Origin of the sequence: Rhizobium croatiense (assembly GCF_019793465.1) — a bacterium.
In the GTDB taxonomy this organism is placed as follows: Bacteria; Pseudomonadota; Alphaproteobacteria; order Rhizobiales; family Rhizobiaceae; genus Rhizobium; species Rhizobium croatiense.
On the sequence record NZ_JAILYJ010000001.1, the window covers coordinates 513118 to 568317 of the forward strand.

Sequence of the window (55200 nt, forward strand, 5' to 3'; positions counted from 1 at the left end):
CCAGGTCGGACTACAGGCCCGGGGGCCTCGTTTTCGAAGTTATATTTTTGATCGCGGAACCGGTTGCGAGAGGCGAAGTTGACCCTTTGGGTAAGGATGACATGCATGCGAGCGAAACATGAAAACCAAGGTAGTCGTGGTTGAGGACGAAGCTCTGCTGCTGATGATGGCGGTCGGCATCGTCGAGGAAGCAGGCTTGGAGGCGCTCGAAGCACGCAATGCTGATGAGGCTCTGATGCTTTTCGAAAGCGTGCCCGGCATTCGGATCCTGTTCACAGACATCGACATGCCGGGAAAGATGGACGGTTTGAAACTCGCAAAGGCCGTCCGCAATCGCTGGCCGCCCGTTGAAATCATCATCGTCTCCGGCATGAAGCAGCCGGACAAAGATGAATTGCCCGAGCGGGGGGTCTTCTTCCCCAAGCCTTACGACACCCGACAGCTCTGCGACGCGCTGGTCAGAATGGCTGCCTGACACGTGAGCCGATGACAGCGATCCGGCTGTCGCGCCGCCGAGAGCAGCGGGCGGCCTGCTATCTTTCTGCCGTCGAGGGCCGCTGCAAATCGATGCGACTGGTCACGACCGGCTGGCCGGAAGCAGGATCTTGGTCGACGGTCTGCAGTCGAAGCCGGTTCTGCCCGACTTTCTCGATCATCAACACCGCGTCTCGATCGCCGTTGACCAGCCGCGCCCAGGTCACACGCAGGTTGAGGGCAGCACCTTTCCTGCTGCCTGCAAGCTTCGACGGCAGTCCTGACGGCCCGACATAGTTGCCGGTATAACGTTCCCCGGCGGCCTTGACGGTCGCCGAGAAGCTTCTGGTGAAAACCGCCAGGCCGCGACACTTCCCGTTCATCGAAACGGTGGATGCGCTGGCATCAGATCGGAGGGTGCAGGAGACCTTCAGATTCGTGCCGCCGATCCGCGTGAGCACCCTTCCAGTCCCGCTCCAGTCGCCGGCCAGAGACTGCAAAAAACCAACCTCCGACGCCACCGCCCGGACAGGCAGGCAAGGCAGCAAGAGCAAAGTTGCGATCAGGACCATACGCATGGCAGCCCCCTGGTTTGCGTTTCCGGACAACAGGTCGGCATGGCAGATTGTTCCCGGCGTCAGATTGTTTTTGCCGCCCGCCCGCGTGAAGGGCGGCCGCCTCCTGACGACCCCGCCGTCGCTGCGGCGGCGTCGATTCTTCGCAGCTTGAAGAAATAACGACGGGCGTCGCCCGTAATGCACATCATGCCAGCCAGCTCTTGCCCATTCATCCTGCGAAAGTAATCGACGATCGGCTGCCTGTCGTAACGCATTGCGGCGGTGACACCGTCCCCCGAGGTTTGAAGCGCAAGCGACGCGGTGGTGCCCCTCGCACGCAATGCCTTCTGCAGATAGGAGAACCAGCTTCGGGCGACCATTGTGCGCCCGAACGGTGCGGCTTTGATGGCCAGTCCGATTGGAAAAAAGCCGGGGTCGATGGCGACCAGCCGATCGGCTCGCCACTGAAAGAGCAGGGCGTCCGCGCGCATGTCCGCGTGAAACCGCTTGCCGAACCAGCCAAGGTTCTCGAGAACGCCGTCAAGCGGGTGATCCGACGGAATACCCGCCCCCCTCCACAAGCCGACCATCTCGACCGGCTGGACAGGCTTCAGCGAAGAGAACCAGGCCTTCATCTCGTCCTGCCGGCCCATGCTTTTCATCCGTTTCCAGTCACGCGATCGAACCTCGCCGCGACAAAGCAAATGGCGCCGCCGCCGGCCAGATCATCCGGTTCCGGCGCCTCGGCAAGGAGAGCGTCGTCTGCCAGGGCTTTGACGGTCCCGCGGACGCCGAATGTTCTCGATGCGGCGGTATCACAGTGCTCGCTTCGTTGACAACAAGGCTTCCAGCGACACCGGCCTGAGACCGTGCCCGTCGACGCCGACATCGTACTGGCGGGGCAGGGGCTTCAGGCGGCCATGGGAATGTCCGTGCAGATTGATCGATTTCTTGCCCATCTTGTTCCATGTGCGGAACGGGTAGTGGCACAGGATCAGCAGATGATCGTCCAGCGTCATCTCCTTGTAGTGCTGAACGCTCGCCCATCCCCTCGCCTCCGTCGTCGTCGGCGGATCATTATTCCCGATGATGAGGTGCTTGCGCCCGTTCAGCATCGAAAGGAGCTGGTCACAATCCCCGCCACGGAAGGACATGACGTCGCCGAGGTGCCAGATGTCGTCCTGCGGACCAACGATTTCGTTCCAGTTCCGAATCAGCGTCACGTCATGCGAGGCCATGTCGGGGAAGGGGCGTCGGTCGATGCGAAGGACGCGCGAATCTGCAAAGTGGGTGTCGCCCGTGAAGTAAATCATCTGACAGAGATGGCGCAGCTCGCCCGGTTGGAAAGTCGCCGTTTTTTCAATGGCCGGCTGTCGGGATCGAATGTTTGACATCGGCAAGGGACGGGCTGCGCACGACGCGATAGCGCGCCTCGACGAGGTTATAGACCCCGAAGGCCGCTAGTCCGACCGCGACGGCGATATAAAGGATCGAGCCGAAAGGCAGCTGCCTCACCCATTCGAGCGCGTCCGCCATGCTGCCCGCCTGTTGCGGGTCGACGCGAAAACCCGCATAGGCGAAGAAGATTCCCGTAATCACGAAGACGACGCCGCGGGCAACGAGGCCGTAGACACAGACCGTGGTGACCACGCCGCTGGCATCGGCGAGCCTGAGATAGCGCTCGAATTTCCTGGTGATGCCCTTGGCTGCCGTCACGACCCCGCCGATGATGAAGCCGAGGCCGACGGCAACGGCAAGATAGGCGCCGAACGGCTGCGACATGATCCACTGAGCCAATCCCTTCTCACCCGAGCCTTGGCTTGCGCCACCGCTGAAAAACGCGTGTGCCAGCGCGTATCCGGCAAGCCCGAGGTAGACGACGGCGCTGCCGAAGAGAAACGTGCGGATGGCGATCGCCTTGGCGCCGGTGCCATGCCCGTCGGAATCGGCCAGCGACTGGGCCAGCCGCCAGGCCACGAAACCGAGAAGGCCGATGCCGATCAGCCCCACCCAGACGCGGCCGAAGGGCTGTGCGAGCAGCGTCGAAAGCGCCGACTGCGTTTCCGGCCGTCCGCCGGCAACGCCGGAGAACAGGGCCAGGCCCGCCACAAGCAGAAATACGACGCCGCGCGCCACATAGCCGCTCTTGGCAAGCAGGTCGAAACGAAATCCTTTGGCCATGATATACTCCGAGCATCTGTGTGGCTGTCACCCCTAACGCGCCACTACGCGGAAAGTTGTCGTCGAGGAAAAGGCCACGCTCATGCCGAGAGTTGCCGATGCCGGTCCGTAGCGCCGGACTTCTCATCCACCGCCTTTCCGAGACGGGGCCCGAGGTCCTGCTCGTACATCCGGGGGGCCGTTCTGGGTGAAGAAGGACGAGGGCGCCTGGTCGATCCCGAAGGGATTGATCGAAACCAGTGAAGATGAACTGTCGGCAGCAATCCGGGAGGCGCGGGAGGAGCTCGGCGTGGAAATCCAGGGAGCCTTCGCCCCGCTCGGCGAATATCGCCAACCGGGCGGAAAAATCGTCGTCGTCTGGTCGGTGGAGGCGGAGCTTGATGTCGAGAAGGTGGGCAGTTCAGAGTTTCAGCTCGAATGGCCGCCGCGATCGGGCCGTTTGCAGAATTTTCCCGAAGTCGACCGCGCCGAGTGGTTTCCCACCGCAGAGGCCGAGATCAAGATTCTCAAGGGGCAGGTCGCAATGCTTGCAGATCTGGCAAAACAGCTCGGCCGAGGCCGATGAAAGGAGGTATTGCGATCACTCCGTTTCGACAAATATGAAGGAGCGGTCGGCGGCCTCGAGCAAAGTATCGGCGATCAGCCCATAGGATAGTGTTTCGGCGGCACGCCGGCCGGACGACCTATATGCGTCGCAGACGCCATCAGCCATTCAGCGATCGGATGGGATAGGCTTTGTTGACGAACGATTGCTGGAGCCTAATCGACGCCGGTAATCTCAGGATCGAACACGATGATCTTTTCTGAAGGCGGATTTCCGTCCCCGCGGCTCGCAGCCAGCAGCAGTGCTGCGGCGGCTTCGCCCATCTGACGCCGCGGCGAGATCGAGGTCGCGATCCTGACAGGCAGGGCGCGGGCGACATCAAGTCCGTTGAATCCGGCAATCAGAATATCGGCGGGGCTGGAAACGCCGAGTTCCAGGCATGCGAAGGCGCCGCCGGTCGCCATGTCGTCGTTGGAATAGTAAATGCAATCGAGATCGCGCGTCGCCGCGAGCATGGACATCGTCAGCCGCTTGCCGTGGGCCACCGAAGAATAGGCGGCGTTGAACCGCTCCGCCACGAAAGAAAGGCCGCTCTCGCGCAGGGCCTTCTCAAACCCGGCCTTCCGCTTGCCGGCCCGCAAGTCCCTGTCGATCGCGCTGCCGATATAACCGAACCGCCGCCGGCCGGCCGCCAAAAGCGCTCTTGCCATCTCCTCTCCCGCCTTGCCATGAGAAAGCCCGACATTGAAATCGATGGGGGTGCCGTCGAGGTCCATCAGCTGGATCACCGGGATCTCCGCATTCTGCAGCATGCGGACCGTTTCTGCCGGCTGATCGAGGCCTGTCACGATGATGGCGGCAGGCCGCCAGGAGAGCATGTCGCGGATGATCTCGCGCTCCTTCGCCATATCGTAGTCGGAGATGCCGAACACCGCCTGCATGCCGGATCCCCGCAGGCCGGCCGATATGCCCGCCAGCATCTCGGGAAAGACGATGTTGGACATGCTGGGAACGACGACGGCGACGAGGTTCGTGCGCTGCGACGACAGCGAGAGCGCCAGCCGGTTGCCGACATAGCTCAGCCGTTCGGCCTGCTGGAGCACTTTTGCGCGGGTCTCCTTGGAGACGTCGGCCGCGCCGCGAAGGGCCCGTGATGCCGTCATCTTGCTGACGCCGGCCGCGGCGGCAACCTCTTCCAGTGTGGATTTACGCATCGCACCGATCCTTAGTCGAATTGCCTCGCCAGCGGCCAACACCAGATTCATAGGCTCTTTTTCAAAAAAGGAAAACACGCGCTACTTGACATATGCGACCAAAATAGGCGTTGTTACCGATACCGGTATCGATACCAACGGCAAAACGCTGGAGTAAAAACGGGACGGACAAGGCTTCGGAAGTCCTGCATCGGACGAATGTTGAACGTAAAGATCTGCGGATCAGCCAAGCCGGCTTGACCTGCAGGTTGCAGACCTATCTGAATTCGATCGGACAGATTCCGATCGCGCCGCCAGCTGCGAAAGGCACTGAACGCCAGGACAATGCGACGAGCAGCGCGATCTTGCCGACGACACCGGCCGAACGGGAGGAAGAGCCGCCATGCATGTGATGATTTTGGGCGCAGCCGGTATGGTCGGGCGCAAGCTGGTTGAGAAGATTGCGCGCGAGCCGCTGGCTTTCGGCCGGCCCGTCACCCGGCTGACGCTGGTGGACGCCTTTTCGCCGCCGGTGCCGGAACCGCTCCGGCCGGTCTCGACGGCGCTGACGGTCGACCTCGCCGGTGCCGGCGCCGCCGACAGGCTGATCGAAGGCCGGCCGGAGCTGATCTTCCATCTCGCCGCCATCGTATCGGGTGAGGCGGAAGCGGATTTCGACAAGGGTTACGCCGTCAATCTGGACGGCACGCGCGCCCTGTTCGATGCGATCCGCCGGGCCGGTCTGACGAGTACCTATGTGCCGCGCCTCGTCTTCGCGTCCTCGATCGCCGTCTTCGGCACGCCGTTTCCCGAGGTCATTCCCGACGAATTCTTCACGACGCCGCTGACGAGCTATGGCACCCAGAAGGCGATCGCCGAACTGCTGCTGGCCGACTATTCCCGCCGCGGCATTTTCGACGGCATCGGCATCCGGCTGCCGACCATTTGCGTGCGGCCCGGCACACCGAATAAGGCGGCATCGGGCTTCTTCTCCAACATCCTGCGCGAGCCGCTGGTTGGCAAGGAAGCGGTGCTGCCGGTCAGCGACAGCGTGCGGCACTGGTTTGCAAGTCCGCGCGCGGCCGTCGGCTTCTTCGTCCATGCCGCGACGATCGATACGGCACGGATCGGCGCGCGGCGCAACCTCACCATGCCGGGCCTTTCCGCGCTGGTCTCCGAAGAGATCGAAGCGCTGCGCCGCGTGGCCGGCGACAAGGCGGTCGCGCTCATCAAGCGCGTGCCCGATCCGGTGATCGAACGCATCGTTGCCGGCTGGCCGACCCAGTTCGACGCCGAGCGGGCCTCTTCGCTCGGTTTCAAGGCGGAGACGAGTTTCGACGAAATCCTGAAGGTACATATCGAGGATGAACTCGGCGGGAGGATCGCATGAGCATATCGGCCAGCGGAGAGGCAAGGATCGCGCTTGTCACCGGCGGCGGCACCGGCGTCGGGCGTGCCATATCGCGGGGGCTCGGCGCTGCCGGCTACACAATCGTCATTTCAGGACGGCGGGCCGACGTGCTTGAAAAGGCGGCAAACGAGCTTAGCGGCGAAACCGGCGCGGAGTTCCTCGCGGTTTCCGCCGATGTCGGCGATCCCGCTTCGGTGCGGGCTCTTTTCGACGCCATCTCGGAAAAATACGGACGGCTCGACCTCCTGGTCAACAATGCCGGTGTCACCGTGCCTGGTGTGGCGCTGGAAGAGGTCTCGTTCGAGCAGTGGAACGCCATCGTCGCCGCCAATCTAACCGGCGCTTTTCTCTGCACACAGCAGGCCTTCCGGCTGATGAAGAGCCAGAACCCGCGCGGCGGGCGCATCATCAATAATGGCTCCGTTTCCGCCACCACGCCGCGCCCGAATTCCGCACCTTACACGGCGACGAAGCACGCCATAACAGGACTGACGAAATCCACCGCCCTCGACGGGCGCGAATTCGACATCGCCTGCGGCCAGATCGATATCGGCAATGCGGCAAGCGACATGACAACGAGGATTGCGGCCGGCGTGTTGCAGGCAAACGGCAGCATCGCCGCGGAAGCGACGATCGACCCGGCGCATATTGCCGATGCCGTCGTCTACATGGCGGGCCTGCCGCTCAGCGCCAATGTGCTGACCATGACAGTGATGGCGACGAAGATGCCCTTCGTCGGGCGAGGGTGAGAAGGCGGGATGCCGCCGGCCGAAAACGACATAGATACAGTGCTTGCGTGATGCTCATGATCTGGGAGGAGGGAGTATGGCAAACGTTCAATTCGAAGATGTCCGGAAATCATTCGGCGCGCATCCCGTTATCAAGGGGGTGGACATCGATATCGCCGATGGGGAATTCGTCATCCTCGTCGGGCCCTCGGGCTGCGGCAAATCCACTCTTCTGAGGATGCTGGCCGGGCTCGAGAATATTTCCGGCGGTGAGATCAAGATCGGCGGGCGCGTCGTCAACACGCTGCCGCCTAAGGACCGCGACATTGCCATGGTCTTCCAGAATTATGCGCTCTATCCGCATATGACGGTGGAGCAGAACATGGGTTTTTCGCTCATGCTCAACAAAGCACCCAAAGCGGAAGCCGAAAAGCGGGTGAAATATGCCGCCGGCATCCTCGGCCTCGACAAGCTGCTCGACCGTTATCCGCGCCAGCTTTCCGGCGGCCAGCGCCAGCGCGTCGCCATGGGCCGCGCCATCGTGCGCGATCCCGAAGTTTTCCTGTTCGACGAGCCGCTGTCCAACCTCGATGCGAAACTGCGCGTCGCCATGCGCGCCGAGATCAAGGAACTGCACCAGCGCCTGAAGACGACGACCGTCTACGTCACCCATGACCAGATCGAGGCGATGACGATGGCCGACAAGATCGTCGTCATGCATGATGGCATCGTCGAGCAGATCGGTTCGCCGCTCGAGCTTTACGACCGTCCCGCCAATCTCTTCGTTGGCGGTTTCATCGGCTCGCCGGCGATGAACATGATCCACGGCAGGCTCGATCCGGAAAATCCCGGTCAATTCGTTGCGGCCAACGGCACGCGGCTACCGGTCGCCAAGCCGCCGGCGAGTGCAGTGGGCCGCGACCTCGTCTACGGGCTGCGCCCCGAATATATCTCGCTCGATCCGAACGGCCTGCCAGCCGAAATCGTGGTGATCGAGCCGACCGGTTATGAAACACATCTGACCGTCCGCCTCGGTGGCGGTGAGGTCAGCTGCGTCTTCCGCGAGCGTGTCGATGCCCGCCCGGGTGAAGCCATCCGCGTGGCGATCGACGCCGCGCATGTCCACCTCTTCGATGCCGATGGCGGCAAGAGGTTGACCGACTGATGCCATCCGGCGGCGGCACGGGAGAGGAGGAGTTCTCCCTGCCGCCGGAGAGCAAGCATCCCGGGAGCGCAAGTTCCCCCGGAGATGCCAGGCCGCCGTTCACCAAGCGGGAGGTGGATGCCGGAGAATTGCTCCCGCTGTTTCAATGAGGAGGAATCTCATGACGATCAAGAGACGTGAATTTCTTGCCGCGTCGGCAGCCGTTGCCGGCGTTGCCGGTCTCGGCATCAGGCCATCTCTGGCGCAGGCCGAACCGACCTACACGCCGGAAAGCGGCGCAAGCCTCAGGCTCCTGCGCTGGACGCCTTTCGTGAAGGGCGATGAGGATGCCTGGATCGCCAATACCAAGAAATTCACCGAAGCCACAGGCGTGGAAGTGCGCATCGACAAGGAAAGCTGGGAGGACATCCGTCCGAAGGCCGCCGTTGCCGCCAATGTCGGCTCCGGTCCCGATCTCATCATGTGCTGGTTCGACGACGCGCATCAATATCCCGACAAGCTGGTCGATCTCACCGAACTCGGCAACTACCTCGGCAACAAATATGAGGGCTGGTACGACGGTGTGAAGGGCTACGCTACCCGCGGCGACACCTTCATCGCCATGCCGCTCACGGCGATCGGCAATGCCGTCGTCTATCGCGAGAGCCATGTGAAGGCCGCAGGCTTCAACGAATTTCCGAACGATACCGCGGGCTTCCTCGAGCTATGCAAGGCCATGAAGGCGAAGGGCACGCCCGCCGGCTTCCCGCATGGTAAGGCCGTCGGAGACGGCAACAACTACGCCCATTGGCTGCTCTGGAGCCATGGCGGCAAGATGGTCGATGAAAGCGGCACGGTGACGATCAACAGCCCCGAAACGCTCGCCTCGATCAACTACGCCAAGGAGCTCTACGCAACCTTCATTCCGGGCACGGAAAGCTGGCAGGACGTCAACAACAACCGCGCATTCCTGGCGGGCCAGGTATCGCTGATCGCAAATGGCGTCTCGGTCTATTACACGGCCAAGAACGATCCGAAGCTCGCCGAGATCGCCAAGGACATGCGCACGACGAACTTCCCGATCGGACCGGTCGGCAAGAGCGTCGAGCTTTTCCAGACGAGCTCGCTGCTGCTCTTCAAGCACACCAAATATCCGGAAGCGGCCAAGGCCTACATCAAGTTCATGATGGAAGCAGACCAGATGAACGCCTGGATCCAAGGCTCCAGCGCCTATTGCTGCCAGCCTCTCAAGGCCTTCGCCAAGAATCCGGTCTGGACCGCCGATCCGGTCCACGCACCCTATGCGCGCGCTTCGGAAAGGCTGCGCCCGAACGGCTATGCCGGCCCGCTCGGCTACGCCTCGGCGGCGACCATGGCCGATTATGTGCTCGTCGATATGTATGCTGCCGCCGTTACCGGCCAGAAGTCGCCCGAGGACGCAATGAAGGAAGCCGAACGCCGGGCGAACCGCTACTACCGCGTCTGATCCGGAGTCGAGGCTTGCGGCATGCTCGATACCGGCATGCCGCATGTCCTCAAGGACTGAATGCAATCTGGAGACCAGCAATGTCGACATTGAAATCCGGGGATACGCGCGGCCCCTCGCTCATGCAGAACAACAATGTGCTCGGCGTCCTCTTCATGCTGCCGGCCGCCGTGTTCCTCGTCTGCTTCCTCACCTATCCCCTGGGGCTCGGCGTCTGGCTTGGTTTTACCGACACGCGGATTGGCCGGGACGGCATCTTCATCGGGTTGGAGAACTATCAATTCCTGGCCGATGACGCGGTTTTCTGGCTGTCGGTCTTCAACACCATCCTTTACACGCTGGTCGCCTCGGTGCTGAAATTCGCGCTCGGCCTCTGGCTGGCGCTGCTTCTGAACCAGCACCTTCCGTTCAAATCCTTCTTCCGGGCGATCGTGCTGCTGCCCTGGGTGGTTCCGACGGTGCTTTCGGCGCTGGCCTTCTGGTGGATCTACGATTCCCAGTTCTCGATCGTTTCCTGGTCGCTGATGAAGCTCGGCCTGATCGACGCGCCGATCAACTTCCTCGGCGATCCCACCAATGCCCGCATATCGGTCATCGTCGCCAATGTCTGGCGCGGCATTCCCTTCGTGGCGATCTCGCTGCTCGCCGGCCTGCAGACCATCCCAGCCTCCCTACAGGAGGCGGCGTCGCTCGACGGCGCAACGAGCTGGCAGCGCTTCCGCTATGTGACGCTGCCAATGCTGACGCCGATCATCGCCGTCGTCATGACCTTCTCGGTGCTCTTCACCTTCACGGATTTCCAGCTGATCTACGTGCTGACCAAGGGCGGGCCGGTCAACGCCACGCACCTGATGGCCACACTCTCCTTCCAGCGCGGCATTCCGGGCGGGCAGCTGGGCGAGGGCGCTGCCATCGCCGTCGCCATGGTGCCCTTCCTGCTCGGCGCCATCATGTTCAGCTTCTTCGGCCTGCAACGTCGCAAATGGCAGCAGGGCGGCCAGGACTAAGGAGAAAAAGATGTCGACCAATCTCAAAACGGCCGATCAGGTCCTGACCGACAATGCCGAGGGCATGAGCTATCTGAACCGGCTGCCGCGCCGCGTGGTGATGCTCTACCTGCCGATGGCGGTTTTCGTCTTCGTGCTGCTCTTTCCCTTCTACTGGATGGCGATCACCGCCGTGAAGCCGAACGAGCAGCTGACCGACTACAACAATTACAGCCCCTTCTGGGTGATCGGGCCGACACTCGACCACATCAAATACCTCTTCCTCGAAACGTCCTATCCCGGCTGGCTGTGGAATACGATGCTGGTCGCTGTGGGATCAACGGCACTGTCGCTGGTGGCCTCGGTCTTCGGCGCCTATGCGATCGAGCGCGTGCGTTTCACCGGCTCGCGGCAGATCGGCCTCGTCATCTTTCTCGCCTATCTCATTCCGCCGTCGATCCTGTTCATCCCGCTCGCCTTCATCGTCTTCAAGCTCGGCATCTACGACTCGCGCCTGGCGCTGATCTTCACCTACCCGACCTTCCTCATTCCCTTCTGCACCTGGCTGCTGATGGGCTATTTCCGCTCGATCCCCTTCGAACTCGAGGAGAGCGCCCTGGTCGACGGCGCCAACCGCTGGCAGATCCTGGTCAAGATCATCCTGCCGCTCGCCGTACCCGGCCTGATCTCGGCCGGCATCTTCGCCTTCACCCTGTCGTGGAACGAATTCATCTACGCGCTGACCTTCATCCAGTCCTCGGAGAACAAGACCATTCCGGTCGGCGTCTTGACCGAACTGGTGCGCGGCGACGTCTTCGAATGGGGATCGCTGATGGCCGGGGCGCTGTTCGGCTCGCTGCCTGTCGTCATCCTCTATTCCTTCTTCGTCGACTATTACGTGTCGTCGATGACAGGCGCGGTGAAGGAGTAGCGCCCGGACGGGGCTTATCGGCAACAGGCAAGGCAAGTCATTTTTGCCTTGTCACCGACGCTGCGTTGAAGGTAGCACTGAGAGTGCCGGGCAGCAGCGCGATTTCGCTCCAGGGCCCGATACTGAGTCGCCCGGTTTTCGGCAAAGGCTCTCCCCACCGATCTTGCGTCCTTCGCCTCAGTCGAGAAAGTGCGTCCGGAAAGCCAGGCGCCGGAACCCTCCTCGATCGCCGCAAACCTCTATGGCACGATCCACCACACGAATATCCTCGACGCGTTCGCCCGAAGGCCACGAGATGGCGCCTATGGCATGCCTTACTTCGGCTTCCCCGTCCCGGACGAGGGTGAGTGCCCCGGGACCTGCGAGGTCGTTTTCGCTAGAGTGGCTGCGCAAGACTGCCGCCGCACTCTCTTCGACCCCCAGACAGCCGAAATGTCGGCTCGACCACGGGGGATAGTCGCGGCCGCCGTTGGAATGCCAAAAAATAGTCATGGGCAAGCGGCGGGCATTCCGGAGGGAAAGGAACAGATCTCCCTCGACCGGCCGCGTCACTGCGGTCCAACCCAAGCTGTGTTCGCTGCCTTCTATGGCGATGACGACATCCTCATGCCGGGGATTCCACGGGAACCGGCTTAGATCCACCGATCCGTCGATCCCAGGAAAGCGGTCGGGCGCCGTCGACCGCGAGGGGTAGCGCAGGCCGGAACGCCCGCGGGCGGAATCGACTTCAGGCGGCGCCGGCGGCGTCTCCCATGCCGATTTGGGCGAGCAACTGATGAGTCCGCCCCGAGGCAGCGACACGTTGGCATGGTTCGAGATGGCAATGCGGCCGCTCCCGCCGGCGAAGACATGGCGCTGATAGACCCAGGCGTGCCCGTCTTCAACCTCGAGCTCCTTGGTGACAGTCGCGCCGCAAACGGTGCGTCGCAGCCTGGCCCGCAGCCGCCCGGCCTTCTGTTCGACCACGTTCCAGGGCGAATTGGCGGTCCAGCCATGAAGGGGTGAACCCTCTTGGCTGCCCGCAAAGGGCGCGCAGAAGAAATCGCCGCCGAGCGTCGTAAGATGCGGCGGCGTACCGGGCGGCATTATCTCCTCGGTGCCGACCCAGGGCGCACGGTGCAGCAGAGCGATTTCGTGCCCTTCATCTTCCACCGTAAAGCCGTCGAGGAGACCGGTCCGCGCATCGAAGCCGAAGCGGATTCCCTTGGCACGGATCTCGATCATGCCGCGATATGTTCGCCGGTGATGACATTTTCGACCTCCTGGATCGACGAGGTCGCGGGCCTTAGATCGTCGGCGACGACGGTGCCGCGTCGCATCACCACCATGCGGTCCACCACCTGGAAGACATGATGGATGTTATGCGCGATGAAAATGCAGGAGTGGCCGGTGTCGCGTGCCTCACGCACGAAACGCAGCACCCCCTGGGTTTCGGCAACGCCAAGATTGTTGGTGGGTTCGTCAAGGACGATGAGGTCGCTGTCGAAATACATGGCGCGCGCGATTGCCACCGCCTGCCGTTCCCCGCCGGAAAGCGATCCGATCGGCGTGGTGGGCGGAATGTTCTTTGAAATCCCGACCCGCTTCAGAAGATCGGCGGCAACTGCGTTCATCCGCTCCTGATCCAGCCGGTCGAGGAAGCGGGGACCCGTTCTGAGCTCCCGTCCAAGAAAGAGATTGCGGGCGATGGAAAGCTGCGGGACCAGGGCCGAGTCCTGGTAGATGGTTTCGATGCCGCTCGCGATCGCGTCGTTGGTACTGCGCAACCGCACTTCGCGGCCCTTGATGAAGATCTGGCCGGACGTGTAGGGAACCGCGCCCGACAGCACCTTGATCAGGGTGGACTTGCCCGCACCGTTATCGCCGAGGAGACCGACGATCTCGCCCTTTCTTATGGTGAGGTTGACATCGCGCAAAGCGTGGACGCGACCATAGAATTTCTCAATGTGTCGCATCTCGACGAGGATTTCGGTACCGCTCATCTCAGACCCCCGTATTGTGCCGACGCTCAAGGCCGGCATGGAGCGCCATCATCGCCAGGATGATCGCACCGATGAAAATATTGTAGGCGAGACCGGGCACTCCGATCAGGACGATCCCGTTGCGCATCAGTCGCAGGATCAGGACGCCGAGCATGGTCCCGAGGATCGTCCCGCGGCCGCCGTTCAGCACGGTGCCACCGATCACCACCATCGCGATGACCTCGAGTTCGTAGCCGGTTCCGGCATTGGGGTTGGCGGCCGAGACGCGGATCGACGAGACGATGCCGGCAAACGCCGCCATCGCGGCGGACAGCATGAACAGGATGACCTTGACCCTGGCGATCGGCACCCCGCGGTTTCGGGCAGCATTGGGATTGCCGCCGGTCGCCTGGATCCAGTTGCCGAACCGGGTGCGGGTCAGGACGTAGTGGAGCGCCAGCGCCAGCACCACGAACCAGATGAGGCTCATGAAAACACGCAGGTTGCCAATATAGAAGTCGCCGACCAGCAATTGCGCCAACCACTGCTCTTCGGCGTCCCAGGTGCGCTGCGGAAAACCGGCCGTCAGCCACAAGGCCGTGCCGCGGATGACCAGCAGCGTACCCAGCGTCACCAGGAATGAAGGGATAGCAAGACGGGTGACGAACAGACCGTTGAAAAGACCGATCGCCAGAGCGACGGCTAGTCCCGCAAGGAACGCCAGCGGCAAGGGAAGCACGTCCGCATTGAACAAAGTCCACATCACCACGGGGGCGAAGCCGAAGACGGAACCGACCGAAAGGTCAAATTCCCCCGCGGTCATCAGAAGGGTCATCGCGAGCGCGATGAGGCCGAGTTCGACGGTGAAAGTGAGGGCATTGCCGACATTGATCAGCGACAGGAAGGCGGGGTTGATCGCCGTGAAAACGACCAGCATCGCGATCAGAAGGACGAAAGGCCCGAATTCCGGATAGGCGATAAACGTCCTGACAAGGCTAGGCCTGTCACGTGGCGGAGTAAGAGCGTCGCTGCTTTGCTCGATCATGGTGGACTCTCGCGTTGGGGCTATAACAGGCATCCGCGGCAAGCTACCGCGGATGCCGGGATGGCATGCTTATTTGCCGCCCATGATCTTAGCGTAGAACGGCGCCTTATCGGCCTCGTAGAGTGCGCCCGTGATGATGTCGAAGTTGATCGGGATGCCGCTCGCTTCAGACATCAACGCCGAGAGGCACATGTATGAGGTTGCCAATGGATCCTGCCACATTCCGGCATTCACATAACCTTCGCTGACCTCTGTGGTCGTATCCAACGAGTTGCCCCATCCCACCACTGGAATCTCGCCTTTGGCAATGCCGGCCTGATCCCACACGCGTTTGACGGAACCGGTTACGAGATCGCCGAGACCGATGACGGCATTGATCTTCTTACGGTTGGCGGTCACGTAGTCAGTCATCCGGTTGATGGCCTCCGCCTGGTCGTAGGATGCGTCCTGGATTTCCCAGGTGATCCCGAGCGGCTTGAACACTTCGTCGGCGCCCGCCGATTCCTCTTCGCCGTAGCCTGCGCCCGGAACTTCGAGCGGCATCCAGACGAAATCCCCCTGCTTCACCAGCTTGTGGTCGACCAGATACTGTGCCCAGGTGCGGCCGACGACCTTGAGATCGACGCCGACATAGGCCCTCCAGGCCGGCGCCGGGTCCTTGGTGTTGAAGTTGATGACCGGGATGTTGGCCCTGTTGGCCTCGTTGACAACATCCACCAAGGTGCCAGGCCCTGGGCTCGTCGTGCAGATGCCGTTCGCGCCGGCGGCGATGGCGGCGCGGATGGCTTCCTGATGGCTCGGAACGTCGTTCGAATGGAACGAGGTGTTCACCTTCACACCGGTATCGGCAGCAAATTTCTCGGCACCCTGAAGAAAGTAGGTCCAGACCGGATCGGTCGGGGAGCCGTGCGATATCCAGTAAAAGGTTTTGTTCGCCGCACTCTGCGCCATTGCTACTGCCGGCATCAGCGCCAATGCGGCCACCGCGCCCAGAAAAGTTCGTCTCAGCATGTCCCGTTTCCTCCCTTTGGTTTGGCCGGTCTCTAGCTCCTCCCGGCCGGTGAAAGCTGTTGTATGACGAGCGACGTGGCGGCGGTCGGCCTCCTCATTGCCGATCGACTCCGTCGATGAACTTCTCCAGTTCGCGCGGATCCATGCGGATCAGATTGCAATCCTGCGGGAAGGCACCTCCGGCGACGTCCGCGGCATATTCGGTGAAAGCTGCGATCCGCTCGCCTTGCAGCCGCGCATGTTCCGCACCGAAATCGCGATAGGTTCGGGCGTGCCGCGGGACGTGGCATTCGGTGTAGCCCAGTATATCGTTGGCGAAGAGATACTGCGCGTCGCAGCCAGCCCCGGCACCCATCGACCACAACAGGATTTCGACCCGTTTGCTGATCTCGGCCGCGACTTCGGCGGGCACCACTTCGATTTCGACCGCGAAGGCACCGGCGCTCTCATAGGCTTTAACCTCCTTGAAGAGCCGCAACGCCGCCTCGGCAGTCTTGCCGACGGCTTTGAAGCCACCGGTCCAGGTGGCGCGGGTAGGAACCAGCCCGACGTGACCAACGACGGGAAAATATTCACGGGAGAGCTTTTCGACCGTCTTCAGCGAGCCCGAACAGTAGACCGCGTCGGCGCCACGGCTCAGCGCATTGCCGCACCAGCGGAGATAATCGTCCGGGGTACCCATCTCGAGATGGGTCTGCCCGGTCATCGAGAAGACCGTCGGCGCAACCGCGCGGTAGTGCGGATCAAGGACGATCTCGGCCGGCACGGAGGCGATATCGATCCCCGCCGCTTCGGCGGCTGCCGCCTCATCGAGGCTGAAATAGCGCAGCATGGTCAGCTGGCGCCGGCCCTTCCAGGCGCGCAGGTCCGCCACCGTCGGCAAACGGCGTGATGCGGCGCCCCGGCTCTCCTGTTTCCTCAACTCTGTCATTCGACCAACACCAGGACCTGCCCGTCCTCGCGCCGGACGGAATAGGTTCGCAGGTTCTCGCAGGCAGGCGAGCGCTTGGCCTCTCCCGTTCGATAGTCGAATTGGCCATTATGTCTGGGACACTCAATCACATAGTCGAGCACCAATCCGTCTGAGAGCTCCACTTGCTCGTGGGTACAGAGCCCATCGGTGCAAAAGAATTCGTCGTCAGGGCTGCGAAAGATTGCAAAACTCCGTCCGCCATGGACCCAGCCCAAAACGTCTTCCTTTTCGATGTCGTCTTCGGCGCAGGCAGCAATCCAGGGCATATGGTCCTCGTTTCCATGTTCAATGGGAAGCTCTGATGGCGGGGCGATCATGCGAGGGACCTTTCCGGCACCGCCGCATGCAGCTCTTCGCGATAAGGCTTCGCCCCTTGCGGCAAGGCACGCTTGAGATAATAGCCGGGCTCCCGCCTCTGCCGCATGATCGCTTGAAACATCTCGCGATAGCCGTCCCAGATCGAGGTATTGGCGGGCGGCAGGTCGTGCTTGATCGCCTCGTGCAGCCTTGCCAGCGCATGGTAAGGCACCATCGGGAACATGTGGTGTTCGACGTGATAGCCCATGTTCCAATAGATGAAGCGGCTGACCGGGTTCATATAGACGGTGCGCGAATTAAGCCTATGGTCGAGCACGTCTTCTGCGAGCCCACCGTGCTGGAGGAGCCCAGTCATCACCATATGCCAACAGCCATAGATGCGCGGACCGCCGATCAGAAGAAGCGGGATCGCCGCCTTCCAACCGGCACCGGCGATGAGCAAGCCGATGCTGGTCAGCATAGCGGCTGCGTAGACTGCCATATGCACCCGCGCCCAGAACACCGCCTTGGGCCATTCGCTCTCGGGCACGTAGTCCTTCTCGTCCGGCGAGAGGGCCCCGGCCGCATTACGCGCGAGGGTCCTGAGGTTCTGCCAGACCTCGACCACGCCGGTATAGGCGAGCGCTTTCAGCGTCAGCGCAATTGGATGCATCCAGGCGATCTCAGGGTCTCGGCCGACAATGATTGTATCGGTATGGTGGCGGGCGTGGCTCCAGCGCCAGTTCACCGGGTTGCGTGCCACCTGGAACGAGCAGATGTGATAAAGCACGTCATTCATCCAGCGCGTGCGAAAGGCGGTGCCGTGACCGCATTCGTGCCAGCGTGCATCGCAGGCCGAGCCATACATCACCCCATAGGAAAACCAGAACGGCACCGCCCACCAGCTGCCCCAGAACCAGATGCCGCCAGCCGCAAAAACCACGTGGAGAACTGCCCATAGAATCGTGTCGCGGATCGCCGGCTGGTCGCTGCGCTGCATCAGCTCCTTCATCAGCTTGCGCGGCACTTCCGTGTGATACCATTCGGCCGCCACCAGACCCGCCTCGACGGCTTGCCTAGCGGAAGCACCGGTCAAACCGTAGTCGCGGGGGAAGGCGGCAGACGGCCCGCTTGTTTCCATGTTGGCCGAATTGGCGCTCATGCGATCATCTCCGGTGGCGGGAACAAATGCTGCGCTGAAAGCGACTGACCGGTCCCGCTCAGGCCGTTCACCTGTATTGCCGCCGGCACCTCGGATCGCTCCGGACACATCACCCGTTCGCCCCTACATCCTATTCATCACACAGGGCCGCTGCGAGATCTGCCGATCCTCGGCCTTCCTACCATGATGTTGTAACAACCCTGATGCCAAACTGGGCTGCCGATAGAAGCTTCGCAACTCAATATCACATCAAATCACATCAGTTGCTTCCTCCCATATTGATTGGATTTCAGCGAAACTCTTGGTAATTATCGTATTTGAGAAGCTCATTTCCTTTCGCGGCACTTATTGATGTTGCAGTGGGATATGATGTGATTAGCCTCATCTTTTGATGTAACAAAACGGTATTTCCCTCAACTTTGCAAAGGGAAGGATCATGAAGAAAACGACGATTTCCGATATCGCCCGGACGTCTGGCCTCTCGACTGCAACAGTCGATCGAGCATTGAACGACCGTGGTGGTGTCAGTGCCGCCAATCGCCAGAGGGTATTTCGCGCCGCGAAGGAACTGGGCTATCTGCCGACCGAGGGGATGCTTGCCTTGCCCTCGCGCCCCGCGCATCTGGAGTTCTTCATCCCCTTTGAGCACAACTCATTCATGCAGGACGTCGCCAGGAAGATCACCACCTTCGCGTCATCCCTGCCGCTCGTGGCGTCGTGCAATGTCACGGCACTCGACGGCATCGACCCTGACGCGCTCGTAGCGGCGCTGGAAGGTCTGCCGCTCCGGACCAACGGCGTCGGCGTGATTGCGGTCGACCATCCTAAGACGCGGCATGCGATCCGGCGATTGTGCGAATCCGGCGTCCGCGTCGTGACCATCGTGACGGATGTTCTCTCGACCCCGCGCTCTGCCTTCGTCGGCGTCGATAATCTGGTGGCGGGGCGAACCGCCGCGCTGATCATGGGCCTCACGTCGCGTGAGAAGAAGGGATCGATAGGACTGTTCCTCGGCTCGCGAACGCTCCACGGACACCAGCAGCGGGAATATGGATTCCGGACGTTGCTGGAGGAGCAATTCAAGCATCTGACGATCCTTCCTGCCATCGAAACCCGTGACGAGAACAAGCTGTCCCAGCCGGCGATGGAACGGATGCTACGCGACACCGACGATCTCGTCGGCGTCTATTGCGTCGGCGCAGGCAGGGCCGGCATCGCCGAAGTTCTGCAAGCAGCGAAAGGAAACAAGCGTCCCTTCGTCATCATGCATGACCTCACTGACGCGACGCGGGCATGGCTGGCAGAAGATCTGATCGACGTCGTGATCGACCAGAATGCGCGCCTGATTGGCGAGCAGGTTGTCATAAGGCTCCTCGGCTCGATCGCGGCAAGCACGCCGACCCTTTCTTTGAAGAACATCGAGCCACGGATCATCTTTCGCGAGAATATCCCACTCGTTTGAAGCAGAGTGATTCCATGACGGGTTGTTTCGCCGGCAGGCGTTGCACTTTCTGCTATGCCATGCCAGAAAATGCGCGATAGTGGAATGTGGCCGAGTCGGGGGTTCCATTGAGTTTGAGTTTGGCAAAGATAGAAGAGCTTGCCCCGGATCAAGGCTCGCTCGCCGCAGCCAAGAAGCTTCTCAAACCCTCGAGCTGGCCGACGCTCGCCCAGGACGGATCGGGCCTCATCTGGGGCGAATGCCAAGGCTCCGGCGCCACGCCCTACAGAATTTCCGTCACCGAACCCGATGCCGGCTACAAATGCAGTTGCCCCAGCCGGAAGTTTCCCTGCAAGCATTCGCTCGCCTTGATGTGGATGCGCGCTGACGGCAAGGTCGATTTTGCGACCGGAACGGCGCCGGACTGGGTGAACGACTGGCTGTCGCGCCGACGCGGACCTTATGCGGGCGCTCCAGCAGCCGGCGCCGATAGACCCAAAGCGTCGATCGCTGCGACCGATGAAATCGAGGCGGTGGTTGATCCGAAGGCGGAGGCCCGCGCAGCGGCGGCTCGGGAACGCAACCGGCTTGAGCGCGAGACGTCGATCGCCAACGGCCTCGACGAACTCAATACCTGGATTGCCGACCAGATGGATGCTGGTTTCGCCGCCTTTCCGGCCAAGGCAACGGCTACCTGCCGGGTAATGGCTCAGCGCCTGTTTGACGCCAAGGCCTCCGGCCTGGCGCTCCGGGTCGATACCATTCCCGCGCGGCTTTTCGCCCGCGCGGAGGCGGCCCGCCCGATTGCCGCCATTCAGGAGCTCGGCACGCTGCATCTCCTGGCCGAGGCCTATCGGCGACAGGATGGCCTGTCCGAGCCTCTGCGCCAGGATATCAGGCAGATGATGGGCTGGAACCTCACGCGTGAAGCGCTGCTTGATGATGAACGGGCGCTGCGCGTTTCCGGCGCGTGGCGAGTTTGGGCGACCCGCAGCGAGGTGCAGCCGGATAAGCTCCGCCGGATCGAAACCTGGCTTCACGGTAGCGACAGGCATGCGGTGCTCATTGAATACGTCCCGGTTTCGACGGGCGCCTCCTCAAGCGGCTACAGCGTTGGCGATAGTTTTGAAGCGGAGTTGATCTTCTATCCGTCGAGCGTGCCATTGCGCGCGCTCATCGCCAGCCAGGCAACCGGCAGCGCCATGTCCGACGCTCCGCTGGCGCTTCCGCCGCACGATCTCGCCGACGCCTATGGCCTCTATGAGGAGGCCTTGATCGAAAAACCCTGGCTCGGAGACTATCCTATCATGTTTCGTGGGGCGCGGCTCAGGCGCTCTGGCGAAAACATCTATCTCAGCGGACATGGGATCAGTCTTCCGCTTGCGCAATCGCAATCGGCGGCAAGCTGGCCGCTCCTGCAACTCGAGGCGATCGACGGCGCCGGGCTTTGGAATGGCACCGAGCTGACGCTCTGCTGGTCGGAAACGGCGCTTGGGCGGTGGACTGCATGAACTTGACCAGCCTGAAGAACGAGATCCTGCCGAAGCTTCTGTCCGGTACCCGGAGCGGTTTGCCGCTCGATCGTATCGGCGCCACCGATCCGCTGCAGGCGCTGGCGCTTGCTGGCCAGGCATTGCGGTTCGACCGTCCGCCGCCGCCGGGACAGTTCCAAACCGAGGAGGCTATCACCGATCATGCCGCAATCCTGCCGGGTGCGGCAAGGAAGCTCTTGCTTCGGCTGCTTTCCGGCAAGAACCAGGCGTCCGCTCAACTGTCCGCGGCAATCGTCCAAAAGCTTGCCGAAAAGAGGCTCCGGCTGCATCCGTTCGACCTGCCTAGGCTCGAATCGTTCGTGAAGGCCCATGCCGAAAATCTTGGAGCGGAAGCGCTCGCCTTTTCCGATCGTGAAACGCCGGTCGCGCAGAAGCAGAACTACTTCGCGCCGGACAGCCTGAGCGATGACACCTGGATGCTTGCGGCGCCGGCCGTGAAAGCCGGCTACATCAGCGGCCGCAGAGCTTCCGATCCGGATGCGGCGCGGGCGATGGTCGAGGCGGTCTGGGCCTCGGAGAATGCCGATAGCCGCATGCGCCTTCTCGCCGCTCTCAGGAATAGTCTGTCGGAAAGAGATGCGCCGTTTCTGAGGAGCCTGGAGAAGGACCGCGCGCCACGCGTTCGCGAGCTCGCCCAGCGGCTGCTCGTCCGGTTGCCGGGGTTCGAAGGGGACGATCCGGCTTTGCGCGCAGCTTTGGAACGCATCAAGGTTTCCAAGACCGGGCTGATTTTCAAAAAGGCCGCCCTGTCGCTCGACGTGCCCGCCACCGTCCGAGATTTTACGAAGATGAGCTGGCTCAACGAGACCTTTGGCCCAGTCGGTCTGGAGGTTCTTGCCGACGCCTTGTCGATGACGGTAGATGGCGTAGTGGCTGCCGCCGAGAAGCAAGGCGACCTCCTGGCCGCGCTGCTTTTCATGGCGACGCAGGATAAGCGGCTGGATATCGTCAAGGTGATCACCGAGCGCCATCTCCTCAACGGTTGGGAAGCCTTTCACCAGCTCGATAGCGAAATGCTGGCTGATTATTCCGGTGATATGCGGCAGCTCTGGATCGAATACATCTTTCGGCCGGGCAGGTGGGCGGCCGACACGTCGCCTTGGGCGATGCGGGGGATGGCGCAATGGCTGGGAGGGCAGACGACGGAAAACGTCTTCGGCGAGATCCTGCGCTCTAAGCCGTGGCAGGCGTTGCGCGGGGAAAGTGGGCGCTTCGAAGCCGATATCGCCGACAGCATGGCCGTCATGTGCCCGTCATCGATGCGTTCGACGCTGCGCGCCGAGCTTGCCGGGCTCGATCCCGCCAAAAGCAGCAATGCCATTCTTTTCCTCGACCTCATGGACAGCCTGGAGACCGCAAATGCCTGAAGCCCAACTTCGCCGTCCTGCAGAGCAGATCTACGCTGGCGAACTGGCCGCCCTTGCGAAGGGCGACGACCGTCCCCGACCCGCCAACTGGAAGCTCTCTCCGCAGGCGGTCGTTACCTATCTCCTTGGCGGAAAGGCATCCGATGGAACGCCGGTATCAGCCAAATACGTCGGAAACCGGCGACTGATCGAAACGGCCGTCGCCACGCTCGCGACGGACCGGGCGCTGCTGCTGCTTGGCCTGCCGGGGACGGCGAAATCCTGGGTTTCCGAACATCTGGCCGCGGCGATATCAGGTTCGTCGCAACGCCTGATCCAGTGCACGGCCGGCACGGACGAAAATCAAATCCGCTATGGCTGGAACTATGCCTTGCTCCTGGCCAAGGGGCCGTCGCCGGAGGCGCTGGTCAAGACGCCTTTGGTGCGGGCGATGGAGGAGGGAACGCTGCTCCGGCTCGAGGAACTGACCCGCATGGGCTCCGACGTGCAGGACACGCTGATCACGGTTCTTTCGGAAAAGATCCTGCCCGTGCCGGAGCTCGATACCGCGATCGATGCCGAACGCGGCTTCAACGTCATCGCCACGGCCAATAATCGCGACAAGGGCGTCAACGAGCTTTCCTCGGCACTGAAGCGGCGTTTCAACGTCGTGGTCCTGCCATCTCCGAACACGCTCGAAGAGGAGACCCAGATTGTCGTAAAGCGCGTCGGTGAGATCGGCACCAACCTCAGTCTGCCGCCGATCCAGCCCGCGGACAAGGAACTCGCCCGCGTCGTTACCCTGTTCCGTGAAATTCGGGACGGCAAGACCCTGAACGGCAAGACGAAACTGAAGACCTCGACCGGTACGCTGTCGACCGCCGAGGCGATCTCCGTCAGTGTTTCGGCCTGGGCGGAAGCCGCTCATTTCGGCGACGGCCGCATCGATGCCAATGCGCTTGCCACCAATATTGTCGGCGCGGTCGTCAAGGATCCGGTGCAGGATGGCGTCGCCTTGTCGGAATATCTCGAAACCGTGGTGCGCACCCGCGACGGCTGGCGCGATCTTTACGAGGCCATCCGCGAGGTGATCTGAACCATGAAGCGGAAGGCGCATCTCTTCGGCATCCGCCATCACGGGCCGGGTTCGGCGGCGCTTCTGAAGGGCGCGCTCGACGCGCTCGATCCCGCCTGCGTGCTGATCGAAGGGTCGACGGAAGGCGATGCGCTGATCCAGCATGCGGCGCTGCCTGGCATGAAGCCGCCATTAGCCATGCTGTTTTACGCGGCCGATGAGGCCGCCAATGCCGTCTTCGCGCCTTTTGCGGAATTCTCTCCGGAATGGGTGGCCATGCAATGGGCGCTTGCTCACGGCCGCCCTGTCCGTTTCATCGACTGGCCGGCCGCCGTGTCCCTGGCGCTGACCAAAGCCGCCCGGGAGGAAGGGCTTGCCGCCCTCGAAAGGAAGGCGGCGGAGTTGGCAGAAAATAGCGACGGCGAAGATCCGGAGGAGGGCGCTCCGAAAGCCCCCACGATCCGCCTCGATCCTCTCGATCTGCTTGCCGAGGCCGCCGGATATGGTGATGGCGAGAGCTTCTGGAACGGATTGATCGAACAGCACGGCAGCGGCCAGTCGCCGCTTGAAATTTTCGCCGCCATAGAAGCGGCAATGACGGAAGCGCGTCAACAGCAGGCGGATGCCGGCGGCATGAGCGATGCCGAATGGCTGCGTGAAAAGCGCCGTGAGGCCTTCATGCGTGGGCATATCGGGGATGCGCTGAAGCAGCATGACGGCGAGGTCGCGGTCGTGATCGGCGCCTGGCATGTGGGTGGGCTGCGCGCCGAGACAACGGTCGCCGAGGACCGCGCCATCGTCAAGGATCTGCCGAAGGTGAAGGTGGAGGCGACCTGGGCGCCGTGGAGCGACGGACGGTTGAGCTACGCGTCCGGCTATGGCGCAGGCGTCATTTCGCCCGGCTGGTATCGGCATCTCTGGAGCCTCTATTCCAGCGATCGTCACGACGGGCCGGAAGCCTTTGCCGCCATCTGGCAGGCGCGGACGGCAGCTCTTTTGCGGCAGGAAGGTTTTGACGCTTCAACAGCCTCTGCCATTGAGGCGGCCCGCCTTGCGCTCGGGCTCGCCAGCATGCGGGGGCTGAGCGTGCCCGGGCTGGCCGAAATGCGGGATGCCTCGCTTTCCAGCCTATGCCATGGCGACGACATCCCGCTCGCGATGATCGAACGCAAGCTTTATATCGGCAGCCGGATCGGCGAGATCGACGAAGCGGTGCCGCAAATGCCGCTCGCCAAGGATTTCGAGCTGTGGTGCCGCAGGACCCGGCTGAAGCCGGAAGAAACGGCAAGCGAGATGAAGCTCGATCTGCGCAGCGAGGCGGGGCTGCTCAAATCGACCTTCCTGCACCGCCTCAACCTGATCGGCGTCCATTGGGGCCGGCTGATCGACGCGGAGGCCGGGCGCGGAACCTACCGCGAAATTTGGAGCCTCGCATGGTCGCCGGACATGTCCGTCGGGCTGGCGGAGGCGCTTGTCTGGGGCCTGACGATCGAACAAGCCGCAGCGGCGGCGACGATCGATCGAGGCAGAAGCGCGAACGGCATCGCGGGGCTTTCGGAGCTCGTGCGCGGCGCGCTGGTTGCCGATCTTCCCGAAGCTGCCAGCGCCTGTATCGACCTTCTGCAGGCCGCCGCCGTGCAGAACAACGACATCACCGATCTGATGAACGCGGTCGCGCCGCTCGTGCGCATTGTTCGCTACGGAACCGCCCGCAAGCTGCCGGAGCTGGAGCTTCGTGCGCTGATCACCGCACTCAGCGTCGAAGTCAATGCGGGCGTCCGGATCGGTTCTCGCCAATTGGACGATGATGCCGTATCTCAGCGCATCATCGCCATGCGCGCCTATGACGAAGCTCTTGGCCTGTTTGGCGATCCCGCGCTGCTTGAGGAATGGCGGCGCCAGCTCGCCCTCCTGGTCGACGACGAGCAGGCGGCGGCGCCGGTCGTAGGCTTCAGTCTCCGCCGTCTGCATGACCTTAGCCTTTGGGACGAGCCGCGGATCTCGGCTGCCTTCTCGCGGCAGATCGTGGGCGAGAGCCCCACACGGGCCGGCGCCTTCATCGAAGCCTTCATTTCGGGGTCTGCGGAGGTGCTGATCCAGGATCAGACGCTGCTCTTCCTCATCGACGAATGGCTCTGCGGGCTGGACGAGGAGGTTTTCGTGGAGAGCCTGCCGCTCTTCCGGCGTGCGCTGACCGGTTTCGATGCGGTTGGCCGCAAGCGGATCATGGAACGCATCGCCGGTGGAAGAAAGAAACGATCGGGCGCGCCTGATGTGATCGAGGACAACCCTGCCTTCGAACGGGCGCTGCCTTTGCTGAAGACGATCCTGGGAATGGACGCGCATGACTTCTGAACGTATTCGACGCTGGAAGCTGGCACTTGGCGACGACGACATGGAGGGCCTCGGTGAGCGGGACCAGCGTCTCAGCCGCGCGCTGTCTGTTCTCTACGAATCCGAAGGGCGCAAGGGGCGCGGCGGGCTCGGTGCGTCCTCGCCGAAAGTATCGCGCTGGCTCGGCGACATCCGCGAGTTCTTTCCTTCGCCTGTCGTCCAGGTCATCCAGAAGGACGCGTTCGAGCGCCTCAATTTAAAGGCGCTGATGCTGGAGCCGGAATTTCTCGAGACGCTGGAAGCGGACGTGCATCTCGTTGCCGATCTCATCTCGCTACGCGGCGCAATGCCCGCCAAAACCATGGAGACCGCCCGTGCGGTGGTCAACAAGGTCGTCGAGGATCTGATGAAGCGATTGCAGTCCAAAACAGTGGAGAAGGTGACGGGCGCCCTGAACCGTTCACAGCGGACCCGCCGGCCTCGTCACGCCGATATTGACTGGCCGAGGACGATCCGCGCCAATCTTCGCCACTACCAGGAGGATTTCCAGACGATCGTGCCGGAGACCCTGGTGGGGTTCGCGCGCAAAACCCGTACGCAGGCCGACCTCGATCATGTCATGCTGTGTGTCGACCAATCGGGTTCGATGGCATCTTCGGTCGTTTACGCATCGATCTTTGCCGCCGTCATGGCGTCGCTTCCGGTGCTGTCGACGAAGCTCGTCTGTTTCGACACAGCGATCGTCGACCTGACGGAAGATCTGGCCGATCCGGTCAAGGTTCTCTTCGGCGTGCAACTCGGCGGCGGCACGGATATCAATGCGGCGCTTGCCTATTGCGAGACCAAGATCGACCGGCCCAACAAGACGCATCTCGTTCTCATCACTGACCTTTACGAAGGCGGGGATGCCGGCTCGATGCTGGCGCGTGTGGCAGCGCTCAAGCAATCCGGAGTCAACGTCATCGTTCTTCTGGCGCTCTCCGACGACGGCCGGCCCGGCTACGACGCCCGTCATGCCGGGGCGATCGCCGCTATGGATTGCCCGGTCTTCGCCTGCACGCCGGATCAATTTCCGGACTTGATGGCCGTCGCCCTGACGAAGCAGGATATCGGACAATGGGCAAGCGCAAACGGAATCGGACTTGTGCGAGGTGCTTGAGATCGCGGAATGGCCCCGCATGGGCGGGCATTGCTTGCCTTGACGCAAGCGACCTGCGGTAACTCTGGTACGTCCGGCCCCGAGCTCATCGACAAAGTCGGATCGCACGGTTGCGTCCGCCCGGCTTTGTCGTCGAATTCGTCGACTCTTCCGGCTTGAAGCCATTCAGCTAAAGCCGATCGCCCTGAGCAGCGCCACGCAGACGACGCAGACGGCGACTGAGACCAGCATCGGCAAGCGCAGGGCAGCGAGTGCGGTAACGGCACAGGCAGCGCTCTCGGCGATACCTGTCGCAAAAGCAGTCGGCGCCACCACGGCCATGAGCACTGCGGGCGGAATGGATTCGATCGCTTTGCGCCTGCCGCCGTCCAGCGACACATACCGCAGCAGAAAGAGCCCGCTGACACGGGTCAGGATCGTCGCAGCCGCCATGGCCAGAATGGCGAGGAGGGTCTGCAGGTCGAGCATCATGGCGTCACCTCCAGGCGGCGCATACCGCTGAAGGTCGCGGCCGCGACACCGGCAAGAGCACCGGCCGCGACATACCAGACGCCGGCTATGAAGTGATGGGTAAGCACGGCCGCCGCGGCGCTCGCAAGCAGAACGGCGCCGGTCTCGCGCCCCTTCCAGAAACCCATGACGAGCACGATGAAGACGGCCGGAAAGGCAAAGTCCAGTCCGAGCGTTGCGGGATCGCCGAGGAACGTCCCCAGGGTGGCGCCCGCCAGCCCGGAAAGAACCCATGCCAGGTAGAAGGGCGCTGCCAGCCCGGCAAACCATGCCGGTTTCAGCCTCGCCGCACCGGCGCGGAATTCCGCCATCGCCCAGATTTCATCGGCCAGAAAAAGTACCGAGAGATAACGGGCGCGCGGTGAAAACGAATGCATCTTTGTGACGATCGATGCTCCCATCAGCACGTGGCGGATGTTGACGAGAAGGGCTGCAAAGCCAAGGCTTGTCCAAGAGGCGGGATGTGTCCAGATATCCATCGCCACGAATTGCGATCCGCCGGCAAAAACGAGCGCGCTCATCAGGCCGACTTCAAGAGGCGAGAGCCCATTCGTTGCGGCGACGGCGCCGAACACCAGCCCAATCGGGATGACGGCGGCGACGAGTGGCGCGATCGCCCGCATTCCGCCTGAAAATTCCGCCCAGATTTCAATTTTGCGCACGTTCGAACCTCCGCTTGATGCCGAGCTCATAGAGCCGTGCCGAAGCGACGTCTTGAACGAAAGTGATTATCGCGCCCGATACTGGCCAGGGGTTAATCCCGTGCGCGCCTTGAAGTGCCTAGTGAAATGCGCCTGGTCGGCAAAACCGCATTCCAGCGCGACCTCTGCCGGCAGGTCACCGGCCCGCAGCCTGCGGCGTGCGCTCCTGACGCGGACATCGGTAAGGAAGGCGTGCGGCGTGATATGGAATTCCTTGCGGAAGGCGCGGATCAGATGCGCGCGGCTGAGACCGGCGACGGCGGCGAGTTCTTCCAGCCCCAGATCGGTCGCATAGTGTTCCGTCAGATAATCCCGCGCGCGCCGAACCGCTGAACGCTCCGCGGTGTCAGTCGGCACGATGATCGAGCTTCCATGCTGACGAAACATTGCGTCGAGCACCAGGAACATGCTCTGGCTGGTCTCCAGTGCCCCGACTCCGGCCTCCAAGGTCCGGTGGGCACCAAGAAACGCCGCGGCCAGTTTGGGATCGTGAAGAATCTGCTTGCCGAAGGCCGGCGTGCCGTGAAAGGTGCGGCCGGTGACATCCTCGAGGATTTCGCGAAAGAGCGACAGGTCGGGATAGATCATGCGATAGCGATAGCCGCCGTCGGTCGGCGCCCCGTCATGCGTCTCGCCCGGATTGATCAAATAGAGATCGCCGGGTCCAGAGGCCTCGCGTGCCCCACAGATCGTGGCGATCTGGCTGCCGCTCTCGATGGCGCCGATGCTGAACGTATCATGGGCGTGTGGTGCGAACTCATGCGTCAGGAAGGTCGCGCTCAGGCATTCCATCCCGCCGAAGCGCCGATCTCGCCAAAAGCGCGTCGTCTCCGCTCCCGCGAGTGGCATGGCTTCGGTCGCCTGTTCCTGGGAAATATTCTGCATCGGGCGGATATAGCAGTTTTACCGCGACGCTTCTTGAACAAAAGTGATCAGCGAAACTGGCCACATTCCCGGCCGATCGGCAAAAGATACCGGTCTTCTGGAAACGTTGACTTATGCCGCGTTCAGACGTTCGGCACTAACCGGCATTCCCATATGAAAGCCTTGGACGCGGTCGATGCGAAGATCCTTGAGCAGGGACAATTGTGCTGCCGTTTCGACGCCTTCCACCAGGATCGTATTCCCACGATTGCGGATGAGAGAGACCATGTCCTGAAGCATCGTCAACCCGCGTGGGTTGGAGCAGTCGTGCAGAAAAGTCCGATCGACCTTGACCGTCTGAAACTCGATCGCCCTCAGCCAAGAGAGGCCCGCGAAGCCGGAGCCGAAATCGTCAAGCCAAATTTCGACGCCGAGAGCCCGCAGATCCGCAATGCATTTCAGCACCTCCGACTGCATATCCATATCCAGGCCCTCGGTGACTTCTAAGGCCAGCCGCGACCCGGAGACCCCGCACCGAGCAAGAATATCAGCGACGCTCGCGGCGAAGCCGGGGGAGCGCAGTTGTATGGGCGACACGTTGACGCTGACGGTGGCCATCCGATCTGTCATCAGTATGTCACGGCATGCCGTCTCGATCGCCCACTTACCCAATTCGAGGATAGCGCCCGTTCGTTCTGCAACCGGAATGAATGTCCTCGGCGAAACCGCGGTGCCATCAGGCATCCTGAGGCGCATCAAAGCCTCGACGGCTTTTGCTCTCCCGTTCGTCAGGTCGAAGATCGGTTGGTAAACGAGCGAAACCAGTTTGCGGTCAATGGCCGCCGTCAGCAGCGGGACGAGCTTACCAGCATTGTCGTCGGGGCGAGGCAACGAGGGATCAAACCTACGAATGCAATTTCGGCCACTTGCCTTGGCATTGTAGAGAGCGAGATCGGCTTCGCGCACTATTCGCTCCACTTTCTCTCCAACGTCCTCGCGGGTGAAAGCGGCGCCGATGCTGACGGTTACGATCGGGCTATCATCTGGTCGTTCGTCATGAGCAATCGCAAGAAACTCGACTTCCATTCTGATCTTTTCGGCAAGACTCATCGCGATCGAGGGAGTTTCAGCCGGCATGACCACGATAAACTCCTCGCCGCCGTACCTGCCGATCATGCCACCGGACGACTCTACAACCGCCTTCAGCGCGTTGGCAACGACAGTCAGGCATCGGTCTCCTTCCTGATGCCCGTAGCGATCATTGAAGCGTTTGAAGAAGTCGACGTCGATGAGGAACACGACAAAGTCACGGCCTTCGTCTTTCCAGGCGGCCCAGCATTCGTCGAGCCGCAGATCCAGCGCGCGTCGGTTGTTTATGCCTGTCAGATAGTCGGTATTTGAAAGCTCGAGCAGCGACCTTCCGCGCTCGGAGGCTTCCCAGTGCTGATAGCGAGCCTCCGCCGCGTTCAGCAGCACGTTTCGACGCTCGACATTCAATCGCCAATTGATGGAGGACGTGAAGACAAAGCAGGAAATGTAGAACATGCCGAAGGCAAGCTTGTAGATTTGACTTGAAGGAAAATACGCCTCTATCGTCACGAAAAATGCGCAGAGCACGAAGCTGGAGGTGATCACCGACAGCCGAAACGAGAAACTGAAAAAGAGGTTGGCGCCCATCATGAAGATGGCGCCGAAAATCATGTAGTAAGACATGGCAGCGACGTCACGGGTGCCAATCGCCGGGTAAAGCCAGCCCAAGTAGCCCGCAAGCAGTGCCGCGGCGCATGTGATGTCGAGCCAGACGATTTTCGCTTTTGCCAGTCGCAAGGCTTCGAAAGTCAGCAGCGCCATCGCTGCGACGACGAATCGCGCGGCGATCGTCACAGGCGCAACATCGGGGATAAGCCACTGGTCGGGAAGTGCAAAGGACAGATAAACGGCGACCGCGATCCAAAGACCATGCCGTGAGCTTTGCCTTCTAACAGAATCATTTTCGGCTTCCAGAGATTTGCAAGCCTCGGCAAATGAAAAGCTGTCGGTTGATTCATCACCCCGCACAGTAGGGTAAACCGCACTCATGTAACGATGCCAGCCCGGCTACGACCCAACGAAACTAAACTGCAAGCCATGCTTCGGCGCCCTCCAAAATTTCGTTCGGCAACCTGCAACGGGTTTGTCTTGTTATTTCACATTCGTAGAGAAGCAGGTTCCCACCCGCAACAGTAGAATTACCCTTATCCCGTGTAGATTCCAGTCGCATCCTATTTCGAGGTTGATTATGCTTAACGCTAGGTCAAGGAGTCTCGAAATGGCACGAAGTCTTATCTTGGATGGTGAAAGTCTTGTTGCGCCCGGTGAAATTCGCCAGGCAGCAAGGAGGTTTGCCGCGGCAAAGCCGGGCGACCTTATAGTTGCCAAAGCCGAGCTTGCCGTCAGCCTTGACGTATCCCTCCGTCAGTTCAAATCCGGCGTCGAGCCAGGTGCGATTATCGAGCGGCTCACTGACGCCCTGCATCAGTTACGGCGTCGCTTTCATCCTGACGTGTGGGACGTCATCGTTCCGATCGCGCAGTCTCATCCGGTTGCTCACTATCTGCATCAAGATCCATTGACCCGCTGGTCGTTCGAAAAGCCGCGCGGCTATTCTGGCGACGCACGTCTTCTCGACTTCATTTACGGCAGGCCTGAGATCGAGGACGCAGTCGCATCATCGAGCGACTTGGGACGTTCGATCTACGCCTATACCCGAAATGCTTCGTCATCCGTCGCGGTAAGGGAGCGTCGAGACATTCTGGCGCGCCGCGTCGACGAAATCGCTTCGGCTCGGCCTGGTTCCACCGAAGTTCTGGCCATCGCTTCGGGGCATCTTCGTGAAGGGCCTTTGTCGCGCGCGCTCGGCGCCGGAGCGATCAAACGCTGGGTCGCTTTGGATCAGGACCCGATGAGCGTCGGAACCGTAGCCCGCGATTTCGCAGGCACGTCGGTCGAGGCCATGAACGGGTCGGTCAAATCCGTGCTCGGTGGAAGGCATGCACTGGGAATGTTCGATTTCGTATACGCCGCAGGTCTCTATGACTATTTGCCGGACGCAGTGGCCGTCAAACTGACCAGGAAGTGCGTCGGCATGCTGAAGCCCGGCGGCACATTCCTCTTCGCCAACTTCTCTCCGGAAACGGACGTCGATGGTTATATGGAGACATTCATGAACTGGGCGCTGCTATTGCGCTCAGAACGCGAAATGGGCTTGATCGCCGGTGAAAGCCTGACTGGGACGGATGCGAAAGTGTCTGTTTGGTCCGGTTCAAACCGCAGCATTGTCTACTGTGAAATCGAAAAAAAGTCCTAGGCCGCACGTTGATCGACGCATGAAGGGAACTTCCGGCACCAGGCCTTTACAGGTAACATGTCAGTCTGCTAGATCTGATCCACCAGATGGGGGAGGAATGATTTTGCCATCAAAATTCGGGCTTTCTGTCGCCCTTGCCACGCCGTTTGACGGCAATAGCGATATCGCCCTCGATGCGATGATTGCGCAGGGGCGGCGGTGCCTTGCTGCTGGCTGCGGCAGCGTGACGTTGTTCGGGACGACGGGCGAGGGCTCATCCATCGGAAGCCGGGAACGCGAACGCGTGCTCACGGCCTTTCTCGATGCAGGGATCGCGGCGGAGAACCTGATCGCCGGCGTCCTGGTCGACTCGGTGGAGGATGCGGCGATACAGGCGGGCCACGCCCTTTCCCTGGGAGCCAGAAATATCCTTCTGGCTCCGCCATCCTATTTCAAAAATGTCGGCGACGAGGGCGTTTTCCAGTGGTTTTCGGCGGTCTTCGCCATGCTGGGCGATCAGGCGCGGGACATCATCGTCTACAACATTCCCTCCGTCACCATGGTTCCGCTGACGGTGTCGCTGATCGGCCGCTTGCGGACCGCCTTTCCGCACATCGTCACGGGCGTCAAGGATTCTTCCGGCGACTGGCCGTTCACGGAAGGCCTGCTCAAGGCGCATGGCGACCTCATCATCCTGATCGGCGATGAACGCCATCTGACCAGGGGCGTTCGGCTTGGCGGCCAGGGCGCGATCTCTGGCATGGCGAATTTCGTACCCCGCGACGTCAAGCTGATGGCCGAAGACGGCAAGGACGACCCCCGCATCGAGGCATTCGTGGACGAACTGCTCAAATATCCTGTTGTCCCAGCCGTGAAAGCCATGGTGGCACATCAGACATCGGATGAAATCTGGCTTGCGGTTCGTCCGCCGCTCGTTTCAATATCCGGCGACGGGCAGGCCCAGCTCGCCCGCGCTTTCGACGATCTTTTCCGGTCGAAGGCCGCGTAGGTCGGACATGGTGCTGGAGGAGGCGATGGACGGTACGGACGAGCAGCCGACGCTGCGGGAAAAGGCCTATGCGAGTTTCACGCGCCACCTGCTTGCGCGTGACGTGCGTCCCGGCCAGTTCGTTTCGCAGCGCCGTCTCGTGGAATTGACGGGACTGACGCTCGGCGCCATCCGCGAGCTCATTCCCAGGCTTGAAGCCGAAGGGCTGATCAAGACGGTGCCGCAACGGGGCCTGCAGATCGCTCACATCGATTTGAACCTCATTCGCGAAGCGTTCCAGCTGCGCGTGTTCCTGGAGAAGGAGGCCGTGGCGCTCTTCACCCGGTCTGCGTCGGACGAGACGATCGCCGGGCTCTTGAAGCAGCATCGGGATATTGCCGAGGCCATCCGAAACGGCGATGCCTCGCACGAATTGGAGCTGCGCGCCCAGGCCGTCGATTGGGGCATGCACGATGCCTTTATCGATGCCCTAGGAAATACCATCATTTCGAACGCTTACCGCGTGAATTCGATCAAGATGCGCCTGATCAGCCAGGATCGCTTTCGCATCGACGGTCACGTCGGACCCGTCATGGGCGAGCATCTGAAAGTGCTCGAGGCAATCGAACGACGATCGGCGGAGGACGCCGTCAACAGCCTTGTCGCACATATCAATCATGCAAGGGATCGTGCGCTCAGGATATAATCGGGAATGAACAGCCGGGGATGAGGAGATCGCCGGCAAAAGGAGGAGGATCAACATGCCATCATTCTTCAATCCGACGCGGCGCGGTTTTCTGGCGGGGACTGCCGCTCTCGGGGCCAGCAGCATGCTCGGCATGCGGCCGGCCGCCGCTGCCGTCGACTGGAAGCGCTTCGCCGGCACCACGCTCGAAGTCAACCTGGTCAAGAGCCCGCGCAGCGAGATCCTGACCAAGTACCTGCCCGAGTTCGAGGAACTCACCGGCATCAAGGTCAATGCCGAAGCAACGCCCGAACAGCAGCAGCGCCAGAAGACGACCATCGAGCTCAGTTCCAGCAAGCCGAGCTTCGACGTCGTGCACATGAGCTACCACGTTCAGAAGCGGCAGTTCGAGAAGGGCGGCTGGCTTGCCGATATCAGCGGTTTCCTCAAGGACCCGGCTCTGACCGATCCGTCGCTCACTGAAAGCGATTTTGCCGAAGCAGGCCTCGCCTTCGCCAAGGATGCGGATGGCGTCCTGCGTTCGCTGCCTTTCTCGGTCGATTACTGGATCATCTACTGGAACAAGGCGCTGTTCGAAAAGAAAGGGCTTGCTTACCCCACGAGCTTCGAAGAACTGGCAAGTGCCGCCGAAGCGCTGACCGATCCTTCGACCAACACCTACGGCTTCGTCGCCCGCGGCCTGAAGAACGCCAACACGCCGGTCTGGACGACGTTGCTGCTCGGCTACGGTTCGAGCCCGCTCGGACCGGACGGCAAGCTGCGCACGACATCGCAGGAAGCGATCGATGCCGCCACGCTGTACCAGAGGCTGATGACCAAGACCGCCCCTCCCGGCGTCTCCGGCTTCAACTGGGCCGAGGCGCAGTCAGCCTTCCTGCAAGGTAAGATCGGGATGTGGCTGGACGGCGTCGGCTTTGCGCCGCCGATCGAGAACCCGGAAAAGTCGCGTGTCGTCGGCCAGGTCGGGTACGGCATCATGCCGAAAGGCCCGAAGGCGCAGGCGGCGGGAACCTTCGGCGACGGCCTTGGCGTCGTCGCGGCAAGCCAGAAAAAGGAAGCAGCCTACCTCTTCTGCCAATGGGCGATTTCGCACGACATGGGCGCGCGCCTGCTGCAGGCCGGCGCCGGCGTTCCTTTCCGCCAGTCCGTTCTCGAGGATGCGAAGGTCCCCGAAGGCGTCAAGATGCCGGCCGCATGGCTGGATGCGGTCGCCGGCTCCGGCAAGATTTCGCAGCTCGCGCTGCCTGTGATCATTCCGGTCACCGAGTTCCGCGACATCTATGGCGTCGGTCTGACCAACATGATCGGCGGCGCCGATCCGGCAACCGAGCTGAAGGCGGCGACGGCCCAGTTCGAACCCGTGCTGGCGAAAAGCGAGGGATAATGGCGGCGAGCATCGAAACGGCCGCAGCGACCAAGGCCGCGTCCAAAGGAAGGAGCAAACCGGATCGGTTTGCTCCCAACTACTGGCCCTTCGTCATCCCGGCGCTGATCGTCATAGCCGCCGTCATCGTCTTTCCATGGGTCTTTACCCTGTGGATGAGCGTGAACAGCTGGACGCTCGGTCAATCGCAAGTCTTTGCGGGGCTGGACAATTACGCCCGCCTGGCGGTCGACATGCGTTTCTGGGAGTCGCTCTGGCACACGGTGCTCTATACGACGCTCTCCGTGGCGGCGCCCCTGTTTCTCGGGACGCTCGCCGCGCTGATCTTCGATGCCCAATTTCCGTTCCGCGGTCTTTTGCGCGGCATATTCGTGATGCCGATGATGGCGACGCCTGTCGCCATCGCGCTAGTGTGGACGATGATGTTCCATCCGCAACTCGGGGTTCTCAATTACCTCCTGTCCTTTGTCGGCATTGGACCGCAGGAGTGGATCTATAACCAGAGCAGCGTCATCCCCTCCCTGGTTCTGGTCGAGACCTGGCAATGGACGCCGCTCGTCATGCTGATCGTGCTCGGCGGCCTGGCGGCGGTTCCGCGCGAGCCCTATGAAAGTGCGGAGATCGACGGAGCGAATGTCTGGCAGAAATTCCGCTATCTGACGCTGCCGATGATTGCGCCGTTCCTGATGATCGCCGTGATCATCCGCAGCATCGATGCGGTGAAGAGCTTCGACATCATCTACGCCATGACCCAGGGCGGTCCCGGCACGGCCTCGGAAACGATCAACATCTATCTCTACAACACTGCCTTCGCCTATTACGATATCGGTTATGGCTCGGCCATGGCGGTCATCTTCTTCATCCTGATCGTGCTGCTGTCCTTCGTGCTTCTGATGGTCCGGCAGCGGGCGAACTGGTCGAACGGGGAGGGACGCTGATGAAGCGCAAGACGCTCGACCGCATCGGGCTGCTGTTCGTCGCTCTGGTGATGATCTCGCCAGTCATCCTGTTTTTCCTCTGGATGATCTCGCTGTCGCTGAAATATGAAATCGACAACGGCGCCTATCCGCCGATCTTCATTCCGGAGCGTTTTGCCTGGACGAACTATCTGAAGGTCTTCGAGGAAAACAACTTCTTCCTCTATCTCTGGAATTCGCTGCTGGTGACAGGCAGCGCCACGCTTCTGGCGCTCTTGATCGGCGTGCCCGCCGGATATGGCATTGCGCGCCTGAAGGCGGAGAAGTCGGCGATGGTCATCATGATCGCGCGCATGACGCCGGGGCTGTCCTTCCTCATTCCGCTCTTCCTGCTGTTCCAGTGGCTGAACCTGCTCGGAACACTGATGCCGCAGATCATCATCCACCTCGTGGTCACGGTGCCGATCGTCGTCTGGATCATGATCGGCTATTTCGAAACCACGCCGATGGAGCTGGAAGAGGCCGCAAGCATCGACGGCGCCACCCCCTGGCAGGTTTTCCGCCTGGTCGCTCTGCCGATCGCGAGGCCGGGCATCGTCGTCTCCTTCATCCTGTCGGTCATCTTCTCCTGGAACAACTTCGTCTTCGGTATCGTGCTCGCCAGCCGCGAGACGCGCACACTTCCCGTCGCCGTCTACAACATGCTTTCCTTCGAACAGGTCAGTTGGGGGCCGCTTGCAACGGCGGCGTTGATCGTCACTTTGCCCGTGCTGATCTTGACCGTGTTCGCGCAACGGCAGATCGTGGCAGGCCTGACGGCCGGAGCCGTCAAATGAGCGGGCGAGGCGGCTCTTGATAACCTCCTTCAGCTTCGACCCGCCGCCCGGTCCGCCGCGCCGCGTATTATGTGTCGGCGCCGCGGTTCTGGACACGCTGTTTCGCGTCCGAACTTTGCCCGCCGGCCAGGGCAAGATCCTGCCCTATGAGATGCTGCAGGTCGCCGAAGGCATGGCGTCGAGTGCCGCCTACGCCATCGTCCGGCTCGGCGGCGCCGCCAGCCTCTGGGGCGCGGTTGGCGACGATGCCGCCGGCGAACGCATTATAGCCGACTTCGGCAAGAGCGGCATCGAGACGCGCGACATGCTGCGTGTCGACGGCGCCCGCTCGGCCATCTCGACGATCCTCATCGATGACCAGGGCGAGCGCTTGATCGTGCCCTTCTACGACGAGCGGCTGCACGATACGGTCAGGCCGGTCAGCGCGCAGGAGATTTCTGCCTTCGATGCCGTGCTGGTCGACGTCCGCTGGCCGAAGCTGGCGTTGCGGACGCTGATCGCGGCCGGCGAAGCCGGCAAACCTGCCATTCTCGATGGCGATGTTGCAGGCGAGGGCGTCATCGAGATGCTTGCGCCGGCCGCCTCTCACATCATCTTTTCGCAGCCGGCCGCCGAGCGGCTTGCCGGAACGGCAGAGCTCGTGGAAAGCGTGGGCCTTCTGAAGCGCAAATTTGAACATGCTTTCATCAGCGTCACGGCTGGCGAGAGCGGCTCCCTCTGGTTCGATGAACCAAGCGGCGCCATCCGCCATCTTGCCGCTCCGACGGTCAGAGCGGTTGACACGCTTGCGGCAGGCGACATCTTCCATGGCGCGTTCGCGCTGGCGATCGCTGAAGGCCTGCCGATCGAAGAGACGATGCGATTGTCGTCCATGGCGGCGGCGCTCAAATGCCAGGTGTTCGGCGGACGCACCGGCGCGCCCACGCGAGCCGAGGTGAGCGATGCTCTTCGGGCTTGGAACGTCGGCGTTTCCCAGCAGGCGAACAAAATCGTTCGATAGCTGAGCCGGACGCAGTGGCGTCGCCGACGGCGCCATGCGCCTCGCCGCTGTAGGAGGGCTCAGGCTTGCCAAATTTTGCCATGGTGGCTACTTTGGTCCCATGAGCACAATGAATATCTCGCTACCGGATAATCTGAAGCACTTCGTCGACCAGCAGGTCGCCGGTCGAGGATATGGCACGAGCAGCGAGTACGTGCGCGAACTGATCCGTCGCGATCGGGATCGGCAGCAGTTGCGCAATCTTCTGCTTGAGGGCGCGTCATCCGAGGCGACCGAACCCGTTAATACGAGCTATTTCGATAGTTTGCGCGAGCGCGCGACGAAACAAAGCTCCAAGTGACCGCGAAACCGATCGTCCCCCGCCAGTCGGCTCGCGGGGATGTCGAGAATGCGGTGGATTATTACGCTCACACCGCGGGAGCACAGATAGCGATAGGCTTCATCGATGCACTGCAATCGACCTATACCTTGATCGCAGAGCATCCCGCATCCGGTTCGCTGCGCTACGCATATGAACTCGGCCTGCTCGATCTGCGCTGCATGACGATCAGGGGTTTTCCCTATGTGATCTTCTACCTTGAGCGGGCCGACCATGTCGACGTATGGCGGATTCTGCACGCCAAGCAGGATATTCCAGCGTGGCTGCAGGATTCAGAGGCATCGGAATAGCACGGCTATTTGTGATGGCCCTTCTTCTGAAGGCTTTGGTTCCATAAGCTATCTTATGCCATTTTTGCTCGCATCGGGAGTTACCAAAACTTTCATTCCATTATAACGTGCGGCACGAAACGCGATAGATTGGCCGTTATCCGTGTCCGATCTTCGCGAACCGCAAGACCGCATGCACGATCACCGGCGACCCAGCTGCCGAGCACGGCGAAGCCGCCGTCGCTTTCGAAAAGCGGAGCATAGGCCTGGATGATGAAACCTTCGTCGCCGTAATCGCCCGGAGCCGAAACCAGTTCCCGCCCCTGTCGAAATATCGTGACGTTCTCACCTTCTCGCGACAACAGCGGTTTGCGCACATAGTCGGTCAAGGTGGACGCCGCCGGGTCATCGGTGAAATAGCTCGGCAAAAGATTGGGGTGATTGGGGTGGCGCTGCCAGAGCAAAGGCAGAAGGCCCTTGTTGGAAAGCACAGCCTTCCAGGCGGGCTCGACGAAGACATCGCCCGAGCGCGCGAGTTCGCGGGCAAACGGCTCGCGCAGCATGAATTCCCACGGGTACAGCTTGAAGCAGCGGTCGATCACCCGATCCTTGAGATCGGTGTAGCGGCCCTCAGCGTCGATGCCGATCTCGCGGATGTCGAGAAGCTCGACGCGATGGCCAGCCTGTACCGCACAGTCCATGAGATAGACCGTCGTGCCACGATCCTCCTCATTGTCGGTTATCGCCGCGAAGTGGAAGATCGGCTCCTTGGGAAACTGGTCGAACGCCTCGACAAGGCTCTCCTGCAGGAAATTATACTGGTCCGCTTCCTTCGGCAGAACCCCCAAAGCGATCTGATCGGTCAGCCAGTTGAACTGAAAATAGGCAGTCTCGAAGACGGAGGTGGGAGTATCGGCGTTGTATTCGAGCAGCTTGGCCGGGCCGCTGCCGTCGTAAGCAAGATCGAAACGGCCGTAAAGATGCTGGTCGCGACGCTGCCAGGAGCGCTGCACCACATCGCGCAGGTCCTCCGGAATGGCCAGCCTGTCGAGCGACTCTTCGCTGCCGACGATATCACCGACCAGATCCATGCACATGTCATGCAGTTCCTGGCTCGGTTCTTCGATCTGCGTCTCGATCTCATCGAGCGTGAACGTATAGGCGGCATCGTCGAGCCAGTAGGGCTCGCCATACATGACGTGAAATCCGAAGCCGACGGCGCGCGCCTTGTCACGCCAATCAGGACGCGCGGGAAGAGTGATGCGCTTCATGTCAGCCGCCGAAACTGAAGGACGAACGGCCCCCGAAGCCCTGCCGGGCGACGGTACGGGTATTGACATTGATCGGCTTGACACTCTGGCGCGAAGGCGCAGTCACACTGTCCGCGCCGCCTGAGCGAACCGTCGTTGTCAGTGTCTGCCCCGAGCGATTGCGATAAATCGGCGTCGAACCGTAGTAGGAACCACTCGCCTCCTGGCGCCGGCGATAATCGGAATAGTCGCTGATGTTGTTCAGTGCCGAAGACAGCATGTAGCCTGCCAGGAACGGCGTAAAGAAGCTGCCGCTGCCGCCGGTATTGTTGGGGACGGCGCTTGCCTGCTGTTCCGTGCACTGGCCCTTGCCATATTCGGCTTCGCAGGCGGCCATGCCGTCGAAACGCGGCGCGGCGGCGAGGTGGGCCCGCATCGCATCCTGATAGCCGGCTTGGCAGACCTGCCGGTCCATGCCGGATGCCACGCATTGGTCGACGGAGGTGAACATAACCTCCGAAGGCGTCTGATCGCCGCAACCGGATAGCGCCAGGGTCGAGGCAGCGATAGTGCCAAGGGCCAGGAAAGGTCGTCTATGCCCGCTCTTACGTCTGCGCATCGTTCCCTCCCCTCAATAGGTCATGCAGGCGGCGTTGAGAATACCGATGACCAGCGCGATGCCGCCGCCCCAGATGCCTGCGGCGATATTGTCGGCAGTGATCTTCTCATGCAGGTCCGTCATGGTGAAATTCGCAATATAGAAAGCGAGGATCTGCGCCAGAATGCCGACCACCGCCCATATGATATAGTCGACGATGCTGACCGAATTGGCCGCGGCCGAAGCCAGAGGCAGACTGAAACCGACAAGCGCTCCCAAGAATGCCGTGACCGCGGCAAGATTGCCTGCGCGAATGAGCTGGACTTCCTTTTGCGGTGTCAGGAATGTGTAGACCACCGCGAAAACAGCGTATGCGGCTAGACCGACGGCGAAATAGCCAAGGAAGGCAGGCAGGCCCGCCACGTAATCGAGCATTGATAAATTCCTCCGTTAAAATTGATAGGGTCCATCAGACGCGGCGAACATCGGCTGGAGCCAGACCGTAACCGATCAGAAATTCCACTGAACTGCCCGCCTGGCTCTGGCCGAGGTCGAGGTCGCGCTCGACGTTGATCAGAAGCATTTCGCGCGTCGAGCCAAGTGGGCGGTAATACAACATGCAGGTCTGATGAATGGAGCGCTGCGCTTCGCCGTCGTCGACCTTTTCGGTAAATTCCACCAGTTGGGCGCGTTCCGGGCCGTCGCCCCAGAATCGGTTATAGAGGATCCCGTCGGCATCATAGGATGGCTGGCCGATCAGACCGGCCGGACCGGTCCAGCGGCTCCATTCGCTCTGACCGGCCGGCACGACGCTGTCCCACGGCTGATAAAAGCTGATATCGTCGATCGCGTCACCCGGCTTGCCCGAGGCCGACATCACCTGAATCATCCGGTTCTCTTCATCGTAGTAGCGCGACAGAACCGTGGCGGCATCGAGCGAAACCTCACCGTAGCCGGCAATGATGAACGGCCCGCTCCGTGGCAGCGGCATGGCCGGCTCGCCGCCCAAAGCATCGGCTTCAAGGGAGAGGAAATCGATCTCGAACGCCCCGCCGATGGCCACGTTCAAGGGACCGAGCTCTTTTGGCAGGGGTTTTTCGTCCTTGTTTCCGCCGAACCAGCCGATCATGTTTCGTCTCCCATTCTAGCCCAGGCGATGGCACCGGGATCTAGCCGCATTCCGCTGATGTAGTAAAGAGTCTCGCCGCCGCGCATCGGCGTCTCGTCTCGGCAATTAAGATCGGTCACGCCCTCGCTCAGCATGCCCACCAGTGTCACATTGTACCGACGCTTGAGCCTTAAAAATACGTCGCCATAGAGTAGTGGCGTTTGCAAAGGCGGTACCGGCAGGGAAAAGGCCGTGTCTGTAGAGGCGGCCGACAGCAGCCGTGCGGCGATTTCCGAGGAGCCCGGGTCACGCGCCGAACGCGATAGAAGTTCCTCGGCGAGCGAGCCGACCGCCTCGACGCGCGGCCGCAGCTGTTTGACCATCTGTGCCGTGCGGTCATCGGCGAAATAGGCCACGATATGGGCATTGGGTGCGTGATCCTCGGCAATCAGGACTGCGGCCAGCGTTTCATCGTCATTGGCGCCGCGCGCGATGATCGCGCGCGCCTCAGCCACACCGGCCCGCATCAGAGCGTCGGCATCGGCAAGCCGATCGCTTCTGATATAGTCAGCGTAGTCGGCGGCGGGATTTTCCGGCAGATCCTTGGCGACCAGAACGCTCATCGGCTCGTTGGCATGGCGTTCGGAATGCAGCAGCCGCAGCGTCTGGTATGTCTGCCCCTCTTGCCAGCCCAGAACGATGATGTGGCCGGCGCGTTCGCTGTAATCACCCAATCCGCGCATGCGATTCCTCCAGATCGTACCGATAGCTGTCAACAACTTGCCAAGAACTGCCGTAAAGATGGCAATGCCACCGGGAAGAACGACCAGGACGGCGATGATCCGGCCGGGCGCCGACTTTGGAGAAAGATCGCCATAGCCGACAGTCGTTGCAGTGACCATATAGTAATAAAGGAAGTCGACCGGGTTGCCGACGAGATCGTCCTCGCCTGCCAGCATAAAGAGCAGGTAAGACACGACCAGATGGAGAACGAGGATAAGAAAAACGGCTGACCATGCCAATTCGCCGAGCGAAAGATATATACGCCGCAGAAATGAAGCGATAAATGGCAAGCGATTCACCCCCGTTGCTAACGTGCACCCTACCGAAATTTATTTCGCGCGCCAGACCTTTAAGTTGTAAACCGACTACCCAGATATTTTTGACGCTCTAACCGATGGAGGACTTTTTGGAGACCTGGAACCTCACCACTTTAACGCGCCTGTTCGCCGCTGATCCGGAGGCGCTCGGCGATGTTGATGTCGCCGTACCCGAACACGGGGACGTCTTGTGCGTAACGCTGAAGGAAAGCGGCGATCTTGACGTTTTCGTCACGGTGAGCGGCGAGCGCGACATCCTCGTCAGCGTTGTTCTGGTGCCATGCAAGGAGGTGCCCAACCGAGAGGCCTTCGAACGCATGGTTCTGAAGACGCACAAGTTCGTGCCACTCTCCAGTTTCGGCATCACCACGATCGACGGTGAGGAATGGTACGAATTGTTTGGCTCGCTTTCAGCACGCTCGCCGGCCGAGACCGTTGTCGAGGAAGTCGCCATTCTGGCTGCCAACGCCGTCGATGCAGCGCATATGATTGAAGAATGGAAAAGCGGGGAGATTGAAGCGTGAGCACCTGGGGAAAGATTTTTACCGCCATTCGCGGCGGCATCAACGAGGCAGCAGAAGCAGCCGCCGACAGCCAATCCATGCGCATTCTCGACCAGGAAATTCGCGACGCCGAACAGTCGCTGCGCCGGGCGCGATCCGATCTGGCCGGCATCATGGCATCGAACAAGAGCGTCATGCGCCGGCTTGAAGAAAACCGCGCAAAGGAAACCAAGGATACCGACAGCGCCCGCGCTGCGATCTCCGCGGGCCGTACGGATCTCGCGCAGGGTCTGGCGCAGCGCATTGCCAATAGTCGCGCCGAAGTGCAGCGAGACCAGGAAGAGCTCGATCGGCTGCTGCCCCGCCAGCAGCAGATGCTGCGCACGATCCAGGAAACCGAGTCGCGCATCGCGCAGATGAAGCGCGAGGTGGAGAACGTCAAAGCCAACGAGTCGCTGCTGCGCGCCCAATCAGCGATCGCTCATAACCAGTCGGGCATCAACACCCGTCTTGGCAGCGCCGTGGAAAGTCTCGAACGCATCAAGAAACGTCAGGAAATCACCGCCGGCCGCATCGAAGCCGGGGCTGAACTGGCCGCGCTGGAAAACGGCAGCGATCTCGACCGCCAGCTGCGCGAGGCCGGCATCGGCAGTTCGAGCCAGTCGGCCGACGACGTCCTTGCACAGCTGATGGCGCCGACACGCTCGGCCGAGCCAGTCTTGCTTCCCGCCCCTGCCGGCAACAAGGACCGATAATTCCCGGAGCGGCCGCCCTGTCGGGATATTTATTCCTGAAGACGGAGCGGCCGCACGTGGAACTTCGATGGATCTCGCAAAGGCGAAGATCTCTTTGCGGCGGGGCGCCGATCTCGCGGCTATGGGCGGCCGATGGCTGTTGCCTGCGACCAGACAACCATCCATTCGCCGTCGCGGAGTTCATAAGTATCTGTGTGCCAATACTCCCCGGGCGGCACGGCGTGCCCGTTGAAGATGACTTCGAGGCGCGCACGATAACATATCACGGCGGCGGAGCCATTGAGGCGGACCGCAATGTCACCCGGCTCCCAAGCCCGATACCTGATGTGTCCGGCTGCGATAGCGCCTAGATAATCCTCGCGTGAGAGGGCTACACCGATTGGCGTGATCAATTGAAAATCATCGGCGTGAAGAGGCCTGGCCGCGGACATATCGGCCGCGACCAGTGCACGCAGCCGGGTGCGCTCGATTTCACGGATCCGGTCTGCTGCAGTTTGATTGCTTGTCATTCTCATCTCCTGGATGCATTTGCTCTTCGCCGAGCAGGTCAATTTTGACGACCGGCGGTCACCAGGCCGTTGTCTATCAGGCTCTGACCGCAGGCGCGGATTGTTTCCTCCTCAGGGCGCAGCTGCCTTTGCAACATCGCTTCTGCCTTGGCGGTGTTGATGCGCAGGTCCCGTTCAAGCTCCTTGCGCTTGCAGTCAAATCACGCTAATTGGCGCTCGTAATGTTATTACATGACAGCTCAAGCACGAGCCGTGCCGGCCAATCGAAAGGTTTCAGTGAATGAACAAGGCGATCACAACACTCAGCTACGCCCTGGCTGTATCCGCAACATTGACGTTTGCGGGAACGGCAGGCGCCCAGACATCTTCGGGAAACAATCACAGCCATAGCCATTCCCACGATAAGAAGGGGTCGGTGCATGAAGGGTATTTCGATGACGATCAGGTAAAGGCGCGTGAACTGTCGGACTGGGAAGGCGACTGGCAGTCTGTCTACCCCTATCTTGTCGACGGGACCTTGGATCCGGTGATGGCCGACAAGGCGAAACATGGCGACAAGAGCGCCGGGGACTATCGTGCCTACTATGACACGGGATACAAGACCGACGTCGACCGGATCGTCATCAACGGAAAGAAGGTTACGTTTTTCCGCGGCAAGGACCCCGTGACCGGAGACTACGAGACGGATGGGCACGAAATCCTCACCTACAAGAAGGGTAATCGAGGCGTTCGTTTCGTCTTCAAAAAAAGCGCCGGTGACGACGCCGCACCTCGGTTCATTCAGTTCAGCGACCACATCGTCGCCCCCGAGAAGGCCGACCATTACCATCTTTACTGGGGTAATGACCGCGCCGCGCTGCTGAATGAGGTCACCAACTGGCCGACCTACTACCCCGCGAACCTGAATGGCAAGCAGATCGTCGAGGAGATGCTGGCCCACTGACCCGCCGGGGCAACCGCACGTAGCCAAATCGGGCGCCGAGCGCCCTCTCAAGCACGGAGCATCCGGCGGTCTCCCGCCGGGTCTCCTCCCCGAAGCTGCGGCGCGTCGAGGAACCTTTGGCAATCACCAAAGTTGGGGTTTTGAAGGCTCCGGCACCAGTGACGTCGGCGAAGAGAGCCTCCACCGTATGAACAGCTTGAGCCGCTTCGCGCCACCGCAATCGACGACAACCCGGGCATTCAACATGCACGTCGAAACGACAATGTTCGAGCCGAGCGACTGGGTCCCGAACAACCAGCGCCTTCCTGTATTGCTTTACAAGGGGCTTGTTGACGACGACGGACCTTGTGATTTCGAAGAGCGCTTCGCGGCAAGCGGTTGGACAGGCCTCTGGACAAACGGTGTCTTCGATTATCAGCACTACCATGCCGGCGCACATGAGGCGCTCGGAGTGTCACGGGGTAGTGCCACCCTCTTGATCGGGGGTCCCAGCGGTCAAGCAATGAAGGTCATGGCGGGCGACTGTTTGGTGCTTCCGGCCGGGACAGGGCACCAAAATCTCGGCTGCACGTCGGACTTCCAGGTCGTCGGCGCTTATCCCAAGGGACAGCATGCCGACATTCAGACTTCGGCTGCATCCAGCGACATGCTGGCAAAAATCGCGTCCGTACCCCTCCCCCACAGCGATCCCGTTCAAGGTCCGTCGGGATTTCTCACCAAGAGATGGCGGTAGCTGTTCGCCGCCCAATCACGCGGCCACCATGACGACTCTCATGCATGTCGCCCGGAAGTGTGCAGCGGTTCCGGGACAACGACATGCATAAAAACAAAGAGCTAAAGCGCGTCGCAAAATTTGATTCATGCGACGCGCTTTAGCCGACACCGAGAAACTGCCTGAGCTCGGCAGTCTGCGGATTGGCGAAGACAGCCTCCGGCCGGCCTGCTTCGTGGACCTTGCCCTGATGCATGAAGACGACGCGGCTGCAGACGTCGCGAGCGAACTTCATCTCATGGGTGACCATCAGGAGCGTCATTCCCTCGGCGGCAAGCTCGCGCACGACGGCCAGAACTTCGGCGACCAGTTCCGGATCGAGCGCCGAGGTAATCTCGTCGCAGAGAAGCGCGGTCGGCTGCATGGCGAGCGCGCGGGCAATGGCAACACGTTGCTGCTGACCACCCGAGAGCTCATCCGGATAGGCATCGAACTTCTGACCCAGCCCCACCCGCTCCAGCATCTTGCGGGCGGTCGCTTCTGCCTCGGCCTTCGGGGTCTTCTTGACCACGGTCTGCGACAGCATGACATTGCCGCCGGCAGTCAGATGCGGAAAGAGGTTGAACTGCTGAAAAATCATGCCGACCTTGAGGCGCAGCGCCTTCAGATGGACTTCGTCGTCGAGAAGCTGCGCGCCGGCCACGGAGATGGAGCCGTCGGTAATGGTCTCCAGGCCATTGATGCAGCGAAGCAGCGTCGATTTGCCCGAACCGCTCTTGCCGATGATGGCAATGACCTCGCCAGGCTCCACATTGAGGTTGATGCCCTTCAGCACCTCGTTGGTCCCGTAGCTTTTGCGGACGTCAGTGATTTCGATGAGCGACATTGAGCTTCCTCTCCAGGATCTGGCTGCTTTTCGACAAGGGCCAGCAAAGGGCGAAGTAGATGAGGGCGACGAGCCCATAGACGGTGAAGGGCTGGAAGGTGGCGTTGGTGACCACGGTGCCGGCTTTCGACAATTCGACGAAGCCGATGATCGAGGTCAGCGCCGTCCCCTTGACGATCTGAACGGAGAAACCGACGGTCGGCGGTATGGCGATCCTCAGCGCCTGCGGAAGGATGACGTAGCGCATCTGCTGCAGACGGCCCATGCCAAGGCTGGCCGCGGCTTCCCATTGCCCCCTCGCAACTGCTTCGACGCAGCCTCGCCAGATTTCGGTGAGGAAGGCGGCACTCCACAAGATCAGCGCCAATCCCGCCGCAAGCCAGGCCGGCACGTCTATCCCGAAGAGACCGAGACCGAAAAAGGCGATGAACAGCTGCATCAGCAGCGGCGTACCCTGGAAGAGCTCTATGTAGTATTTCGCAAAAGCCCTGGCGGCCTTGCGCCTGCTGATGCGAAGGAATAGCAGACACAGGCCAACCAGACCCCCCCCAACGAAGGAGACCAGCGAAAGAAGGATCGTCCAGCGGGTGGCAAGCAGCAGGTTGCGCAGGATATCCCAGAGTGTGAACGTGATCATCGTGCTGTTCTCCTCGGGAAAATGAACCCGCCGATCAGACCCAGCACCTGCCGGAGCAGGATCGCCAGCACGAGATAGATGGCGGTCGAGACGATATAGGCCTCGAAGGCGCGGAAGGTTCGCGATTGTATGAAATTCGCCGCGAACGTTAGATCCTCGGCGGCGATCTGCGACACGACCGCTGAGCCGAGCATGACGATGACCACTTGCGACGACAGCGCCGGCCAGATGCGCTGCAGCGAAGGCACGAGAACAACATGCCGGAAGGTTTCGAAGCGCGTCATCGCCAGGCTCTCGCCCGCCTCGAACTGGCCCTTGGGCGTTGCCTGGATACCGGCACGAATAATCTCGCAGCTATAGGCGCCGAGGTTGACAATCATTGCAAGGTTGGCCGCCGTCAGTTCGGAAAGATGCAGACCGAGCGACGGCAGACCGAAAAAGATGAAAAAGAGCTGGATCAGGAAGGGCGTGTTGCGGATCAGCTCGACATAGGCCGCAACGACCGGTTTCAGCCAGGCCGGGCCGAGTGCCCGCACCCAGGCGCAGAAAATGCCGAGCGAAATGCCGAGCACCCCGCCGACCGCGATAAGCTCCAAGGTGACGAATATGCCCTTGATGATGTCAGGGTAATATTGAAGCAGCCAGCCGAATTCGAAATGGTAGCTCAAGGAATGTCCCCTCTTGCGGTGACGGAGCGCATGTCATCCCGCGGGGCGCGCGGGAGACATGCGCAAGATCCAGGTTTGCTTACAGATCGGACGGCAGATCGGCGCCGAGCCACTTCTGCGATATCGCGTTCAGCGTGCCGTCGGTCTTGGCGGCGGCGATAACGCCGTTCACCTTCTCCAGCAGGGCGGACTGTTCCTTGCTGAGGCCGATGTAGCAGGGCGAGTTCTTGATGAGGAACTTCAGCTCAGGGCGCTTGGGAGGATTCTTGGCGAGGATCGCAGCCGCCACGACGTTGCCGGTGGCAATGATGTCGACCTGGCCGGAGAGGAACGCCGAGATGGTGCCGTTATTGTCCTCGTAACGCTTGATCGTCGCATCGGTTGGCGCGATCTTCGTCAGCTCGAGATCTTCGACGGCGCCGCGCGTGACACCGATGCTCTTGCCCGCGAGATCTTCCGCCTTGGCGACCGCAAGATCGGCCGGTCCGAACACGCCGTTGAAGAAGGGCGCGTAGGCGACCGAGAAATCGATCACCTTTTCGCGCTCCGGATTCTTGCCGAGGCTTGATATGACGAGATCGACCTTGTTCGTCTGCAGATAGGGGACGCGGTTGGCACTCGTGACCGGCACCAGCTCGGCTTTGACGCCCAGCTTTTCGGCGATGAGATTGGCCACGTCGATATCATAGCCCATCGGCGCCATATCGGTGCCGACGCTGCCGAAGGGCGGGAAATCCTGTGGGACAGCGACGCGCAGCGTCCCGCGCGCCGTAATATCGGCGAGGGCATCGGCGTGCGACGGCGCGTTGAAGCCGAAAGTCGCGGCCAGGGACGCGATTGCGAAGAAGACTCGTCTTGTCAGCATGTGTTCATTGCTCCTTTGAGGTTGTGGTTTTCAAGTCTGACTGTCGGGAGACGGCGGAGGCGGCCTTGGGCGGCAGCGACAGGGAATTGCGCAGGTCCGAAAGCGGATCCGGGCGCGCCGTGAGGTCGAGGCCCATTTCCACTTCATCAAGATGTTCGACGGAGAGCGCCGCAGCTCTGCCGAAATCGCCTGCCTGCATGGCCTCGAAAATGCGGCAGTGCCCCTCGTGGGACTGCGCCGCATGAAATTCGGATTGATAGAGCATCGAAATGAGGATGGTCCTCGCGGTCAGGTCGCGCAGGATATCGACGATGATGGCGTTGCCGCTCAGTTCCGCGACGCGGATATGGAAATCGCCCATCAGATAGGTCAGGCGCTGGCGGTCGCCCGCCGCCATCGCATTCCTCTCCTCGTTCAGATGGGCGTCGAGAGCCTTGCGGCCCTCCTCCGTCAGCACGCGCATGCTGCGCAGCAAACCGGCCTCGACGATACGCCTTGCCTCATAAACCGCGATCGCATCTTCGGCGGACGGCTCGACGACAAACCAGCCCCGCCGGGGGCTGACATGCACGATGCCGCGGGTCTCCAGGCGCATCATGGCTTCACGGACGCGGGTTCGGGACACGCCAAAGAGTGCCGCCAACTGGTTTTCGCCAAGCCGCGTACCGGGCCTGATCTTGGCGGACAGGATGCCGGAGACGATCGTCGCCTCGATGGACTTCTGGTTAGTCTCGGATGTGTGGCTATCTTGCATACAAGACAGAAAGCAAAGCGCATGCCAAAATCCTGCGGTCAGGATTTTCGGCATGTCTCGGATGCTTTGCGGAAAATATGCCTGCCGGGAATGCAGACTGAATGTAATTTAAGCGAGCGCGGCCCCCTCGCCGACCTGCCGCACGCTTCGCCCCGTCTTAGTTGAAGCTCGAGTTTTTGAGAAATTCGGCCAACCGTTCGGTCTTCGGCCGCACGAACATTTCCTTCGGATCGCCCTCCTCGCAGATGACGCCCTGGTTCATGAAGATGACGCGGGACGAAACCTCGTAGGCGAAACGCATCTCGTGGGTGACGAGCAGCATGGTCATGCCGTCGGCGGCAAGCCCCTTGATCACCTGCAGCACTTCGCCCACCAGTTCCGGGTCGAGCGCCGAGGTCACCTCGTCGAACAGCATCAGCCGCGGCGACATGGCGATGGCGCGGGCAATTGCGACGCGCTGCTGCTGGCCGCCGGAGAGCTGACCGGGATAATGGTTAGTGCGGGCGGCGAGGCCGACGCGGTCGAGCCATTTTTCCGCGATGACGCGGGCCTCCGGCTTCGTCATCTTCTTCACCTTGACGAGGCCGAGCATGACGTTTTCGGCGGCACTCATATGCGGGAAGAGATTGAACTGCTGAAAGGCCATGCCGGTCAGCGCGCGCTGGCGGGCAATCTCCTTTTCGCTCTTGCGCCGCCGGCTCGCGCCGTCGACGCGATAGCCGATCTCTTCGCCGTCGAGGCTGATCGTGCCGCCCTGGAATTCCTCGAGCATGTTGACGCAGCGCAGCAGGGTGGTCTTGCCGGAGCCGGACGAGCCGATGATCGAAATGACCTCGCCTTCCTCTACGGCGCAATCGACGCCCTTGAGAACCTCATGGATGCCGTAAGTCTTGCGCAGACCCTTGATGTCGAGAATGATCTTGGCCATCGGGACGTCTCCTCAGGACGGCAGGGCGGTCTTGCGCTCGACATATTTGCCGAAGTGCTCGATGCCGTAGTTGACGATGAAATAGAGTCCACCGGCCAGAAAATAGAACTGGAGGCTCATGAAATTCCGGGAAATGATCTCTTGCGTGCGCAGGAGAAGCTCGGCGACGCCGATGACCGAGAGCAGCGTCGAGGCCTTCACCATCTCCGCCGCCGTATTCACCCAGGCCGGCAGGCACTGGCGCATGGCCTGCGGCCACAGCACCGAGGTGAAGGTCTGGGTAAAGGTCAGGCCGATCGCCTTGGCGGCTTCCGTCTGCCCCTTCGGGATCGCCTGAAGCGCTCCGCGCACGATTTCGCCGACATGGGAAGAACAGAAGATCGCAAGGGCGAGCACGCCGGCGGAAAACGGCCCCAGATCGAGACCGACCGCGGCGGAGACGTAATAGCTTGCCAGCACGAGCACCAGCACCGGCGTGCCGCGGATGATATCCGTATAGGCGCGTACGAGGAGGCGTAAAACCACGCCGCCGTAAACGAGCGCCAGACCGACGAAGACGCCGAGGACGGAGCCTGCGAGAATGGCCAGCAGAGAGATCGACACCGTCATGGCGATGCCGTTCATGATGACGTAGCGGGCGATCCAGAGTTGTTCGAGAAAAGTGTGGGACATCGGGACTATCTCGGCAGGGCCAGACGGCGCTCGACAAAGCGCATCAAGGCAGCGATGAGGAAACAGGTCGCGACATAGAGAGCTGATGTGACCATCCAGGTTTCTATGACGCGGAAGCTCTCGACATTGATCTTGCGGGCGGCGAACGTCAGCTCGGGCACGGCGATGGCGGCGGCGAGCGACGTGTCCTTGAAGAGCGAGATGATCGTCGAGGAGAGCGACGGCAGCACGTTGCGCAGCATCAGCGGTGCAATGATGGAACTGCGGATCTGCATCCCGGTCAGGCCGATGGCGAGACCCGCTTCGGTCAATCCTCTCGGAATCGACAGCAGGCCGGCCCGGAACACTTCGGCCAGATAGGCGCCGGAATAGAGGGATAAGACCAGAACGAAGCTTTTCATCTTGTCGAGGCGCAAGCCCACCTGTGGCAGTGCGAAAAAGGCGAAAAGCACAAGGACGAGAATCGGCAGGTTGCGAATGACAGTGACATAGACGCGCGCCGGCACGCGTGCGAAGCGGCTCCTGGATGTCAGCGCGAAGGCCACCACAAGACCGATTGCGGCCCCGATCAGGATCGAGATCACCGCAAGCCCGAGGCTGAGGGCAAGCCCGCTTAAGAGAAAGTCGAAGTTGCGCCAGACGGCAGCGAAATTCAGCGTGTAACCCATGCGGGTCCTTTCAGACCAGAGCTGATGCCGAACGCGCGAGCGGTCCGGACGACGTCATGCTCCAACTCGATTCAGAACCGGATTCCGATCTTAGGCCGAACCGGGCCTAAGATCATCCTGTTCCAGCGGAGCGGGCTTGAGGTCCCGCCTCGCATGACCGTCACTTGAATTCGACGGGAAAGCCGATCTGCGGCGGCGTCAGGTCTTTGCCGAACCAGGTCTTGAAGGACTTGGCGTAGAAGTCGAATTCGACGCCGGTCATGGCTTCGTGAAGCGCGGTGTTGACGAAGTTCAGCCAGTCCTGATCACCGCGTTTGACGGCGCAGGCATAGGTCTGCGGGTTCCAGCCGTAGCCGGCGTCCTTGTAGCGGCCCGGGTTCTGCGTCATGTACCAGGCGAGCGACGACTGGTCCGTGGCGACGGCATCTGCGCGCGCCGACTCCAGTGCCTGATAGATCAGGTCGACGGATTCGTACTGGTCGACGGTCGCCTCCGGCAATGCCGCATGCACCATCGCCTCGGCATAGACGTTCTGCAGAACCGAGATGGTGACCGAGGAGCCTGCCGCCTTCAGAGCGGCATAGTCGCCATATTTTCCGTCCGCCTTGAGCATCAGGCCGACACCCTCGCGATAATAGGGAATGGTAAAGGCTACCTGCTGGGCGCGTTCGCCCGTAACGGTCATGAACTGGCAGGTGATGTCGACCTTGTCGGTGGTGATGTTCGGGATGCGGGCGTCCGAGGACTGGTTGACATATTCAATCTTCTCCGGATCGCCGAACAGGGCCTTGGCGATGATATGGCCCATGTCGACATCGAAACCCTGAAGCTTGTCGTCCGCGCTCTTGAAGTGCCAGGGCGCATTGGTGCTGCCCGTGCCGAGAACGAGATGGCCGCGGGCCAGCACTTCATCGAGCTTGCTGCCCTCGGCGAGCACAGGCGTGGACAACAAAGCGGCGGCGACCAGCGATATCACACTGGTGCGAAAGGAAATGGTCATGGCGTTCCCCTTATGGATGGTTCCCATTGTTCCAGTATAATGGACGCATGTCTGTTTTACTGGAATAATGTATCAAGTGCCATCAAAGATGAATTGTCAATGGGTCATGCCGAAAAAACGCGCAGCAGTGCGCGTGGTGATTTTTTTGGCAGTGCAGCATTTTCGACCGCTTCCGAACGGACCACTGGCTGCGTTCTGACCGCTCGGGATTGCCAAGATAGTCGAAGCAAAATTCGCGGCGATTATTCTCGACGTCCATGTTCGAGACGGTGCCGTGCGAAAGCCTGCGGCCGTCACGATTGAAACATCTCATCTCTGCGGGAATATCGTCGCCGGGAAGCCAGAAGTCAGAAATGTCTCTGGTTCGCTCAGGCGGCGCTTACGCCGGCGGCGAAGATCGCAATTGAGCGGCGAAGATGGGCAAGCAGGGCTGCCCGATCGGGCCAAGCTTGAGCACGGCCCTCCGGAGGCCCCATGCCCCCGAAGATCATGTCCATCAGCATCCGGGCTCCGCCCACCGGATCGTCCAGGGTGAGCCGGCCTTCGGCCCGGCGATCGCTCAGCCAGTCGGCCAGTTCCTGTCGGCTGGCAAGCATGCCTTCCCGTTGCAGGATATCGACAAGCTCAGGGAATTGCGCGGCTTCACGGAAGACGAGCTGCAGGAAACCGGCGCGGTCCGCATCTTTATCCTCGTCCATGTCGAGCATGAAGATCCGTTCAAGGCTTTCTGCGATCGAACAATCTTCGGCAGGCCGCGGCAGATCAAGCATCAGGCGCCGATGCGCAGCGACGACGGCGGCGAACAGATCTTCCTTGCTCTCAAACAGGCGGTAGAGCGTCTGTTTGGAAACGCCCCCTTCGGAGGCGACGAGCGCGGTCGTGCTTCCTGCATATCCATATTTCACAAAAACCCGGCGGGCGACTTCGACGATCTGCAGCCGCTTGTCTTCGTCGGTGGAGACTTTCGGCCGGCCTCGTCTGCGCGGCTCGCCTGCGGGCTCATCCATAATTTTCATGATTGTCTAAACCGCCCTGCCGAAGTGCATGCCGATGACCTGAGACAACCCAGTACGATTTCTGAAGAATGATTTGTGAGGTTGTAGCATTAGCGATTTCGATTTATGGAACTCATCAGTTCTGCATTGCGTTGCTTCCTACCCCTTAGCGATGGAGCGCTTATGACGACCATTTTTGCTGCAACATCAATCTCTTCCTATGCTTATAAGGAGCTCGACGTCCGCATCCGAGGACATCCTTTCGTGTAATACGGTTTCAGAAAAAAAAACAACCACAACCAGCAGTTCGCCGAACACGCCTCCAGCAGCGCCGTCAAACTTTTGTCGCAGATGATGGAATTGTCGATGAACCGCTTCTCGGATCAACCCGGAGTATAAACCCGACCCCCTCCGCCATGAAAGTGGCGGGTGATGGCTCGATACCCAATATAGGAAGATCGACCCAATTTTGGTCACTTGACAGGCTCGCAAATAGCTCGCCGAGGCCCTGAGAACCAAAAGTATTAACTATATCGCAGCGTTCTTGCGAAATAATGATCCACGTACATCAGGCATCTCGAAGAAGAGATGCCGCAAAGTTATTTGGAGACGGTCTTGGCATTTACTATTGCCCGCAGTTTGGTGGCCTTTGGCGTTGCTGTTTCGACCGGCCTTCTCGTATCGATCGGGTTGCAGCAATCGGCGCTCGAACGGCTGAAGGTCAACGGTCCGGTTTACGAGCAGGTGGTTTACGGCAAGGATCTGATCGCCGATATTC

Annotated in this window: 60 protein-coding genes and 3 pseudogenes (2 of these 63 cut by a window edge); 31 read left to right on the forward strand and 32 right to left on the reverse strand. The window is 61.1% G+C overall.

The genetic code is table 11. The features are described from left to right. Both K6M89_RS02310 and K6M89_RS02315 read left to right on the forward strand, forming a co-directional pair. Window positions 1-122: the final stretch of a sensor histidine kinase gene (locus K6M89_RS02310; protein WP_222138298.1), read on the forward strand. The gene continues 1573 nt to the left of window position 1, outside the view; 122 of the gene's 1695 nt are visible here — the last part of the coding sequence; the start codon falls outside the window, past its left edge; it ends in the stop codon at window positions 120-122. Then, window positions 119-475: a response regulator gene (locus K6M89_RS02315; RefSeq protein ID WP_097581452.1), complete on the forward strand. Its 357-nt coding sequence runs from the start codon at window positions 119-121 to the stop codon at window positions 473-475. Before K6M89_RS02310 ends, K6M89_RS02315 begins: the two co-directional genes overlap by 4 nt. Before the next feature lie 58 nt (window positions 476-533). On the opposite strand, the gene K6M89_RS02320 is transcribed toward K6M89_RS02315, so the two are convergent. The 4 genes from K6M89_RS02320 to K6M89_RS02335 form a co-directional block, all read right to left on the reverse strand. Continuing rightward, complete coding sequence (locus K6M89_RS02320; protein ID WP_097581453.1) at window positions 534-1052, reverse strand: hypothetical protein; 519 nt, start codon at window positions 1050-1052, stop codon at window positions 534-536. Between the two features lie 59 nt (window positions 1053-1111). After that, on the reverse strand, window positions 1112-1693 hold the full coding sequence (locus tag K6M89_RS02325; RefSeq protein WP_222138299.1) for a GXWXG domain-containing protein: 582 nt from the start codon (window positions 1691-1693) through the stop codon (window positions 1112-1114). Window positions 1694-1846: 153 nt separating this feature from the next. Next, window positions 1847-2344, reverse strand: a complete 498-nt coding sequence (locus K6M89_RS02330) for a hydrolase (protein ID WP_222138370.1) — start codon at window positions 2342-2344, stop codon at window positions 1847-1849. A 46-nt stretch (window positions 2345-2390) separates the two neighbouring features. Continuing rightward, window positions 2391-3212, reverse strand: a complete 822-nt coding sequence (locus K6M89_RS02335) for a DUF1206 domain-containing protein (protein ID WP_222138300.1) — start codon at window positions 3210-3212, stop codon at window positions 2391-2393. Window positions 3213-3310: 98 nt separating this feature from the next. Between K6M89_RS02335 and K6M89_RS02340 the strand changes: the two are divergent. Beyond that, window positions 3311-3777, forward strand: a pseudogene (locus tag K6M89_RS02340) (NUDIX hydrolase). Window positions 3778-3971: 194 nt separating this feature from the next. Here K6M89_RS02340 and K6M89_RS02345 read toward each other — a convergent pair. Then, window positions 3972-4970: a LacI family DNA-binding transcriptional regulator gene (locus K6M89_RS02345; protein ID WP_097581458.1), complete on the reverse strand. Its 999-nt coding sequence runs from the start codon at window positions 4968-4970 to the stop codon at window positions 3972-3974. Between the two features lie 382 nt (window positions 4971-5352). On the opposite strand from K6M89_RS02345, the gene denD reads away from it, so the two are divergent. The 6 genes from denD to K6M89_RS02375 all read left to right on the forward strand — a co-directional run bounded on the left by denD (window position 5353) and on the right by K6M89_RS02375 (window position 11635). After that, window positions 5353-6339, forward strand: coding sequence for a D-erythronate dehydrogenase (denD, locus tag K6M89_RS02350; RefSeq protein WP_222138301.1), 987 nt, complete (start codon window positions 5353-5355; stop codon window positions 6337-6339). Beyond that, a complete protein-coding gene (locus tag K6M89_RS02355; RefSeq protein WP_222138302.1) occupies window positions 6336-7109 on the forward strand; it encodes an SDR family oxidoreductase in 774 nt (257 codons plus the stop codon). Before denD ends, K6M89_RS02355 begins: the two co-directional genes overlap by 4 nt. A 76-nt stretch (window positions 7110-7185) precedes the next feature. Next, complete coding sequence (locus K6M89_RS02360) at window positions 7186-8253, forward strand: ABC transporter ATP-binding protein (RefSeq protein WP_097581461.1); 1068 nt, start codon at window positions 7186-7188, stop codon at window positions 8251-8253. 160 nt (window positions 8254-8413) lie between these two features. Continuing rightward, entirely contained in the window at window positions 8414-9718 is a 1305-nt protein-coding gene (locus K6M89_RS02365; RefSeq protein WP_222138303.1) for an ABC transporter substrate-binding protein, read from the forward strand. Between the two features lie 80 nt (window positions 9719-9798). Next, a complete protein-coding gene (locus K6M89_RS02370) occupies window positions 9799-10725 on the forward strand; it encodes a carbohydrate ABC transporter permease (RefSeq protein ID WP_222138304.1) in 927 nt (308 codons plus the stop codon). A 10-nt stretch (window positions 10726-10735) separates the two neighbouring features. After that, window positions 10736-11635: a carbohydrate ABC transporter permease gene (locus K6M89_RS02375; RefSeq protein ID WP_064684203.1), complete on the forward strand. Its 900-nt coding sequence runs from the start codon at window positions 10736-10738 to the stop codon at window positions 11633-11635. 177 nt (window positions 11636-11812) lie between these two features. On the opposite strand, the gene K6M89_RS02380 is transcribed toward K6M89_RS02375, so the two are convergent. The 7 genes from K6M89_RS02380 to K6M89_RS02410 all read right to left on the reverse strand — a co-directional run bounded on the left by K6M89_RS02380 (window position 11813) and on the right by K6M89_RS02410 (window position 18084). Then, window positions 11813-12859, reverse strand: coding sequence for a hypothetical protein (locus K6M89_RS02380; protein WP_222138305.1), 1047 nt, complete (start codon window positions 12857-12859; stop codon window positions 11813-11815). Further along, a complete protein-coding gene (locus K6M89_RS02385; RefSeq protein ID WP_222138306.1) occupies window positions 12856-13617 on the reverse strand; it encodes an ATP-binding cassette domain-containing protein in 762 nt (253 codons plus the stop codon). Before K6M89_RS02385 ends, K6M89_RS02380 begins: the two co-directional genes overlap by 4 nt. 1 nt (window position 13618) lies before the next feature. Further along, window positions 13619-14641 (reverse strand): ABC transporter permease, encoded by a 1023-nt coding sequence (locus K6M89_RS02390; protein WP_222138307.1) that lies wholly within the window; start codon window positions 14639-14641, stop codon window positions 13619-13621. 69 nt (window positions 14642-14710) lie between these two features. Next, complete coding sequence (locus K6M89_RS02395; RefSeq protein WP_376744687.1) at window positions 14711-15607, reverse strand: substrate-binding domain-containing protein; 897 nt, start codon at window positions 15605-15607, stop codon at window positions 14711-14713. A gap of 139 nt (window positions 15608-15746) precedes the next feature. After that, window positions 15747-16583 carry a 3-methyl-2-oxobutanoate hydroxymethyltransferase gene (locus K6M89_RS02400; protein ID WP_222138309.1) on the reverse strand — a complete coding sequence of 279 codons (837 nt, stop codon included), beginning with the start codon at window positions 16581-16583 and terminating at the stop codon, window positions 15747-15749. Next, window positions 16580-16891: a MocE family 2Fe-2S type ferredoxin gene (locus K6M89_RS02405; RefSeq protein ID WP_222138371.1), complete on the reverse strand. Its 312-nt coding sequence runs from the start codon at window positions 16889-16891 to the stop codon at window positions 16580-16582. The genes K6M89_RS02400 and K6M89_RS02405 overlap by 4 nt, the downstream gene beginning before the upstream one ends. Window positions 16892-16938: 47 nt before the next feature. Beyond that, on the reverse strand, window positions 16939-18084 hold the full coding sequence (locus tag K6M89_RS02410) for a fatty acid desaturase family protein (RefSeq protein WP_222138310.1): 1146 nt from the start codon (window positions 18082-18084) through the stop codon (window positions 16939-16941). A gap of 436 nt (window positions 18085-18520) precedes the next feature. Between K6M89_RS02410 and K6M89_RS02415 the strand changes: the two genes are divergently transcribed. The 7 genes and pseudogenes from K6M89_RS02415 to K6M89_RS31820 all read left to right on the forward strand — a co-directional run. Beyond that, complete coding sequence (locus K6M89_RS02415; protein WP_222138311.1) at window positions 18521-19546, forward strand: LacI family DNA-binding transcriptional regulator; 1026 nt, start codon at window positions 18521-18523, stop codon at window positions 19544-19546. A 119-nt stretch (window positions 19547-19665) separates the two neighbouring features. Further along, window positions 19666-21036 carry an SWIM zinc finger family protein gene (locus K6M89_RS02420; protein ID WP_246642284.1) on the forward strand — a complete coding sequence of 457 codons (1371 nt, stop codon included), beginning with the start codon at window positions 19666-19668 and terminating at the stop codon, window positions 21034-21036. Continuing rightward, window positions 21033-22445 (forward strand): DUF5691 domain-containing protein, encoded by a 1413-nt coding sequence (locus K6M89_RS02425; RefSeq protein WP_222138313.1) that lies wholly within the window; start codon window positions 21033-21035, stop codon window positions 22443-22445. The genes K6M89_RS02420 and K6M89_RS02425 overlap by 4 nt, the downstream gene beginning before the upstream one ends. Beyond that, on the forward strand, window positions 22438-23520 hold the full coding sequence (locus K6M89_RS02430; protein ID WP_222138314.1) for an ATP-binding protein: 1083 nt from the start codon (window positions 22438-22440) through the stop codon (window positions 23518-23520). Before K6M89_RS02425 ends, K6M89_RS02430 begins: the two co-directional genes overlap by 8 nt. A gap of 3 nt (window positions 23521-23523) precedes the next feature. Next, on the forward strand, window positions 23524-25854 hold the full coding sequence (locus K6M89_RS02435; protein ID WP_222138315.1) for a DUF5682 family protein: 2331 nt from the start codon (window positions 23524-23526) through the stop codon (window positions 25852-25854). Beyond that, window positions 25844-26992, forward strand: a complete 1149-nt coding sequence (locus K6M89_RS02440; RefSeq protein ID WP_222138316.1) for a VWA domain-containing protein — start codon at window positions 25844-25846, stop codon at window positions 26990-26992. Before K6M89_RS02435 ends, K6M89_RS02440 begins: the two co-directional genes overlap by 11 nt. A 15-nt stretch (window positions 26993-27007) precedes the next feature. Beyond that, window positions 27008-27112 (forward strand): annotated as a pseudogene (locus K6M89_RS31820) (L,D-transpeptidase family protein); the annotation flags it as partial. A 45-nt stretch (window positions 27113-27157) separates the two neighbouring features. On the opposite strand, the gene K6M89_RS02445 reads toward K6M89_RS31820, so the two are convergent. The 4 genes from K6M89_RS02445 to K6M89_RS02460 all read right to left on the reverse strand — a co-directional run bounded on the left by K6M89_RS02445 (window position 27158) and on the right by K6M89_RS02460 (window position 31146). Further along, entirely contained in the window at window positions 27158-27463 is a 306-nt protein-coding gene (locus K6M89_RS02445) for an AzlD domain-containing protein (protein WP_222138317.1), read from the reverse strand. Continuing rightward, window positions 27460-28194: an AzlC family ABC transporter permease gene (locus K6M89_RS02450; protein ID WP_222138318.1), complete on the reverse strand. Its 735-nt coding sequence runs from the start codon at window positions 28192-28194 to the stop codon at window positions 27460-27462. The genes K6M89_RS02445 and K6M89_RS02450 overlap by 4 nt, the downstream gene beginning before the upstream one ends. Window positions 28195-28230: 36 nt before the next feature. Further along, entirely contained in the window at window positions 28231-29088 is an 858-nt protein-coding gene (locus tag K6M89_RS02455; RefSeq protein ID WP_222138319.1) for an AraC family transcriptional regulator, read from the reverse strand. Between the two features lie 111 nt (window positions 29089-29199). Beyond that, window positions 29200-31146: a putative bifunctional diguanylate cyclase/phosphodiesterase gene (locus K6M89_RS02460; protein ID WP_222138320.1), complete on the reverse strand. Its 1947-nt coding sequence runs from the start codon at window positions 31144-31146 to the stop codon at window positions 29200-29202. 229 nt (window positions 31147-31375) lie between these two features. Here K6M89_RS02460 and K6M89_RS02465 point away from each other — a divergent pair, with 229 nt between their 5' ends. From K6M89_RS02465 to K6M89_RS02505, 9 genes are all read left to right on the forward strand, one after another. Continuing rightward, the gene (locus K6M89_RS02465) at window positions 31376-32413 is read left to right on the forward strand and encodes a class I SAM-dependent methyltransferase (RefSeq protein ID WP_222138321.1); all 1038 of its coding nucleotides are present in this window, start codon (window positions 31376-31378) and stop codon (window positions 32411-32413) included. Between the two features lie 103 nt (window positions 32414-32516). Further along, a complete protein-coding gene (locus tag K6M89_RS02470; protein ID WP_097581543.1) occupies window positions 32517-33401 on the forward strand; it encodes a dihydrodipicolinate synthase family protein in 885 nt (294 codons plus the stop codon). Window positions 33402-33408: 7 nt separating this feature from the next. Then, a complete protein-coding gene (locus K6M89_RS02475) occupies window positions 33409-34086 on the forward strand; it encodes a GntR family transcriptional regulator (RefSeq protein WP_170964821.1) in 678 nt (225 codons plus the stop codon). 55 nt (window positions 34087-34141) lie between these two features. Beyond that, window positions 34142-35470: an ABC transporter substrate-binding protein gene (locus K6M89_RS02480; protein ID WP_222138322.1), complete on the forward strand. Its 1329-nt coding sequence runs from the start codon at window positions 34142-34144 to the stop codon at window positions 35468-35470. Continuing rightward, window positions 35467-36408, forward strand: coding sequence for a carbohydrate ABC transporter permease (locus tag K6M89_RS02485; RefSeq protein WP_183843114.1), 942 nt, complete (start codon window positions 35467-35469; stop codon window positions 36406-36408). Before K6M89_RS02480 ends, K6M89_RS02485 begins: the two co-directional genes overlap by 4 nt. Next, window positions 36408-37223 carry a carbohydrate ABC transporter permease gene (locus tag K6M89_RS02490; protein WP_222138323.1) on the forward strand — a complete coding sequence of 272 codons (816 nt, stop codon included), beginning with the start codon at window positions 36408-36410 and terminating at the stop codon, window positions 37221-37223. Before K6M89_RS02485 ends, K6M89_RS02490 begins: the two co-directional genes overlap by 1 nt. A gap of 16 nt (window positions 37224-37239) precedes the next feature. Next, entirely contained in the window at window positions 37240-38223 is a 984-nt protein-coding gene (locus K6M89_RS02495) for a sugar kinase (protein WP_222138324.1), read from the forward strand. 100 nt (window positions 38224-38323) lie between these two features. Then, the gene (locus K6M89_RS02500; protein WP_097581545.1) at window positions 38324-38563 is read left to right on the forward strand and encodes a type II toxin-antitoxin system ParD family antitoxin; all 240 of its coding nucleotides are present in this window, start codon (window positions 38324-38326) and stop codon (window positions 38561-38563) included. Further along, window positions 38560-38892 (forward strand): type II toxin-antitoxin system RelE/ParE family toxin, encoded by a 333-nt coding sequence (locus K6M89_RS02505; RefSeq protein WP_097581485.1) that lies wholly within the window; start codon window positions 38560-38562, stop codon window positions 38890-38892. Before K6M89_RS02500 ends, K6M89_RS02505 begins: the two co-directional genes overlap by 4 nt. A 92-nt stretch (window positions 38893-38984) precedes the next feature. Here K6M89_RS02505 and K6M89_RS02510 read toward each other — a convergent pair whose 3' ends face one another. The 5 genes from K6M89_RS02510 to K6M89_RS02530 are packed head-to-tail and all read right to left on the reverse strand — an operon-like array spanning window position 38985 to window position 42900. Further along, window positions 38985-40142 carry a glutathionylspermidine synthase family protein gene (locus tag K6M89_RS02510; protein WP_222138325.1) on the reverse strand — a complete coding sequence of 386 codons (1158 nt, stop codon included), beginning with the start codon at window positions 40140-40142 and terminating at the stop codon, window positions 38985-38987. A 1-nt stretch (window position 40143) separates the two neighbouring features. Further along, window positions 40144-40740 (reverse strand): DUF1190 domain-containing protein, encoded by a 597-nt coding sequence (locus tag K6M89_RS02515; protein ID WP_222138326.1) that lies wholly within the window; start codon window positions 40738-40740, stop codon window positions 40144-40146. A gap of 12 nt (window positions 40741-40752) precedes the next feature. Further along, window positions 40753-41154 carry a DUF350 domain-containing protein gene (locus tag K6M89_RS02520; RefSeq protein ID WP_222138327.1) on the reverse strand — a complete coding sequence of 134 codons (402 nt, stop codon included), beginning with the start codon at window positions 41152-41154 and terminating at the stop codon, window positions 40753-40755. A gap of 34 nt (window positions 41155-41188) precedes the next feature. Further along, entirely contained in the window at window positions 41189-41848 is a 660-nt protein-coding gene (locus K6M89_RS02525) for a YjfK family protein (RefSeq protein WP_222138328.1), read from the reverse strand. After that, window positions 41845-42900, reverse strand: coding sequence for an ion channel (locus K6M89_RS02530; RefSeq protein WP_222138329.1), 1056 nt, complete (start codon window positions 42898-42900; stop codon window positions 41845-41847). The genes K6M89_RS02525 and K6M89_RS02530 overlap by 4 nt, the downstream gene beginning before the upstream one ends. Window positions 42901-43004: 104 nt before the next feature. Between K6M89_RS02530 and K6M89_RS02535 the strand changes: the two genes are divergently transcribed. Both K6M89_RS02535 and K6M89_RS02540 read left to right on the forward strand, forming a co-directional pair. Beyond that, on the forward strand, window positions 43005-43451 hold the full coding sequence (locus K6M89_RS02535) for a YjfI family protein (RefSeq protein ID WP_097581492.1): 447 nt from the start codon (window positions 43005-43007) through the stop codon (window positions 43449-43451). Further along, window positions 43448-44185: a PspA/IM30 family protein gene (locus tag K6M89_RS02540; RefSeq protein ID WP_097581494.1), complete on the forward strand. Its 738-nt coding sequence runs from the start codon at window positions 43448-43450 to the stop codon at window positions 44183-44185. The genes K6M89_RS02535 and K6M89_RS02540 overlap by 4 nt, the downstream gene beginning before the upstream one ends. A gap of 119 nt (window positions 44186-44304) precedes the next feature. Here K6M89_RS02540 and K6M89_RS02545 read toward each other — a convergent pair whose 3' ends face one another. Beyond that, window positions 44305-44694: a nuclear transport factor 2 family protein gene (locus tag K6M89_RS02545; RefSeq protein ID WP_246642285.1), complete on the reverse strand. Its 390-nt coding sequence runs from the start codon at window positions 44692-44694 to the stop codon at window positions 44305-44307. A 280-nt stretch (window positions 44695-44974) separates the two neighbouring features. Here K6M89_RS02545 and K6M89_RS02550 point away from each other — a divergent pair, with 280 nt between their 5' ends. Both K6M89_RS02550 and K6M89_RS02555 read left to right on the forward strand, forming a co-directional pair. Continuing rightward, window positions 44975-45637, forward strand: a complete 663-nt coding sequence (locus K6M89_RS02550) for a ZinT family metal-binding protein (protein WP_097581495.1) — start codon at window positions 44975-44977, stop codon at window positions 45635-45637. Window positions 45638-45881: 244 nt separating this feature from the next. Next, on the forward strand, window positions 45882-46370 hold the full coding sequence (locus K6M89_RS02555; protein ID WP_097581548.1) for a cupin: 489 nt from the start codon (window positions 45882-45884) through the stop codon (window positions 46368-46370). 139 nt (window positions 46371-46509) lie between these two features. Here K6M89_RS02555 and K6M89_RS02560 read toward each other — a convergent pair whose 3' ends face one another. From K6M89_RS02560 to K6M89_RS02605, 10 genes are all read right to left on the reverse strand, one after another. Then, complete coding sequence (locus K6M89_RS02560; RefSeq protein ID WP_097581496.1) at window positions 46510-47235, reverse strand: amino acid ABC transporter ATP-binding protein; 726 nt, start codon at window positions 47233-47235, stop codon at window positions 46510-46512. Next, the gene (locus K6M89_RS02565; RefSeq protein ID WP_097581497.1) at window positions 47213-47872 is read right to left on the reverse strand and encodes an amino acid ABC transporter permease; all 660 of its coding nucleotides are present in this window, start codon (window positions 47870-47872) and stop codon (window positions 47213-47215) included. The genes K6M89_RS02560 and K6M89_RS02565 overlap by 23 nt, the downstream gene beginning before the upstream one ends. Continuing rightward, window positions 47869-48540: an amino acid ABC transporter permease gene (locus K6M89_RS02570; RefSeq protein ID WP_097581498.1), complete on the reverse strand. Its 672-nt coding sequence runs from the start codon at window positions 48538-48540 to the stop codon at window positions 47869-47871. Before K6M89_RS02570 ends, K6M89_RS02565 begins: the two co-directional genes overlap by 4 nt. Window positions 48541-48619: 79 nt before the next feature. Further along, complete coding sequence (locus tag K6M89_RS02575; RefSeq protein ID WP_222138331.1) at window positions 48620-49405, reverse strand: transporter substrate-binding domain-containing protein; 786 nt, start codon at window positions 49403-49405, stop codon at window positions 48620-48622. Window positions 49406-49409: 4 nt separating this feature from the next. Next, window positions 49410-50159, reverse strand: a complete 750-nt coding sequence (locus tag K6M89_RS02580) for a GntR family transcriptional regulator (protein WP_222138332.1) — start codon at window positions 50157-50159, stop codon at window positions 49410-49412. A gap of 157 nt (window positions 50160-50316) precedes the next feature. After that, the gene (locus K6M89_RS02585; RefSeq protein ID WP_222138333.1) at window positions 50317-51087 is read right to left on the reverse strand and encodes an amino acid ABC transporter ATP-binding protein; all 771 of its coding nucleotides are present in this window, start codon (window positions 51085-51087) and stop codon (window positions 50317-50319) included. A 12-nt stretch (window positions 51088-51099) separates the two neighbouring features. Next, a complete protein-coding gene (locus K6M89_RS02590) occupies window positions 51100-51759 on the reverse strand; it encodes an amino acid ABC transporter permease (RefSeq protein WP_222138334.1) in 660 nt (219 codons plus the stop codon). Window positions 51760-51764: 5 nt separating this feature from the next. Further along, window positions 51765-52427, reverse strand: a complete 663-nt coding sequence (locus K6M89_RS02595) for an amino acid ABC transporter permease (protein WP_222138335.1) — start codon at window positions 52425-52427, stop codon at window positions 51765-51767. 160 nt (window positions 52428-52587) lie between these two features. Next, on the reverse strand, window positions 52588-53427 hold the full coding sequence (locus tag K6M89_RS02600; RefSeq protein ID WP_222138336.1) for a transporter substrate-binding protein: 840 nt from the start codon (window positions 53425-53427) through the stop codon (window positions 52588-52590). A gap of 368 nt (window positions 53428-53795) precedes the next feature. Next, entirely contained in the window at window positions 53796-54443 is a 648-nt protein-coding gene (locus tag K6M89_RS02605) for a TetR/AcrR family transcriptional regulator (RefSeq protein WP_222138337.1), read from the reverse strand. Between the two features lie 162 nt (window positions 54444-54605). Here K6M89_RS02605 and K6M89_RS30900 point away from each other — a divergent pair. Together K6M89_RS30900 and K6M89_RS02610 are read left to right on the forward strand one after the other, a co-directional pair. Next, window positions 54606-54809 (forward strand): annotated as a pseudogene (locus tag K6M89_RS30900) (EF-hand domain-containing protein); the annotation flags it as partial. A gap of 228 nt (window positions 54810-55037) precedes the next feature. Next, window positions 55038-55200, forward strand: partial view of a methyl-accepting chemotaxis protein gene (locus tag K6M89_RS02610; RefSeq protein WP_222138338.1) — the start only. It continues 1655 nt past the right edge of the window; the window shows 163 of its 1818 coding nt (coding positions 1-163); it begins with the start codon at window positions 55038-55040; the stop codon falls past the right edge of the window.

Excerpts from the sequence above, each read along its gene's own strand:
- K6M89_RS02490 (WP_222138323.1), top strand. The coding sequence starts at position 36,408 with ATGAAGCGCAAGACGCTCGACCGCATCGGGCTGCTGTTCGTCGCTCTG.
- K6M89_RS02445 (WP_222138317.1), bottom strand. The coding sequence starts at position 27,463 with ATGATGCTCGACCTGCAGACCCTCCTCGCCATTCTGGCCATGGCGGCT.
- denD (WP_222138301.1), top strand. The coding sequence starts at position 5,353 with ATGCATGTGATGATTTTGGGCGCAGCCGGTATGGTCGGGCGCAAGCTG.
- K6M89_RS02345 (WP_097581458.1), bottom strand. The coding sequence starts at position 4,970 with ATGCGTAAATCCACACTGGAAGAGGTTGCCGCCGCGGCCGGCGTCAGC.
- K6M89_RS02480 (WP_222138322.1), top strand. The coding sequence starts at position 34,142 with ATGCCATCATTCTTCAATCCGACGCGGCGCGGTTTTCTGGCGGGGACT.
- K6M89_RS02335 (WP_222138300.1), bottom strand. The coding sequence starts at position 3,212 with ATGGCCAAAGGATTTCGTTTCGACCTGCTTGCCAAGAGCGGCTATGTG.
- K6M89_RS02525 (WP_222138328.1), bottom strand. The coding sequence starts at position 41,848 with ATGATCGGCTGGTTCGGCGGAAACAAGGACGAAAAACCCCTGCCAAAA.
- K6M89_RS02375 (WP_064684203.1), top strand. The coding sequence starts at position 10,736 with ATGTCGACCAATCTCAAAACGGCCGATCAGGTCCTGACCGACAATGCC.
- K6M89_RS02550 (WP_097581495.1), top strand. The coding sequence starts at position 44,975 with ATGAACAAGGCGATCACAACACTCAGCTACGCCCTGGCTGTATCCGCA.
- K6M89_RS02475 (WP_170964821.1), top strand. The coding sequence starts at position 33,409 with ATGGTGCTGGAGGAGGCGATGGACGGTACGGACGAGCAGCCGACGCTG.
- K6M89_RS02450 (WP_222138318.1), bottom strand. The coding sequence starts at position 28,194 with ATGAGCTCGGCATCAAGCGGAGGTTCGAACGTGCGCAAAATTGAAATC.
- K6M89_RS02600 (WP_222138336.1), bottom strand. The coding sequence starts at position 53,427 with ATGACCATTTCCTTTCGCACCAGTGTGATATCGCTGGTCGCCGCCGCT.
- K6M89_RS02320 (WP_097581453.1), bottom strand. The coding sequence starts at position 1,052 with ATGCGTATGGTCCTGATCGCAACTTTGCTCTTGCTGCCTTGCCTGCCT.
- K6M89_RS02365 (WP_222138303.1), top strand. The coding sequence starts at position 8,414 with ATGACGATCAAGAGACGTGAATTTCTTGCCGCGTCGGCAGCCGTTGCC.
- K6M89_RS02370 (WP_222138304.1), top strand. The coding sequence starts at position 9,799 with ATGTCGACATTGAAATCCGGGGATACGCGCGGCCCCTCGCTCATGCAG.
- K6M89_RS02435 (WP_222138315.1), top strand. The coding sequence starts at position 23,524 with ATGAAGCGGAAGGCGCATCTCTTCGGCATCCGCCATCACGGGCCGGGT.
- K6M89_RS02425 (WP_222138313.1), top strand. The coding sequence starts at position 21,033 with ATGAACTTGACCAGCCTGAAGAACGAGATCCTGCCGAAGCTTCTGTCC.
- K6M89_RS02410 (WP_222138310.1), bottom strand. The coding sequence starts at position 18,084 with ATGAGCGCCAATTCGGCCAACATGGAAACAAGCGGGCCGTCTGCCGCC.
- K6M89_RS02330 (WP_222138370.1), bottom strand. The coding sequence starts at position 2,344 with ATGATTTACTTCACGGGCGACACCCACTTTGCAGATTCGCGCGTCCTT.
- K6M89_RS02385 (WP_222138306.1), bottom strand. The coding sequence starts at position 13,617 with ATGAGCGGTACCGAAATCCTCGTCGAGATGCGACACATTGAGAAATTC.
- K6M89_RS02585 (WP_222138333.1), bottom strand. The coding sequence starts at position 51,087 with ATGGCCAAGATCATTCTCGACATCAAGGGTCTGCGCAAGACTTACGGC.
- K6M89_RS02500 (WP_097581545.1), top strand. The coding sequence starts at position 38,324 with ATGAGCACAATGAATATCTCGCTACCGGATAATCTGAAGCACTTCGTC.
- K6M89_RS02315 (WP_097581452.1), top strand. The coding sequence starts at position 119 with ATGAAAACCAAGGTAGTCGTGGTTGAGGACGAAGCTCTGCTGCTGATG.
- K6M89_RS02535 (WP_097581492.1), top strand. The coding sequence starts at position 43,005 with ATGGAGGACTTTTTGGAGACCTGGAACCTCACCACTTTAACGCGCCTG.
- K6M89_RS02405 (WP_222138371.1), bottom strand. The coding sequence starts at position 16,891 with ATGCCCTGGATTGCTGCCTGCGCCGAAGACGACATCGAAAAGGAAGAC.
- K6M89_RS02565 (WP_097581497.1), bottom strand. The coding sequence starts at position 47,872 with ATGATCACGTTCACACTCTGGGATATCCTGCGCAACCTGCTGCTTGCC.
- K6M89_RS02560 (WP_097581496.1), bottom strand. The coding sequence starts at position 47,235 with ATGTCGCTCATCGAAATCACTGACGTCCGCAAAAGCTACGGGACCAAC.
- K6M89_RS02545 (WP_246642285.1), bottom strand. The coding sequence starts at position 44,694 with ATGACAAGCAATCAAACTGCAGCAGACCGGATCCGTGAAATCGAGCGC.
- K6M89_RS02395 (WP_376744687.1), bottom strand. The coding sequence starts at position 15,607 with ATGCCGGCAGTAGCAATGGCGCAGAGTGCGGCGAACAAAACCTTTTAC.
- K6M89_RS02325 (WP_222138299.1), bottom strand. The coding sequence starts at position 1,693 with ATGAAAAGCATGGGCCGGCAGGACGAGATGAAGGCCTGGTTCTCTTCG.
- K6M89_RS02390 (WP_222138307.1), bottom strand. The coding sequence starts at position 14,641 with ATGATCGAGCAAAGCAGCGACGCTCTTACTCCGCCACGTGACAGGCCT.
- K6M89_RS02515 (WP_222138326.1), bottom strand. The coding sequence starts at position 40,740 with ATGCGCAGACGTAAGAGCGGGCATAGACGACCTTTCCTGGCCCTTGGC.
- K6M89_RS02360 (WP_097581461.1), top strand. The coding sequence starts at position 7,186 with ATGGCAAACGTTCAATTCGAAGATGTCCGGAAATCATTCGGCGCGCAT.
- K6M89_RS02465 (WP_222138321.1), top strand. The coding sequence starts at position 31,376 with ATGGCACGAAGTCTTATCTTGGATGGTGAAAGTCTTGTTGCGCCCGGT.
- K6M89_RS02455 (WP_222138319.1), bottom strand. The coding sequence starts at position 29,088 with ATGCAGAATATTTCCCAGGAACAGGCGACCGAAGCCATGCCACTCGCG.
- K6M89_RS02400 (WP_222138309.1), bottom strand. The coding sequence starts at position 16,583 with ATGACAGAGTTGAGGAAACAGGAGAGCCGGGGCGCCGCATCACGCCGT.
- K6M89_RS02430 (WP_222138314.1), top strand. The coding sequence starts at position 22,438 with ATGCCTGAAGCCCAACTTCGCCGTCCTGCAGAGCAGATCTACGCTGGC.
- K6M89_RS02460 (WP_222138320.1), bottom strand. The coding sequence starts at position 31,146 with ATGAGTGCGGTTTACCCTACTGTGCGGGGTGATGAATCAACCGACAGC.
- K6M89_RS02605 (WP_222138337.1), bottom strand. The coding sequence starts at position 54,443 with ATGAAAATTATGGATGAGCCCGCAGGCGAGCCGCGCAGACGAGGCCGG.
- K6M89_RS02440 (WP_222138316.1), top strand. The coding sequence starts at position 25,844 with ATGACTTCTGAACGTATTCGACGCTGGAAGCTGGCACTTGGCGACGAC.
- K6M89_RS02380 (WP_222138305.1), bottom strand. The coding sequence starts at position 12,859 with ATGATCGAGATCCGTGCCAAGGGAATCCGCTTCGGCTTCGATGCGCGG.
- K6M89_RS02580 (WP_222138332.1), bottom strand. The coding sequence starts at position 50,159 with ATGCAAGATAGCCACACATCCGAGACTAACCAGAAGTCCATCGAGGCG.
- K6M89_RS02520 (WP_222138327.1), bottom strand. The coding sequence starts at position 41,154 with ATGCTCGATTACGTGGCGGGCCTGCCTGCCTTCCTTGGCTATTTCGCC.
- K6M89_RS02510 (WP_222138325.1), bottom strand. The coding sequence starts at position 40,142 with ATGAAGCGCATCACTCTTCCCGCGCGTCCTGATTGGCGTGACAAGGCG.
- K6M89_RS02555 (WP_097581548.1), top strand. The coding sequence starts at position 45,882 with ATGCACGTCGAAACGACAATGTTCGAGCCGAGCGACTGGGTCCCGAAC.
- K6M89_RS02575 (WP_222138331.1), bottom strand. The coding sequence starts at position 49,405 with ATGCTGACAAGACGAGTCTTCTTCGCAATCGCGTCCCTGGCCGCGACT.
- K6M89_RS02590 (WP_222138334.1), bottom strand. The coding sequence starts at position 51,759 with ATGTCCCACACTTTTCTCGAACAACTCTGGATCGCCCGCTACGTCATC.
- K6M89_RS02355 (WP_222138302.1), top strand. The coding sequence starts at position 6,336 with ATGAGCATATCGGCCAGCGGAGAGGCAAGGATCGCGCTTGTCACCGGC.
- K6M89_RS02415 (WP_222138311.1), top strand. The coding sequence starts at position 18,521 with ATGAAGAAAACGACGATTTCCGATATCGCCCGGACGTCTGGCCTCTCG.
- K6M89_RS02595 (WP_222138335.1), bottom strand. The coding sequence starts at position 52,427 with ATGGGTTACACGCTGAATTTCGCTGCCGTCTGGCGCAACTTCGACTTT.